The 55,038-nt window shown below is 68.4% G+C and carries 53 protein-coding genes and 1 pseudogene (1 of these 54 only partly in view); 27 read left to right on the top strand and 27 right to left on the bottom strand.

The window, feature by feature from the left end:
- On the bottom strand, positions 1 to 738 hold the 5' portion of the coding sequence (locus ACFU5M_RS13185; protein ID WP_379048488.1) for a crotonase/enoyl-CoA hydratase family protein. It extends 36 nt beyond the left edge of the window; only the first 738 of its 774 coding nucleotides appear in the window; the start codon lies at positions 736 to 738; its stop codon lies beyond the left edge, outside the window.
- A 53-nt stretch (positions 739 to 791) separates the two neighbouring features.
- Between ACFU5M_RS13185 and ACFU5M_RS13180 the strand changes: the two genes are divergently transcribed.
- Together ACFU5M_RS13180 and ACFU5M_RS13175 are read left to right on the top strand one after the other, a co-directional pair.
- Complete coding sequence (locus ACFU5M_RS13180) at positions 792 to 1,442, top strand: TetR/AcrR family transcriptional regulator (protein WP_379048486.1); 651 nt, start codon at positions 792 to 794, stop codon at positions 1,440 to 1,442.
- Positions 1,429 to 3,048 (top strand): acyl-CoA dehydrogenase family protein, encoded by a 1,620-nt coding sequence (locus tag ACFU5M_RS13175; protein ID WP_379048484.1) that lies wholly within the window; start codon positions 1,429 to 1,431, stop codon positions 3,046 to 3,048. The genes ACFU5M_RS13180 and ACFU5M_RS13175 overlap by 14 nt, the downstream gene beginning before the upstream one ends.
- A gap of 256 nt (positions 3,049 to 3,304) precedes the next feature.
- Here ACFU5M_RS13175 and ACFU5M_RS13170 read toward each other — a convergent pair whose 3' ends face one another.
- Complete coding sequence (locus ACFU5M_RS13170; protein WP_379048482.1) at positions 3,305 to 3,706, bottom strand: nuclear transport factor 2 family protein; 402 nt, start codon at positions 3,704 to 3,706, stop codon at positions 3,305 to 3,307.
- A 71-nt stretch (positions 3,707 to 3,777) separates the two neighbouring features.
- Here ACFU5M_RS13170 and ACFU5M_RS13165 point away from each other — a divergent pair, with 71 nt between their 5' ends.
- Together ACFU5M_RS13165 and ACFU5M_RS13160 are read left to right on the top strand one after the other, a co-directional pair.
- Positions 3,778 to 4,695 carry a LysR family transcriptional regulator gene (locus ACFU5M_RS13165; RefSeq protein ID WP_379048480.1) on the top strand — a complete coding sequence of 306 codons (918 nt, stop codon included), beginning with the start codon at positions 3,778 to 3,780 and terminating at the stop codon, positions 4,693 to 4,695.
- A 195-nt stretch (positions 4,696 to 4,890) separates the two neighbouring features.
- On the top strand, positions 4,891 to 5,595 hold the full coding sequence (locus ACFU5M_RS13160) for a nucleoside/nucleotide kinase family protein (protein WP_379048478.1): 705 nt from the start codon (positions 4,891 to 4,893) through the stop codon (positions 5,593 to 5,595).
- On the opposite strand, the gene ACFU5M_RS13155 is transcribed toward ACFU5M_RS13160, so the two are convergent.
- The 3 genes from ACFU5M_RS13155 to pgi form a co-directional block, all read right to left on the bottom strand.
- The gene (locus ACFU5M_RS13155) at positions 5,582 to 6,478 is read right to left on the bottom strand and encodes an RNA polymerase sigma-70 factor (RefSeq protein WP_379048476.1); all 897 of its coding nucleotides are present in this window, start codon (positions 6,476 to 6,478) and stop codon (positions 5,582 to 5,584) included. The two genes, ACFU5M_RS13160 and ACFU5M_RS13155, sit on opposite strands and share 14 nt — an antisense overlap.
- A 242-nt stretch (positions 6,479 to 6,720) precedes the next feature.
- A complete protein-coding gene (locus tag ACFU5M_RS13150; RefSeq protein ID WP_379048474.1) occupies positions 6,721 to 7,908 on the bottom strand; it encodes an NAD(P)/FAD-dependent oxidoreductase in 1,188 nt (395 codons plus the stop codon).
- Between the two features lie 290 nt (positions 7,909 to 8,198).
- Positions 8,199 to 9,836 carry a glucose-6-phosphate isomerase gene (gene pgi / locus ACFU5M_RS13145; protein WP_379048472.1) on the bottom strand — a complete coding sequence of 546 codons (1,638 nt, stop codon included), beginning with the start codon at positions 9,834 to 9,836 and terminating at the stop codon, positions 8,199 to 8,201.
- A gap of 113 nt (positions 9,837 to 9,949) precedes the next feature.
- Between pgi and ACFU5M_RS13140 the strand changes: the two genes are divergently transcribed.
- The gene (locus ACFU5M_RS13140) at positions 9,950 to 11,407 is read left to right on the top strand and encodes an NAD-dependent succinate-semialdehyde dehydrogenase (RefSeq protein WP_379048470.1); all 1,458 of its coding nucleotides are present in this window, start codon (positions 9,950 to 9,952) and stop codon (positions 11,405 to 11,407) included.
- Between the two features lie 219 nt (positions 11,408 to 11,626).
- Here the strand turns inward: ACFU5M_RS13140 and ACFU5M_RS13135 are convergent, their stop codons facing one another.
- Positions 11,627 to 11,920, bottom strand: a complete 294-nt coding sequence (locus tag ACFU5M_RS13135; RefSeq protein ID WP_062977356.1) for a chorismate mutase — start codon at positions 11,918 to 11,920, stop codon at positions 11,627 to 11,629.
- A 385-nt stretch (positions 11,921 to 12,305) separates the two neighbouring features.
- Between ACFU5M_RS13135 and pcrA the strand changes: the two genes are divergently transcribed.
- Positions 12,306 to 14,891 (top strand): DNA helicase PcrA, encoded by a 2,586-nt coding sequence (gene pcrA, locus ACFU5M_RS13130; protein WP_379048468.1) that lies wholly within the window; start codon positions 12,306 to 12,308, stop codon positions 14,889 to 14,891.
- 75 nt (positions 14,892 to 14,966) lie between these two features.
- Positions 14,967 to 15,392 (top strand): hypothetical protein, encoded by a 426-nt coding sequence (locus ACFU5M_RS13125; RefSeq protein WP_379048466.1) that lies wholly within the window; start codon positions 14,967 to 14,969, stop codon positions 15,390 to 15,392.
- Positions 15,393 to 15,649: 257 nt separating this feature from the next.
- Here the strand turns inward: ACFU5M_RS13125 and ACFU5M_RS13120 are convergent, their stop codons facing one another.
- Positions 15,650 to 16,222: a TetR/AcrR family transcriptional regulator gene (locus ACFU5M_RS13120; protein ID WP_379048464.1), complete on the bottom strand. Its 573-nt coding sequence runs from the start codon at positions 16,220 to 16,222 to the stop codon at positions 15,650 to 15,652.
- Between the two features lie 366 nt (positions 16,223 to 16,588).
- Between ACFU5M_RS13120 and ACFU5M_RS13115 the strand changes: the two genes are divergently transcribed.
- Complete coding sequence (locus ACFU5M_RS13115) at positions 16,589 to 18,208, top strand: MFS transporter (RefSeq protein ID WP_379048462.1); 1,620 nt, start codon at positions 16,589 to 16,591, stop codon at positions 18,206 to 18,208.
- Between the two features lie 15 nt (positions 18,209 to 18,223).
- On the opposite strand, the gene ACFU5M_RS13110 is transcribed toward ACFU5M_RS13115, so the two are convergent.
- Positions 18,224 to 18,784 (bottom strand): TetR/AcrR family transcriptional regulator, encoded by a 561-nt coding sequence (locus tag ACFU5M_RS13110; RefSeq protein WP_379048460.1) that lies wholly within the window; start codon positions 18,782 to 18,784, stop codon positions 18,224 to 18,226.
- 148 nt (positions 18,785 to 18,932) lie between these two features.
- On the opposite strand from ACFU5M_RS13110, the gene ACFU5M_RS13105 reads away from it, so the two are divergent.
- On the top strand, positions 18,933 to 20,156 hold the full coding sequence (locus ACFU5M_RS13105) for a cytochrome P450 (protein WP_379048458.1): 1,224 nt from the start codon (positions 18,933 to 18,935) through the stop codon (positions 20,154 to 20,156).
- 56 nt (positions 20,157 to 20,212) lie between these two features.
- Here ACFU5M_RS13105 and ACFU5M_RS13100 read toward each other — a convergent pair whose 3' ends face one another.
- Together ACFU5M_RS13100 and ACFU5M_RS13095 are read right to left on the bottom strand one after the other, a co-directional pair.
- Complete coding sequence (locus ACFU5M_RS13100; protein WP_379048456.1) at positions 20,213 to 20,371, bottom strand: hypothetical protein; 159 nt, start codon at positions 20,369 to 20,371, stop codon at positions 20,213 to 20,215.
- 157 nt (positions 20,372 to 20,528) lie between these two features.
- Positions 20,529 to 21,344 carry an SDR family NAD(P)-dependent oxidoreductase gene (locus tag ACFU5M_RS13095; RefSeq protein ID WP_379048454.1) on the bottom strand — a complete coding sequence of 272 codons (816 nt, stop codon included), beginning with the start codon at positions 21,342 to 21,344 and terminating at the stop codon, positions 20,529 to 20,531.
- 111 nt (positions 21,345 to 21,455) lie between these two features.
- Between ACFU5M_RS13095 and ACFU5M_RS13090 the strand changes: the two genes are divergently transcribed.
- Complete coding sequence (locus ACFU5M_RS13090; RefSeq protein ID WP_379048452.1) at positions 21,456 to 22,061, top strand: TetR/AcrR family transcriptional regulator; 606 nt, start codon at positions 21,456 to 21,458, stop codon at positions 22,059 to 22,061.
- A 19-nt stretch (positions 22,062 to 22,080) separates the two neighbouring features.
- Here ACFU5M_RS13090 and ACFU5M_RS13085 read toward each other — a convergent pair whose 3' ends face one another.
- From ACFU5M_RS13085 to ACFU5M_RS13075, 3 genes are read right to left on the bottom strand one after another with little or no spacing between them, the layout of a single operon-like run.
- Positions 22,081 to 22,593 (bottom strand): carboxymuconolactone decarboxylase family protein, encoded by a 513-nt coding sequence (locus ACFU5M_RS13085; protein WP_379048450.1) that lies wholly within the window; start codon positions 22,591 to 22,593, stop codon positions 22,081 to 22,083.
- Between the two features lie 47 nt (positions 22,594 to 22,640).
- Entirely contained in the window at positions 22,641 to 23,087 is a 447-nt protein-coding gene (locus ACFU5M_RS13080) for a DoxX family protein (protein ID WP_379048448.1), read from the bottom strand.
- A 37-nt stretch (positions 23,088 to 23,124) separates the two neighbouring features.
- Complete coding sequence (locus ACFU5M_RS13075; protein ID WP_379048446.1) at positions 23,125 to 24,294, bottom strand: serine hydrolase domain-containing protein; 1,170 nt, start codon at positions 24,292 to 24,294, stop codon at positions 23,125 to 23,127.
- Positions 24,295 to 24,577: 283 nt separating this feature from the next.
- Between ACFU5M_RS13075 and ACFU5M_RS13070 the strand changes: the two genes are divergently transcribed.
- Entirely contained in the window at positions 24,578 to 25,459 is an 882-nt protein-coding gene (locus tag ACFU5M_RS13070; RefSeq protein ID WP_379048444.1) for a sigma-70 family RNA polymerase sigma factor, read from the top strand.
- Between the two features lie 117 nt (positions 25,460 to 25,576).
- Here the strand turns inward: ACFU5M_RS13070 and ACFU5M_RS13065 are convergent, their stop codons facing one another.
- Positions 25,577 to 25,891 (bottom strand): hypothetical protein, encoded by a 315-nt coding sequence (locus ACFU5M_RS13065; RefSeq protein WP_379048442.1) that lies wholly within the window; start codon positions 25,889 to 25,891, stop codon positions 25,577 to 25,579.
- Positions 25,892 to 26,106: 215 nt separating this feature from the next.
- On the opposite strand from ACFU5M_RS13065, the gene ACFU5M_RS13060 reads away from it, so the two are divergent.
- Positions 26,107 to 27,333: a multiprotein-bridging factor 1 family protein gene (locus ACFU5M_RS13060; protein WP_379048440.1), complete on the top strand. Its 1,227-nt coding sequence runs from the start codon at positions 26,107 to 26,109 to the stop codon at positions 27,331 to 27,333.
- 97 nt (positions 27,334 to 27,430) lie between these two features.
- Here ACFU5M_RS13060 and ACFU5M_RS13055 read toward each other — a convergent pair whose 3' ends face one another.
- Together ACFU5M_RS13055 and ACFU5M_RS13050 are read right to left on the bottom strand one after the other, a co-directional pair.
- Complete coding sequence (locus ACFU5M_RS13055) at positions 27,431 to 28,813, bottom strand: DUF1731 domain-containing protein (RefSeq protein ID WP_379048438.1); 1,383 nt, start codon at positions 28,811 to 28,813, stop codon at positions 27,431 to 27,433.
- Between the two features lie 148 nt (positions 28,814 to 28,961).
- Entirely contained in the window at positions 28,962 to 30,218 is a 1,257-nt protein-coding gene (locus ACFU5M_RS13050) for a M23 family metallopeptidase (protein ID WP_379048436.1), read from the bottom strand.
- Positions 30,219 to 30,755: 537 nt separating this feature from the next.
- Here ACFU5M_RS13050 and sucC point away from each other — a divergent pair.
- The 6 genes from sucC (at position 30,756) to purH (ending at position 38,227) form a co-directional block, all read left to right on the top strand.
- Complete coding sequence (gene sucC, locus ACFU5M_RS13045) at positions 30,756 to 31,922, top strand: ADP-forming succinate--CoA ligase subunit beta (protein ID WP_379048434.1); 1,167 nt, start codon at positions 30,756 to 30,758, stop codon at positions 31,920 to 31,922.
- A gap of 25 nt (positions 31,923 to 31,947) precedes the next feature.
- Positions 31,948 to 32,862: a succinate--CoA ligase subunit alpha gene (gene sucD / locus ACFU5M_RS13040; protein WP_379048432.1), complete on the top strand. Its 915-nt coding sequence runs from the start codon at positions 31,948 to 31,950 to the stop codon at positions 32,860 to 32,862.
- Positions 32,863 to 33,301: 439 nt separating this feature from the next.
- The gene (locus ACFU5M_RS13035) at positions 33,302 to 34,375 is read left to right on the top strand and encodes a DUF5336 domain-containing protein (protein WP_379048430.1); all 1,074 of its coding nucleotides are present in this window, start codon (positions 33,302 to 33,304) and stop codon (positions 34,373 to 34,375) included.
- 89 nt (positions 34,376 to 34,464) lie between these two features.
- On the top strand, positions 34,465 to 35,946 hold the full coding sequence (locus tag ACFU5M_RS13030) for a DUF6350 family protein (RefSeq protein ID WP_379048428.1): 1,482 nt from the start codon (positions 34,465 to 34,467) through the stop codon (positions 35,944 to 35,946).
- A gap of 56 nt (positions 35,947 to 36,002) precedes the next feature.
- Positions 36,003 to 36,659 carry a phosphoribosylglycinamide formyltransferase gene (gene purN, locus ACFU5M_RS13025; RefSeq protein ID WP_379048538.1) on the top strand — a complete coding sequence of 219 codons (657 nt, stop codon included), beginning with the start codon at positions 36,003 to 36,005 and terminating at the stop codon, positions 36,657 to 36,659.
- Positions 36,656 to 38,227: a bifunctional phosphoribosylaminoimidazolecarboxamide formyltransferase/IMP cyclohydrolase gene (gene purH, locus ACFU5M_RS13020; protein ID WP_379048426.1), complete on the top strand. Its 1,572-nt coding sequence runs from the start codon at positions 36,656 to 36,658 to the stop codon at positions 38,225 to 38,227. Before purN ends, purH begins: the two co-directional genes overlap by 4 nt.
- Before the next feature lie 180 nt (positions 38,228 to 38,407).
- Here purH and ACFU5M_RS13015 read toward each other — a convergent pair whose 3' ends face one another.
- Complete coding sequence (locus ACFU5M_RS13015) at positions 38,408 to 38,869, bottom strand: hypothetical protein (RefSeq protein WP_379048424.1); 462 nt, start codon at positions 38,867 to 38,869, stop codon at positions 38,408 to 38,410.
- Positions 38,870 to 39,081: 212 nt separating this feature from the next.
- Between ACFU5M_RS13015 and ACFU5M_RS13010 the strand changes: the two genes are divergently transcribed.
- Positions 39,082 to 39,660: a LysM peptidoglycan-binding domain-containing protein gene (locus ACFU5M_RS13010; protein WP_379048422.1), complete on the top strand. Its 579-nt coding sequence runs from the start codon at positions 39,082 to 39,084 to the stop codon at positions 39,658 to 39,660.
- 86 nt (positions 39,661 to 39,746) lie between these two features.
- On the opposite strand, the gene rpsR is transcribed toward ACFU5M_RS13010, so the two are convergent.
- Genes rpsR through rpmB form a run of 4 tightly spaced genes read right to left on the bottom strand, consistent with a single transcriptional unit; the run spans position 39,747 to position 40,760 of the window.
- Complete coding sequence (rpsR, locus tag ACFU5M_RS13005; protein ID WP_011211513.1) at positions 39,747 to 40,001, bottom strand: 30S ribosomal protein S18; 255 nt, start codon at positions 39,999 to 40,001, stop codon at positions 39,747 to 39,749.
- A gap of 34 nt (positions 40,002 to 40,035) precedes the next feature.
- Entirely contained in the window at positions 40,036 to 40,341 is a 306-nt protein-coding gene (gene rpsN, locus ACFU5M_RS13000; RefSeq protein WP_379048420.1) for a 30S ribosomal protein S14, read from the bottom strand.
- 1 nt (position 40,342) lies between these two features.
- Positions 40,343 to 40,513, bottom strand: a complete 171-nt coding sequence (gene rpmG, locus ACFU5M_RS12995; protein ID WP_379048418.1) for a 50S ribosomal protein L33 — start codon at positions 40,511 to 40,513, stop codon at positions 40,343 to 40,345.
- A gap of 10 nt (positions 40,514 to 40,523) precedes the next feature.
- Positions 40,524 to 40,760, bottom strand: a complete 237-nt coding sequence (rpmB, locus tag ACFU5M_RS12990) for a 50S ribosomal protein L28 (RefSeq protein ID WP_039801141.1) — start codon at positions 40,758 to 40,760, stop codon at positions 40,524 to 40,526.
- A gap of 101 nt (positions 40,761 to 40,861) precedes the next feature.
- Here rpmB and mrf point away from each other — a divergent pair, with 101 nt between their 5' ends.
- From mrf to rpmF, 3 genes are read left to right on the top strand one after another with little or no spacing between them, the layout of a single operon-like run.
- On the top strand, positions 40,862 to 42,205 hold the full coding sequence (mrf, locus tag ACFU5M_RS12985; protein WP_379048415.1) for a ribosome hibernation factor-recruiting GTPase MRF: 1,344 nt from the start codon (positions 40,862 to 40,864) through the stop codon (positions 42,203 to 42,205).
- Positions 42,202 to 42,462: a type B 50S ribosomal protein L31 gene (locus ACFU5M_RS12980; protein ID WP_379048413.1), complete on the top strand. Its 261-nt coding sequence runs from the start codon at positions 42,202 to 42,204 to the stop codon at positions 42,460 to 42,462. The genes mrf and ACFU5M_RS12980 overlap by 4 nt, the downstream gene beginning before the upstream one ends.
- A 1-nt stretch (position 42,463) precedes the next feature.
- Positions 42,464 to 42,637: a 50S ribosomal protein L32 gene (gene rpmF, locus ACFU5M_RS12975; protein ID WP_379048411.1), complete on the top strand. Its 174-nt coding sequence runs from the start codon at positions 42,464 to 42,466 to the stop codon at positions 42,635 to 42,637.
- Positions 42,638 to 43,118: 481 nt separating this feature from the next.
- Here rpmF and ACFU5M_RS12970 read toward each other — a convergent pair whose 3' ends face one another.
- The 6 genes from ACFU5M_RS12970 to ACFU5M_RS12945 all read right to left on the bottom strand — a co-directional run bounded on the left by ACFU5M_RS12970 (position 43,119) and on the right by ACFU5M_RS12945 (position 49,327).
- Complete coding sequence (locus ACFU5M_RS12970) at positions 43,119 to 44,168, bottom strand: glycoside hydrolase domain-containing protein (protein ID WP_379048409.1); 1,050 nt, start codon at positions 44,166 to 44,168, stop codon at positions 43,119 to 43,121.
- Between the two features lie 159 nt (positions 44,169 to 44,327).
- A complete protein-coding gene (locus tag ACFU5M_RS12965) occupies positions 44,328 to 45,128 on the bottom strand; it encodes an MHYT domain-containing protein (protein WP_379048407.1) in 801 nt (266 codons plus the stop codon).
- On the bottom strand, positions 45,121 to 45,678 hold the full coding sequence (locus tag ACFU5M_RS12960; RefSeq protein WP_039801302.1) for an ATP/GTP-binding protein: 558 nt from the start codon (positions 45,676 to 45,678) through the stop codon (positions 45,121 to 45,123). The genes ACFU5M_RS12965 and ACFU5M_RS12960 overlap by 8 nt, the downstream gene beginning before the upstream one ends.
- Before the next feature lie 100 nt (positions 45,679 to 45,778).
- Positions 45,779 to 46,150 carry a DUF742 domain-containing protein gene (locus tag ACFU5M_RS12955; protein WP_040782732.1) on the bottom strand — a complete coding sequence of 124 codons (372 nt, stop codon included), beginning with the start codon at positions 46,148 to 46,150 and terminating at the stop codon, positions 45,779 to 45,781.
- Positions 46,151 to 46,157: 7 nt separating this feature from the next.
- A complete protein-coding gene (locus ACFU5M_RS12950) occupies positions 46,158 to 46,568 on the bottom strand; it encodes a roadblock/LC7 domain-containing protein (RefSeq protein WP_039801134.1) in 411 nt (136 codons plus the stop codon).
- A complete protein-coding gene (locus tag ACFU5M_RS12945) occupies positions 46,565 to 49,327 on the bottom strand; it encodes an ATP-binding protein (protein WP_379048404.1) in 2,763 nt (920 codons plus the stop codon). Before ACFU5M_RS12945 ends, ACFU5M_RS12950 begins: the two co-directional genes overlap by 4 nt.
- Positions 49,328 to 49,683: 356 nt before the next feature.
- On the opposite strand from ACFU5M_RS12945, the gene ACFU5M_RS12940 reads away from it, so the two are divergent.
- The 5 genes and pseudogenes from ACFU5M_RS12940 to ACFU5M_RS12920 all read left to right on the top strand — a co-directional run.
- Positions 49,684 to 50,370, top strand: a complete 687-nt coding sequence (locus tag ACFU5M_RS12940; RefSeq protein ID WP_379048402.1) for a response regulator transcription factor — start codon at positions 49,684 to 49,686, stop codon at positions 50,368 to 50,370.
- Positions 50,371 to 50,380: 10 nt separating this feature from the next.
- Complete coding sequence (locus ACFU5M_RS12935) at positions 50,381 to 51,835, top strand: ATP-binding protein (protein WP_379048400.1); 1,455 nt, start codon at positions 50,381 to 50,383, stop codon at positions 51,833 to 51,835.
- Positions 51,836 to 52,081: 246 nt separating this feature from the next.
- The gene (locus ACFU5M_RS12930; RefSeq protein ID WP_379048398.1) at positions 52,082 to 53,443 is read left to right on the top strand and encodes a S1C family serine protease; all 1,362 of its coding nucleotides are present in this window, start codon (positions 52,082 to 52,084) and stop codon (positions 53,441 to 53,443) included.
- A gap of 101 nt (positions 53,444 to 53,544) precedes the next feature.
- The gene (locus ACFU5M_RS12925; protein ID WP_181719529.1) at positions 53,545 to 54,039 is read left to right on the top strand and encodes a molybdenum cofactor biosynthesis protein B; all 495 of its coding nucleotides are present in this window, start codon (positions 53,545 to 53,547) and stop codon (positions 54,037 to 54,039) included.
- Between the two features lie 657 nt (positions 54,040 to 54,696).
- Positions 54,697 to 55,038 (top strand): annotated as a pseudogene (locus ACFU5M_RS12920) (mspA family protein); the annotation flags it as partial.

Here is a 55,038-nt window from a genome sequence, read left to right as displayed (position 1 = left end):
GAAGCGCTGAGCCCCGTCCAGCGCGCCGCCGGCCAGTGCCGTCAGGCCGTGGCGGAACTCGTTGCGCAGAGCCGACTCCTCGGTCATCCCGTCCTGCTCGAGCAGCGACATCCGGTCCGAGCGCAGGCAGGTCTGCGGCAGCGCGGCCAGTTCCGCGGCCATGGCCTCCGCGGCGTGGCGGGCTTCGCCGGTGGGCACCACGCGGTTCACCAACCCCATCTGCAGCGCCTCCTCGGCGCCGACCGCGCGTCCGGTGAGCACCAGATCCATGGCTCGGCCCGCACCCACGATCCGCGGCAGCCGGATGGTGCCGCCGTCGATCAGCGGAACGCCCCAGCGGCGGCAGAAGACACCGAAGGTGCTGTCCTGCTCGGCGACCCGCAGGTCGCACCACAGCGCGAGTTCCAGACCACCGGCCACCGCGAAGCCGGAGACCGCGGCGATCACCGGCTTGGACAGTCGCATCCGGGTCGGTCCCATCGGGCCGTCACCGTCCTCGGCGGCGTGGTTGGAGCGCTCGGTGCCGAGCGCCTTGAGGTCGGCGCCCGCGCAGAACGTGCCGCCGTCGCCCCACAGCACCGCGACCGCCGCATCAGGGTCGGCGTCGAATTCACGAAAGGCGTCGGCCAGCGCGGCGGCGGTCGGCCCGTCCACCGCGTTGCGCGCCTCGGGCCGGTGCAGGATCACGGTGGTCACGGGGCCATTGCGTTCGACGAGTACGGTCACGCGCTCGACCATACGCCGTAAAAGCACCCTTGCGTGAAGAAATGAATTCGTGCTTCACTTCTTGGGTGGCCTACCGCAGAACCCCCGCCGTGCAAGCCCGCTTGGACGCTCAAGCGGGGCTGATCGTGCAGGCCGCCACCAAGGTGCTGTCTCGCGGCGGATACGCCGCGCTGTCCATGGCGGCGGTCGCGGCCGAGGCGGGCGTGGCCACCGGCACCGTCTACAAGAATTTCGACGGCAAGTCCGCCTTGGTGCGCGCGGTGTTCCGGAAAGTGGTCGCCCGCGAGGTCGCCGCCGTGGCCGAGGCGGGTGCGCGCGGAACGGCCGTCGAGCGGGTGACCGCGGCGGTGGAGACCTTCGCGAGCCGCGCGCTGAAGAATCCGAACCTGGCCTACGTGCTGCTCGCCGAGCCGGTCGACGCGGCCGTGGACAGCGAACGCCTGCGTTTCCGGCGCGCGTTCGCCGAGACCTTCGAATCGGCGGTGCACGAAGGTATCTCGCGGGGTGAACTGCCCCCGCAGGAGCCGAGGATCAGCGCGGCCGCACTGGTCGGCGCGATCGGCGAGGTGCTGGTCGGCCCGCTCGCCGACGCGCCACACGGCGAATCCGTGGTCCCCGAACTCACCGCTTTCGCGATCCGCGCGCTGGGCGTGCGCGACGACCCGGGCCCGGGTGGCGCCCGGCTGGAAACAGGAGTGTCAGATGCAGACGCATGAAGTCTTCAACCAGGTGCCCGACATCGCGCCCTTCGACGCCTCACGCAACCCGGCGCTGTTGGAGGGCCTGCACCGGGAAGGCGCGGGCTGGGCCGAAGCCGAGGTACGGGAACTGGGCGTGCTCGCCGGCGGCGCGCAGGCGCAGGAGTGGGGCAGGCTGGCCAACGAATACCCGCCGGTGCTGCGGACCCACGACCGCTACGGCAACCGCATCGATGAGGTCGAGTTCCACCCGCACTGGCACGACCTGATGCGCGTCGCCGTCGAGCACGGCCTGCACGGCGCACCGTGGCTGGACGACCGCCCGGGGGCGCACGTGGCGCGCGCGGCGAAGTTCTACACCTGGGGCGTCGCCGACGCCGGCCACATGTGCCCGATCTCCATGACCTACGCGGTGGTTCCCGCGTTGCGGCACAACCGGGAACTGTCGGCGAGATTCGAACCGCTGCTCGGCTCCCGGGTCTACGACTACAGGCTGCGCGAGCCGTCTGCCAAGGCCGGGCTCATCGCGGGCATGTCGATGACCGAGAAGCAGGGCGGCTCGGACGTCCGCGCGAACACCACCACCGCGACGCCGCAGCCGGACGGCACGTACCGGATCGTCGGGCACAAGTGGTTCACCTCCGCACCGATGTCGGACATGTTCCTCACCCTGGCACAGGCCCCGGGCGGCCTGTCCTGCTTCTTGCTGCCCCGGGTGCTGCCCGACGGCGCCCGCAACCCCATCCGCATCCAGCGGCTCAAGGACAAGCTGGGCAACAAGTCCAACGCGTCGTCGGAGATCGAGTACGAGAACGCGGTCGGCTGGCTGGTCGGCGCGGAGGGCGCCGGCGTCAAGACCATCATCGAGATGGTGAACATGACCCGGCTGGACTGCGTGATCGGCTCGGCCACCGGCATACGCGCGGGCGCGGTGTACGCGGTGCACCACGCCAGGCACCGCAAGGCGTTCGGGGCCGAGCTGATCGACCAGCCCGCCATGCGCAATGTGCTGGCCGATCTGGTGATCGAGTCCGACGCCGCGACCACCGTGATGATGCGGCTGGCCGGCGCCACCGATCGGGCGGGCCGCGATCCGGCCGAGGCGGCGCTGCGGCGCATCGCACTGGCGATCACCAAGTACTGGGTGTGCAAGCGTGCGCCCGCGCACGCGGCCGAGGCGCTGGAATGCCTGGGCGGCAACGGATATGCCGAGGAATCCGGCATGCCGCGGCTCTACCGGGAGGCGCCGCTGATGTCCATCTGGGAGGGGTCGGGCAACGTCGCCGCGCTGGACGCGTTACGCGCCATGGGGCGTCAGCCGGAGACGGTCGAGGCGTACTTCGACGAAGTGTCGCTCGCCAGGGGCGCGAACCCGCGCTTGGACGACGCGATCGCCCGGGTCGGCAAGGAATTGTCGGATCTCGACGACATCGAATACCGCGCCAGGCGCGTCGTCGAGCTGATGGCGCTCGTGCTCCAAGGCGCTCAACTGGTTCGCCACGGTCACCCCGCCGTCGCCGACGCCTTCTGCGCCACCCGGCTCGGTGACGACTGGGGCATCGCGTTCGGCACGCTGCCCACCGGAGTCGACACCGGCGCGATCATCGAGCGCGCGTTCGTCTGAGGCCCCTGCGCCCCCTGACTCGGTTCGGGGCCACCGGCGGCGCGGCGTCGTAGCCGAGATTCGGCTCCGCGCTGTACGGCAGTGATCCGCGCCGGCCATGTCGACCGTCATCCCGGCCGAGCTGGATCGTCTGCCCTGGTCGCGACGGCATCGGATGATCGTGATCGCCATCGTCTGCGGCGGGGCCGCGAGGCGGCTTGTCCGGACCGGGCGTCAGCGGTGCGCGGCCGCCCGCTCACGCACAGCGGTGCCGGTATCAGGCGGGTCGGGTCAGCACGCGTTCGACCAACGCGGTGTCGCAGTACTCGACCACTTCGCGCAACATCCCGTCGGCGACCCGGAAGACGAAGCAGTAGGTCTGGTCGTAGGTCTCCCCGCGCGTGGTCACGGCCTCGGCGCGGGCCCGCACGACGACGTTGTCGTCCTCGGCGACGATCGACTCGGCGGCGTTGCGGTACGTGGTGAACTGAGCCATCAGTGGCCGCAGGAGTTGCTCCAGCACCGCGGTTTTCGGTTCCCAAGTGCCGCTCCAGGACCAATCGCCGGGGAACACCCAGCGGAAGTCGTCGGCCATGGCGTCGCTCAGCGCGCGGGTATTGCCGAGGGACATCTGCTCGAAGATGTCCGCGAGCAGCTTCTTGTTCTCGATCGCACTCATGACCACGACGCTAGGCCCGCCCTACCCATGCGACAAGCGATTGTCTCGCATATCTGGTATGAGCATCACGCATGGATGATTTCACCGTGACCGGTCTGCGCGTGGTCCGGGAGGCCGCCGCCTGCGGGTCCTTCTCCACCGCGGCGGAGAACCTCGGCTACACCCAGTCCGCGGTGTCCCGGCAGATCGCGCTCATGGAACGGGCGGCAGGTCGGGCGCTGTTCGAGCGGCACGCCCGTGGCGTACAGCCCACCGAGGCGGGACGCGTCGTGCTGCGCCACGCGGACGTGATACTCGGCGAGCTGGAGCAGGCCCGCCACGACATCCGCCATCTCGCGGCGCGCCCAGCGGGACGCCTGCGCATCGGCGCGTTCTCGACCGCCATGGCCGCCCTGGTGCCCCGCGCGATCGCCGCCACCGCGGCCCGCGACCGGCAGCTGCGGATCTCGTTGCGCGAAGGGCTCGGCCCCAGGCTGCTCACCGCCGTCGCACGAGGACGCATCGACCTCGCCGTGGTGACCCTGCCCGACACTCTGCCCTCCGGCGTCGAGATCGAGTCATTGGTGGACGATCCGCTGCTCGTCGCGGTCGCGTGCACGCATCCGCTCGCGGGTGCCGCCAGCGCGACGCCCGATCTGCTGCGCGACCAACGATGGATCGCGGGCAGCCAGGAGCCGTCCGCCACCCTCCTCGGTGCGTGGCGCGACCCGGGCTGGGAGCCGGAGATCGCGTTCGTCGCGCGTGACTGGTTCGCCAAGCTCGGCCTCGTCGCGGCCGGACTGGGCGTGACGGTGGTTCCCGGCATCGCCGTCCCCGTACTGCCGCCGACCATCGCGCTGCTGCGGATCGATCATCCGGCCGCGGTACGGCGCACCGTCCTCGCGCATCGCGGCGTCACCGGGCCTGGCGGGATGTTCGCCGAGGCGCTGCGCGACCAGGCGGCCGAGCTGTCCGCCCAGGTGCGTAGGCGCCTTCGCGATGGTGCCTGATCGCCGGTAGCGCTGTTTCGCGCGGCGACACAGCGCGGCCACGCGAAACTCCACTCCGAGACCGCCCGCTGCATGGTCGAAGTTCGTGTGGAGGCGTTCTGTGGACGGGTGTGGACACCTGCGGCGGGCGGTATCCATGGGAGGACATCGGCGACGGCGGTTACGAGCGTGGGATGCGCCGGTAGTGTGGCGGCGGTGGCAGGGGAGTTCGTCGAAAGACCGTTGAGCTGGTTGGTCCGGCGGGTGCGGGAGCGGGCCGGGCGGGGACGGTATCTGCTGGGCATCGCGGGGCCGCCGGGCGCGGGGAAGTCCACGTTGTCGGCCGCGTTGCGCGACGCGATCAACAGCGAGGCGAGCGGCATGATCGCCGAGATCGCGCCCATGGACGGATTCCACCTGGGCAACGACCTCCTCCGGGCGACGGAAAGCATTGCGCGCAAGGGGGAGCCGGACACCTTCGATGTCGACGGTTACGTCTCGGGGCTGCGACGCCTGCGGACCACACCGGTGGGCGAGCCGGTGCCCTGGCCCACGTTCGACCGGTCCATCGACGCCCCGGTGCCCGGCGGCATCGTGTTCGACCGGCAGTCCATCGTCCTGACCGAGGGCAACTATCTGCTGCTCGACGACTTCGGCACGCGGCGGTGGTCGGAGGTTCGCGCACTCCTGGACGAATGCTGGTACCTGGACGCGGCGCGCGAGGTGATCGAGGATCGCCTGCTGGCCAGGCACATTCGCGGTGGTTGCACGCCCACGGCAGCGCGCGACAAGGTGCGTGCCAGTGACTTGCGCAACGCGGATCTCGTCGCGACCACGAGGCAGCGGGCCGACCTGGTGCTGCGCGGGAACGCGGGAAGCTACTCGGTGGCCGTTGCGCCACCGGGATTCAGCGCAGGGTGAGCGAGGTCTCGGACTCGACGCGCGTCAGCTTCTCGGGGTTGCGTATGTAGTAGAGACCGGTGATGCGGCCGTCCTCGACACGGGCCGCCATGACACCGTCGATCTCGCCGTTCAGGCGCAAGAGCAGCGCCGGGCCGCCGTTGACCACGCTCGGGCCGACGGTGAGCGTGGCATCGAGTTTGCGCAGGCCGACCGTGACGAAGCGGACCACCTTGTCGGCGCCGACGACCGGCCGCAGCGCGGCCTGCTTGACGCCGCCGCCGTCGCTGACCACGACGACGTCGGGAGCGAGCAGGTCCAGCAGGCCTTGCAGATCCCTGGTCTCCAGCGCCCGCTGGAACGACTCCAGAACCGCCTGGGTCTCCCGTACGGAGACCACCGAGCGAGGGCGGCGGGCATCGACGTGCTTGCGGGCGCGGTGCGCGATCTGCCGGACGGCCGCCGGAGTCTTGTCGACGGCGGCCGCGATTTCGTCGTAGCCGATGTCGAAGGCCTCGCGCAGCACGAAGACGGCGCGCTCGGTCGGCGAGAGTGTCTCGAGCACGAGCATCAGCGCCATCGACATGCTCTCGGCGAGCTCGACGTCCTCGGCCACGTCCGGCGCGGTGAGCAGTGGCTCGGGCAGCCAGGGACCGACGTAGGCCTCCTTGCGGCGTTTCAACGTGCGCAACCGGTTGAGCGACTGCCGGGTCGTGATCCGGACCAGATAGGCGCGCTCGTCGCGCACCTGCTCCGAGTCGACCTCGACCCACCGCAACCAGGTCTCCTGCAAGACATCCTCGGCGTCGGCCGCGGAACCCAGCATCTCGTACGCGACGGTGAACAGCAGGTTACGGTGGGCGACGAATGCCTCGGTCGCCCGGTCGGTGGCGTGGTCGCTCATCGCTCGCCTCTCTCGTTCACGGCCGGTCCCGGCTGTCGGCCACCATCGTGTGTCGCCGCCACGACCAGGTCCTGTTCATCGGTAGCCCTTCGATCCGGTCCATCTGTGCGATCGTCACACGCCGAGGCGACGACATCGGTGCCCGCGCAGCGTATGCGCACGGCGGAGTCCCGCGAGAGCACCACCCCACGACTCGGTCCGGATTCGCGGTTGGTCGACGGCGTCGGCATCGGTCGCCTCGCTCAGCGAATGGTCGAGACTTCGCATCGCTCGGCCCGGAGCAGTTCCCTGCGCTTGTCGTTCTCGAACCCCCAAGCGAACGACCCGGGCTTACGTGCCTCGTTCGCCAGCTCATCGACGACTTTCGCGCAGGCGAACTCCTTGATCTTCGCGGCCAGGCGACCGCCGAGGTAGAACCTGTTCGCGATGTCGTCCCTGGAGGCGACCTGCACGGTGGCGGCGCGCCGGCCCAGGCCGATGCACTGGCCGAAGAAACCCACGTCGATGGCCGCGGGCCGCGCACCCGAGATCCGGGCCAGCACCGTGTCGGCTGCGTGCGCGCCCAGCGGACGCGCGGTCTGGCAGCTCATTCGCAACGGCAGATCCGACGGGGCCGCCGAATCCCCGGCCGCGACGATGCGCTCGTCGTCCACACTCGTCAACGTCTCATCGGTGCGCAGGCGGCCCACGGCGTCGGTGCTCAGGCCACTGCGGGCGGCCAGATCCGGAACGCCGAATCCGGCGGTCCAGATGGTCACCGTGCTGCACAACTTGTGGCCGCCTGCGAGCCGCACGGCATCGCGGGTCACGGCTGTCACCTTGCTCTCGGGACCTTCGAGCACGGTCACACCGAGTTTCGCCAGCCGCTTGGCGACCGAGCGCCGACCCCTGGGGTGCAGGTACGGGCCGAGCGCCCCGCCGCACAGCAGCGTGACCCGGCGGCCCTGCTCCGCCAGTTCGGCGGCCGTCTCGATACCGGTCGCTCCGGCTCCTACGATCGTCACCGCGGCCGTCGCGGGCACGGCGTCGAGGACCGGCCGCAGCCGCTGCGCCGCCTCCCAAGTGGCGACCGGGTAGGCGAAGTCGGCAGCTCCGGGCACACCCGAGTCGGCGCTGTCGCTGCCCACCGCATAGACCAGATAGTCGTAGCCGACCGTGCCGCCGGACGCCAGTACCACGCGACGCTGGGCCGCTTCGATCCGTGTCGCGGTGTCGACCACCAGCCGGACGCGCTCGCTCAGGATCTTCCGGTAGTCGACGACCGCCTCGTGGGATCCGCCCACCAGCTGATGCAGGCGGATTCGCTCGATGAAACTCGGGCGCGGATTGATCAGGAGGACTGTGACGTCGGCACGCTGCGTCAGGCGGTTGGCGGCCATGACGCCGGCGTATCCGCCGCCGACCACGACAACATCGGTGTTCCGAGTCATGGTGTCTCCTTCGCTTCGAGGGGTCGGCAACAAGACACCACGGGAGCGGTCGGCGTGACATCCTGTGATGCGGATCACTGTGCTGACGGGGCTCGGTCCGAAGCGTGCCGCTCGCCGACCCCCGCTCGCGGCATCGGCGAAGACGGACCACGCGTCGTTCCGCGCGTCTTCGACCTGGCCGTCATCGGCACCTTGATCGCCATCTCCACGTCGCACATCGCCCGGCAACTCCACGAGGCCCGGCGCGACCACCCACCCGCCGGGACGGCTCGGCCCGGCGGGCGATGAGATCAGCGGTGCGCGCGGTACCAGCGAATGAGCGAGTCAGTCGACGAATCACCTTGTGGCCGCGGATCTTCGGTCGCCGTGAGCAGCGGGGCCAAGGCGAGCGCCTGCTGCTTGCCCAGCTCGACACCCCACTGGTCGAAACTGTCGATGCCCCAGATGGTGCCCTCCACGAAGACCTGGTGTTCGTAGAGCGCGATGAGCTGACCGACGACCGACGGGGTGAGCCGCGGCGCGAGAATGGTGGTGGAGGGACGGTTGCCCGGCATCACCTTGTGCGGCACGATCTCGGGATCGGTTCCTTCGGCCGCGATCTCCTCGGCGGTCTTGCCGAACGCGAGCACCTTGGTCTGCGCGAACAGGTTGCTCATCAGGATGTCGTGCATGCTGCCGGTGCCGTCGCTGGTCGCCAGATCGTCGGTGGGCTGCGCGAATCCGATGAAATCGGCCGGAATGAGCCGGGTGCCCTGGTGCAGCATTTGGTAGAAGGCGTGCTGGCCGTTGGTGCCCGGTTCGCCCCAGAAGATCTCGCCGGTGGAGGTGGTGACGGGGGTGCCGTCGGCGCGAACGGATTTCCCGTTGGACTCCATGGTCAGTTGCTGAAGGTATGCGGGGAAGCGGGCCAGATCATTCGAATAGGGCAGCACGGCATGAGATTCCGCGCCGAAGAAGTTGGAGTACCAGACGCCGAGCAGGCCGAGCAGTACCGGAGCGTTCGCTTCCAGCGGCGCCTCGGCGAAATGCCGGTCCACGGCGTGCATGCCTGCGAGGAATTCCGCGAAGCGCTCCTTGCCGATGGTCGCCATCACCGACAGGCCGATCGCCGAGGCCACCGAGTACCGGCCGCCGACCCAATCCCAGAAACCGAACATGTTCTCGGTGTCGATACCGAACTTCGCGACCCGCTCGGCATTGGTGGACACCGCGACGAAATGCTTGGCCACCGCGTCCTCGCCGAGCGCGGCGACCAGCCAGCGCCGGGCCGCGGTCGCGTTGGTGAGCGTCTCCAGGGTGGAGAAGGTCTTGGACGCGACGATGAACAGCGTGGTGGCCGGATCGAGCCCGTCCAGCTTCGCGACCAGATCGGCGGGATCGACGTTCGAGACGAATCTCGCGCCGACGCCCGCGTCCTCGTAGTGCCGCAGCGCCTGATGCACCATGACCGGTCCCAGATCCGACCCGCCGATACCGATGTTGACCACCGTCGTGATGCGCTCGCCGGTCGCCCCGCGCCACGCGCCGGAGCGCAACGCGTCGGTGAACTCGCCCATCCGCCGTAGCACCCGGTGCACCTCGTCGCCAGCGTCGGCGCCGTCGACGATCATCGTCTCGCCCTTGGGCAACCGCAGTGCGATGTGGCCGACCGCGCGGTCCTCGGAGGTGTTGATGTGCGCACCCCGGTACATGGCGTCACGCCGCTCGGGCACGCCCGCCTCGCGCGCCAATTCCACCAGCAGATGCAAGGTTTCCCGGTTCACGCGGTGCTTGCTGTAGTCGATGTGCAGATCCGCCACCTGAACGGTCAGCTCGCTGCCCCTGGCCGGATCGTCGGCGAAGAACTCCCTGAGGTGTCGCCCCGCGACGCTGCCGTGGTGATCGTGCAGTTTCCGCCATGCCGCCGTCGCGGTGATGTCGCTGCTCACGTTCGCCGAGAGTACAAGCAGGCACCGCCGGGCGCACGGTGCGTGTGCGGAGAGTCGGCCGGACCTGCGCACGTTCCCGGATTTGCTTGCGCCGGGAGGCATAGGCTGGCGTCATGGTGTCCGAACGTGAACTTCTCGAATCCGTACCGACGCAGTTGTGGATCGCGGGGCGGCCCGTCGACGCCACCGGCGCGGGCACCTTCCCGGTGCACAATCCGGCGACCGGCGAGGTGCTGACGCAGGTCGCGGACGCGACTCCGGAGGACGCGATGCGCGCGCTCGACGCGGCCGTCGCGGCGCAGGAAGGGTGGGCGGCCACGCCCGCCCGCGAGCGCGGTGAGGTATTGCGCGAGGTGTTCGAACAGATCACCGCCCGCGCGGAGGAATTCGCCCTGCTGATGACCCTGGAAATGGGCAAGGCGCTGCCGGAGAGCCGCAACGAGGTGCGTTACGGCGCCGAGTTCTTCCGCTGGTTCAGCGAGGAGGCCGCCCGGGTGCACGGGCGCTATCTGCACGCGCCGTCCGGCACCGGCCGGATCATGGTGCACAAGCAACCGGTCGGCCCATGCCTGGCGATCACACCGTGGAACTTCCCGCTCGCGATGGGCACCCGCAAGATCGGCCCCGCGCTGGCCGCGGGCTGCACGATGATCGTCAAGCCCGCCTCGGCGACGCCGCTGACCATGCTCCTGCTGGCCAAGCTGTGCAGCGAGGCGGGATTGCCCGACGGCGTGCTGTCGGTGCTCACCTCCAGCCACTCCGGCGCGGTCACCCAGCCGCTGCTCGACGATCCCCGGCTGCGCAAGCTCACCTTCACCGGCTCCACCGAGGTGGGCAAGAAGCTGGTGCAGAAATCCGCGAACCGGCTGCTGCGCACCTCGATGGAACTCGGTGGGAACGCGCCGTTCGTGGTGTTCGACGACGCAGATGTCGATGCCGCCGTACAGGGCGCGATGCTGGCGAAACTGCGTAACGGCGGCGAGGCGTGCACCGCCGCCAACCGCTTTCATGTGCACAACAGCGTGCTCGAGGAATTCACCACCAAGCTGGTCGAGGCGATGGAGAGCAGCGTGCGGCTCGGGCCGGGCGCCGACCCGGACACGACGCTCGGTCCGCTGATCAACGAGGAGCAATTGCGCACGGTCGGTGAACTCGTGGACGACGCCGTCGCGAAGGGCGCGCGGGTAGTGATCGGCGGCAAGGCGCCCGGCGGGCCCGGCTGGTTCTACCCGGCCACCGTGCTGCGCGACATCCCGCCGCAAGCCAGGATCCTGCGCGAGGAGGTCTTCGGTCCGGTCGCCCCCATCGTGGGCTTCGAGACCGAGGCCGAGGGGCTCGCCGCCGCCAACGACACCGAATTCGGTCTGGTCAGCTACGTCTACACCCGCGACCTCGACCGCGCGCTGCGGATCGCCGAGGGCCTGGAATCGGGCATGGTGGGCGTCAACCGCGGCGTCATCTCCGATCCCGCCGCCCCCTTCGGCGGTGTCAAGCAGTCCGGCTTCGGCCGGGAGGGCGGAACCGAGGGAATCGAAGAGTACTTGTCCACCAAGTACATCGCCCTCACCTGAGCGGAAGCCGCCCGGGCAGCGCGAGCTCGCAGTCCGGGCGGGACTCGACCTGCGTTCGACAAGGCGTCGAACTCCGCTTCCGTCGCCCGCGCCGCGCCGAGTTGCTCGACGGCCCCGCTCGGGTGATCTCCGCGGACATGAAAAGACCGCCCCGGGGTGGTGGGCACCCGGGGCGGCCAGGGAAGCGACGGTCTCGCGAGCGCGCCGCGTGCTCTACGGTCAGTGGCCGAGACGACCGCGGCCGAGGCGAAGCAGCAGCATGGCGAGGGTGTGGCCTTCCTGGCCGAGCTCGCTGAAACGCTCCAGCACCTTCATCTCGCGACTGTGCACAAGGCGCGGCCCGCCCGACGCCATGCGCGTGCGGCCGATGATCCGGGAGATCTCCGTCCGGCGCTTGATCGCGGCGAGGATCTCCGCATCGAGACGGTCGATCTCCTTGCGGAGCTTGTCGATCTCGGCCTCGGTCTGCGGCAGTGCGGATTCGGACCCGGTCGTCGTGGCTGGGGTGCTCATCATTCATCTCCTCGTGTCAGAACATCGATCGGCGCGTCCTCGCGGCTCGTTACCGGTCAGTTCTTTCACCGTGAAACAGACCTGGTGGGGCCTCGTATTGTCCCCCCAGAAAGGTGTGCTCAGGTACAGGCTCCGCGATCCCGGCGTTCGGCTGGCAGCCGAATCGGATGTCTTGCGAAAGCGCTGAGCATGTCGCCAGTGTGCCACGGGCTGGGGGGTATGCAAAACATATACGTTTGGGAATCGCGCGAGAGTCGCAGGTTGTTTCGTCCGCGCTTCCCATCAGCGGGAGTTCACCCGCCGTTCAGCCGTCCGGCGCTGAACCGATACCGATCTCACCCGGGGCTTCGTCTCTGTCGGTGGCCGCCGGTAGCGTGGATGGACGATGGACATCACGGTGGCTCCCAAGACGCAGGCCGGTCGGATCGTGCACCCGGATCCGGCATCGAAACCGCAGTTCGCCGGCGGTACGGCGGCGGAGGGGTCGCAGCCTGCCACCGCCGGCGAAGCGCCGCCGACCGACGCGGAGCGCGAGCGGCAGCGCGCCGAGCGCGAACAGCGGCGCGCCGAGGAGGCCGAGCGCCTGCTCGACGGCCTGAATCCGCAGCAGCGCGCGGCGGTCGTGCACACCGGATCTCCGCTGCTCATCGTGGCGGGCGCGGGCTCGGGCAAGACGGCGGTGCTCACTCGCCGCATCGCCTACCTGCTGGCCGCGCGCGGCGTCACGCCGGGCCAGGTGCTGGCCATCACGTTCACCAACAAGGCCGCCGCCGAGATGCGGGAGCGGGTGACCGGACTGGTCGGCCCGCGGGCGAACACCATGTGGGTGTCGACGTTCCACTCCAGTTGTGTCCGCATCCTGCGCACCCAGGCGGCGCTGCTGCCCGGGCTGAACTCGAATTTCTCGATCTACGACGCGGACGATTCGCGGCGCCTGCTCACCATGATCAGCCGCGACCTCGACATCGACACCAAGAAGTACTCGGCGCGCCTGCTCGCGACGGCGATCTCGAATCTGAAGAACGAACTCATCGATCCGGCCCGCGCCACCGCCGACGCGGAATCCGACGACACCGAGCTGCCCGGCCTGGTCGCCCGGGTCTACACCGAATATCAGCGCAGGCTGCGCTCGGCGAACGCGCTGGACTTCGACGACCTCATCGGCGAGACGGTGGCGCTGCTACAGCATCACCCGCAGGTCGCCGAGTACTACCGCCGCCGGTTCCGGCACGTGCTGGTGGACGAGTACCAGGACACCAACCACGCGCAGTACGTCCTGGTCCGCGAGCTTGTCGGCCATCACGTGGAAGACGGCGCCGAGGATCGGGTCCCGCCGAGCGAACTGTGCGTGGTCGGTGACGCCGACCAGTCCATCTACGCCTTCCGCGGCGCGACGATCCGCAACATCGAGGAGTTCGAGCGCGACTTCCCCGACGCGGAAACCATTCTGCTGGAGCAGAACTATCGCTCCACCCAGCACATCCTCTCCGCCGCCAACGCGGTGATCTCGCGCAACGAGAACCGGCGCGAGAAGAAGCTGTGGACCGATTCCGGCGAGGGCGATCTGATCACCGGCTACGTCGCCGACAACGAGCACGACGAGGCGTCGTTCGTCGCACGCGAGATCGACCGGCTCGTCGACCAGGGCGAGGCGAACTACGGCGATGTCGCCGTGTTCTACCGCACCAACAACAACTCCCGTGCGCTGGAAGAGATCTTCATCCGGATGGGCCTGCCCTACAAGGTGGTCGGCGGCGTCCGCTTCTACGAGCGCAAAGAGGTGCGCGACATCGTCGCCTACCTGCGGGTGCTGGAGAACCCCGAGGACGCGGTGAGCATGCGCCGCATCCTGAACACGCCGCGCCGCGGCATCGGCGACCGGGCCGAAGCCTGCGTGGCGGTTCATGCCGAACAGCGCGGGATCGGTTTCGCCGCCGCGCTGCGCGACGCCGCCGAAGGCAAGGTGGCGCTGCTGAACACACGCGCGCAGCGTGCCATCGCGGGCTTCCTCGATCTGCTCGACGACATCCGGGCCGCGGGCGAACGAGCGGAGTCCGACTTCCCCGACGTGGGCAATGTCGTCGAAGCTGTGCTCGAGCGCACGGGTTACCGCGCCGAGCTGGAGGCCTCCGACGACCCGCAGGACGGTGCCCGGCTGGACAACCTCAACGAGTTGGTCAGCGTCGCGCGAGAGTTCAGTTCCGAGGCGCAGAACAACGCGGAGGCGGCGCGTCAGGAGGGGCTGTTGCCGGAGGCGGGCGAAGGCGAGCCGGATCCCGGCTCGCTCGCCGCGTTCCTGGAGCGGGTGTCGTTGGTGGCGGACACCGACCAGATTCCGGACGAGGGCTCCGGCGTCGTCACGATGATGACGCTGCACACCGCCAAAGGCCTGGAATTCCCGGTGGTGTTCGTGACCGGTTGGGAGGACGGGCAGTTCCCGCACATGCGGGCACTCGGCGATCCGGCCGAGCTGGCCGAGGAACGCCGCCTCGCCTACGTCGGCATCACCAGGGCCCGGCAGCGCTTGTACCTGACGCGGGCGGTGGTGCGTTCCGGCTGGGGGCAGCCGGTGTCGAACCCGGAATCGCGATTCCTGCAGGAGATTCCCGGCCACCTCATGGACTGGCGCCGGCTCGAGCCCGCCGGATCGCCCGGAACGAGGGGGCTGCGGCGGCGCGGCGGTGAGGACGACGGGCTGGAACGGGATTGGACGCGCGGTGACGGGTGGTCGGAGCCACGGCCCGGTCTGCGCGATCGCGGCCCGCGCAGGCCCGCTCCCGGCGGCGCGACGCGTAACAACACGAATTTGGTACTCGCCGTGGGCGATCGGGTCAGCGACGACAAGTACGGTCTCGGCCGGGTGATCGCCGCCGAGGGCTTCGGGCCACTGGCCACGGTGACCATCGACTTCGGCACCGCGGGCAAGATCCGGTTGATCCCGCAGTACAGCCGGACGTTGGTCAAGCTCTGAGCTCTCGGGCCGGTCCGCGCGGCAGGGTCATCGGACTCTGCCGCGCGGACGCGGTCCACCGGTAAGGTCCGCGACATGAACACGGTCGCGCAGCACATCCTGTGGTTTCTGCCCATGTTGTGGCTCGGCATGGTGCTGGCCATCTCGTTCCTGGAAGCGCCGCTGAAGTTCCGCGCGCCCGGGATCACGCTGCCGCTGGGGCTCGGCATCGGCCGCTTGGTGTTCCGTGCGCTGAACATCGCCGAGACCGTGCTCGCCGCGCTGCTGGTGCTCGCCGTGTTGATCGTGGGCCCCGGCGCGGCGACCTGGCTGTGTCTGGGCGTGGTTGTGGTGTTGCTGGCCGTCCAGATCCTCGCGGTGCGCCCGCCGCTGTCCCGCCGCGCCGATCGGGTGCTGGCAGGCGAGGATCTGCCGCGCTCGCACGCGCACTACTGGTACATCGGCCTGGAGGTCGCCAAGGTCGTCGCGTTGCTCGGTCTGGCGATCGCGGCGGCACCCTAGGCGAAGAGTGCGGACCGCAGTTACAACATCTGCGTGATTTCGTGTCGGTTCTCCGTCATCGACGAGACCTCACTCCGTCCTGGGCGATCGGTACGACCTCGGCTATCGCGTGCCGCCTTGTCCGGCATGTTCGTCGCGTGCCGTCTCCGGTCAGCCGCGCGCGCGTCGTCCACGATTGGCGCGGCGACCGTCCACCGACGCTGATGTCATAGCTGACTGCTCGCAACCGTCCGCGTCCGGTCTGATGGGCGGCGTGGTCAGGGCGCCTCGAGATGGATCTGGAGCAGTTCACGGAGCTGGCCGTACGTGCGGTTGAGGGGTGCGATGCTGTGGTCTGCGATCGACATCATGACCGCGCCCTCGATCGCCGCGATCGTCGTGGTCGCCAGGCCCTGGGCTGTCCGGGCTGGTACGCCCTGTGCGACGGCTTTCGCGGCCAGGTGATGTTCCCAGCGCCGGAATGCCTGGCTGGATAGTTCTCGGGCGCCGGGTGCTTCGCTTCCGCCGTATGCCGCGGCGGCGATCGGGCATCCGGACTGATAGTCGCTCGTCACCAGGACCCATTTCCAATATTCGACGAAGGCCTGAAGCATTTCCTGCGACGACAGCGTCTCGGCCATCTGCTCGATCATCTGCTCGATCCAGGCGCCGGCTGTCCGGACGGACTCTTCGATCAACTCGGTTTTTCCACCGGAAAAATGCTTGTAGATCGATTGCCGTGCGGTGCCGCTGTGTTCGAGCAGATCGGCCACCCCGGTGCCGGCCACACCTCGACGTCTGATCAGCTCGATCGAGCTCTCGATCAAGCGCCGTCGCGCATCCGCAGCCATGAGCCTCTTCCCCTCGGTACAGGCCATCCAGCCTAGCGACGAGCCGAACGGTAGACCATCCAGTCTTCTTGATGAAGCCGCAGGTCCAGATCTTCTCGAATAGGGCCCGACGCCTCCCTTGCGATAGACCAAGCGTTCTACTACGCTCCCTTTAGCGTTACCCGAAGTAACATCAACATGTCGGAGGGGATCGGGCCGAAGCTCACCGCGGGGCCTGATCCTGGCATCCCCGCAAAGGTGGTGCTGTCGCGAATCGAGCTGCCCGCCGACACCCCGTGGCTTCCGGTTCGCGGTGGCTATCGCCGTGCCCGGTCGGCAGCCACTTGCCGAGTCGGCCGCATCGCAATGACGAGGAGTCGATTTCCTATGCCCCACTCATCTGTCGCCGAGCCGACCGCACGGGCTGTGCCCACCGCAACCCCGAGCACGCGGGGGCGGTGGCCGGCCCTTGTCGTCATCTGCGTTGCGGAATTGCTCGTAGTGCTCGACAACACCGTCGTCAACGTCGCGTTGCCGTCCCTGGGTGTGCAGTTGCACGCCAGTTTCAGTGGGCTGCAGTGGGTTGTCGATGCCTACACACTCGCCTTCGCCGGCTTGCTGCTGGCGTTCGGCCACCTCGGCGATCGCTACGGGCGACGCAAGGTGATGATGCTCGGACTGGCCGGCGTCGCCGTCATGTCGCTGGGTGGCGCGTTGGCGACCGACCTGGTTCAGGTGATTGCCGCCCGCGCCGCTATGGGAGTGTTCGCCGCCGCCGTATTCCCCGCGACTTTGGCGCTGATCATCAATATCTTCACCGACGCAAGGGAACGGACGATCGCCATCGCGGCATGGACGGCGATGGCAGGCTTCGCCATCGCGATCGGGCCCACCGCCGGCGGCTGGCTACTCGAGCATTTCTCCTGGCACTCGGTCTTCTGGGTCAACGTTCCGGTCGCCACAATCGTCCTGGTTCTCGCCCGCATACTGCTTCCGGAGTCGAAGGCGGCACACACCGGCAGGCTCGATGTCATCGGCATCGCTCTCTCGCTGCTCAGCGTCACCACCTTGGTGTGGACCATCATCGAGGCTCCGCATCAGGGCTGGCTTTCCCCGGCCGCCCTGGCCGGCTTCATCTTCGCCGTGGTCTGCTTCGCGCTGTTCGTCCGATGGGAAATGCGCGCTGCCGCGCCCGTGCTGAACATGAACCTGTTCCGGATCCGGCGATTCTCCCTGCCTGCGGTGGCTATCGCGGTCGGCTACTTCTCCATGTTCGGATTCCTGTTCATGATCACCCAATACTTCCAAGGGGTGATGGAACTGTCACCGCTGCAGTTCGGGCTGCACTCGCTACCGTTCGCCGCGGCCATCGCCGTCGGCGCCCCATTGGCGACGCTGATCGCCCAGAAGGTCGGCACCACAGCGGTCATCGTCTTCGGTCTGGTGGTGATGAGTATCGGGATGTTCATCGCCGGGCAGGTGAAAGTGGAGACCCAGTATGTGGGTCCTGTGCTGGTCTCGATGGTGTTGATGGGCTTGGGACTGGCGATCGTGCAGGGCCCCGCGACCGAATCGATCATGTCCTCGGTGGCTCTCGATGAGGCGGGAGCCGGTTCGGCGGTCAACGACACCACTCGCGAGGCGGGCGGAACTCTTGGCGTCGCGGTACTGGGATCGATCGTGGCGTCGGTGTACACAACGAAGGTCGGGCCGCGCATCGATGCCATCCCGGACTTCCTGATGACCTCGAACGAGAAGAGTTTCGCCCGCGAGAGCGTCATCGCTGTACTCGAAATGGCCAAGCGTCCCACCAACCCGGCCTTCGCCCAGCAGAAGGCCGATCTGATCTACGCGATGAAAGCCGCGTCCATGGAGGGTTTCCAACTCGCGTCCTACGTGACGGTTTCGGCTTCGCTGATCGTCGCGGGTGCCATCGCCATCTTCCTGCCACGAGAACCCGCCGGTGACTCCATGCTCCTCGTCTGGAAGCGCAAGCCCAAGCCCTGAAACGCGCAGCCGACCTCATCGACGGGGCCGTGGCTCCGGCCGGTCGGCCGCGTCGATTCCCGCCGCATGTCGTAGCTGCGCGAGGAAAGCCGCCTTGTCATCGCCGGCGACGAGGTAGTGCGACACCGCCAGTCGCACGATCGTGGCCGCGACGATCTCCGCGTCGTCGCCCTCGACCATCGGCTGAATGAGCCCGCGCATGATCGGCAGCACCCGCGCGATCTGCGTCAGCACGTGATCGGGTTCGACATCGACCAGATGGCTCAGCGAATACGAATCCTGGAACTCGACGATGAATCGTAGGACGGCGTCCAGCCGGTCGCGGCCGGTCCGTCCCACGGTGGCGGCCCGCAGCCCGTCCTCGATGTTGCGCTGTTCGTAGGCGCCGAATGCGGCGAGCAGTTCCTCTTTCGAGGAGAACAAGCGATACAGCGTCGGCCGCGACACCTTGGCCTGGGCGGCGACATCCGACAGGCTCAGCTTGCTGTGCCCTCGGCGGCCGAGCACCTCGAAGGTCGCCCGCAGGATCCGCGTTCGGGTGGTCGTGTCCGAGCTGAGCGCGGCATCCGAATCCATTTACATCCTTTACAAGTATCGTAAAAACTGTAACATCAGATCGTACCGGAGCTTCTGGCACTCGAAACATCCGCTCCCGCAACCGATCCCGGCATCCGGCTGGTGACTCGGTGCGTCACGGACCCTTCCCGGAACAGTAGAGATACCGATGACAGACACGCTTGTCCCGGACGACACGATCGATTTCGACCCTTATTCCGAAAATTTCCTTACCGACCCGGATCGGACCTTCCGACGGCTGCGCGACGACGCCCCCGTCTACCACAACCCGGCGTACGGCTTCTGGGCGTTGTCGCGCTACGAAGACGTCGCACCGGCGATGAAGGACTTCCAGACGTATTCGTCGGCGCGGGGCATCACGCTCGAGATGGTTCTCGATCCCGATCCTCCGGACGAGGCGATACCGATGATCATCATGATGGACCCGCCCGGCCACACCCGGATGCGCAAACTGGTGAGCAAGGTCTTCACCCCGCGCGCCATCGCCGGACTGGAGCCGATGGTCCGCGAAACCGTCCACCGCTTCGCCGAACAGCTCGATCCGGATCGGTTCGACCTGGTCGAGGACTTCTCGGCACTATTCCCGATCGAAGTCATCACCACGATGCTCGGCGTTCCCCCCGAACACCGGCAGCAGTTGCGCCGGTGGCTGGCAGCGCCGATGGAACGCAAGACCGGATATGCCGGGCCGACACCGGAAGCGCGCCTGGCGCTGGAGGCGACCGCGAATTTCTATCACCAGCTCATCCTGGAACGCCGGGCCCACCCCCGAGAGGACATGATCAGCCGCCTCACCCAGGTGGAGGTGGAGCGCGAAGACGGCACACCCACCCGGCTCACCGATCGCGAGATCCTCGGCTTCGCCTCACTGCTGGCCGGCGCCGGAGCCGAGACCGTCGCAAAACTCTTGGGCAACGCCGCGGTGATCTTCGCCGACCACCCCGAGCAGTGGCAGGACCTGCGCGCGAACCGATCCAAGATCCCCGGCGCCTTCGAGGAACTGCTGCGCTACCAGGGGCCTGTGCAATACGACTTGCGCTACACCCAGCGCGAAGTGCGTCTACACGGACAAACCATCCCCACCCACAGCCCCGTACTCATGTTGCTGGCCTCCGCGAATCGCGACGAACGGGCATTCCCCGACGCGGACCGCTTCGACATCGACCGACCGCACTCCGGCCACAACCTCGGCTTCGGCTACGGCATCCACAGTTGTCTCGGCGCTGCCCTGGCGCGGTTGGAAGGCCGGATCGCCCTGGACGTGATGCTCGATTTCATGCCCGATTACGAGCTGGATCGTGCGGGTCTGCGGAGAGCGACGCAAACCAGCGTCGCGGGCTGGACCAATGTGCCCGCTCGAGTGAGGAACTGATCGCCACGTTGCTTGCGACCATGTGATCCGCGCTCCTGGTCCGGGCGCAAGCAACATCACCGTCGTTCGGCATCGCAGGTGAAGGTCGCATCGTGGAACGAGACGTCGCCGCTGAAGGTCGCACCAACGACGAACCGGCTCTGCTCGAGGTCGCGCTGGCGGCGGTAGGCGATGACCAGCGCGACGACGCCACCCACGCCGGCGACGACGGTCACGCGATGCGGGTGACGTCGATCTCGGCTGCGGTCTTGCTCAGGTCGACGGGTGTAATCCGCCGTATGTCGAACACCGCTGATCAATGACGCCTGATGCGCCGCCTGCTTCCGAGCGCCGGGGCGTTCGGCTCGCCACGCTGTTCGTCCTGTGTGATCGTCATCCGGGCACTTTGCGGCTGAGGTGTTCCCAGGCGCGATAGTTCGCCGCGCGGTCCTGCAGATCCTGCTGGACTATGTCGAAGGACCCGGAGCCCACGATGAGTCGCCGTGGCGGGTCCGGCAGGTCCACCAGTTCCATGATCACGGGAGCGGCGGTGTCCGGCGCGGGGCCGGCTTCGTCGCCCCACATCTCGGTCAGTTTGTCGCGGAGTTGCTGGTAGTGCGGGTCCGCTGTGGTCGTCGTGGTGCCCGTGGTGAACAGGCCGGTGTCGTAGCCGCCCATCTGGACGATGGTGAGTTTGACGCCGAACTGTTCGGCTTCCATCGCCACGGCCTCGCTCACGGAGTCGAGCGCCGACTTGCCGGCCGCGTACAGGCCGACCATCGGGAAACCGCCGCCGGTACCCATCGTGGTGACCTGAAGGATGCGCCCGCCGCCCTGTGCGCGCAGGTACGGCAGCACGGCTTGGGTCACCCATACGGCGCCGAACAGGTTGACGTCGAAGTGGGCTCTGATCTGCTCCTCGCTCGCCTCCTCCACCATGCCCAAGAGCATCGCGCCGGCGTTGTTGACCACGATGTCGAGCCTGCCGAAGGCCGCGCACGCCTGCTCCGCGGCCGCGAAGACGGCGGCGCGGTCTGTGACGTCGAGCGGCAGCCGCACCAGGTGGTCGGGGTACCGCCGGGCGAGGTCGGCGAGAGGCTCGACGTTGCGCGCGGCCCCGATCACCCGATCGCCCGCCTGTAGCGCAGCCTCCGCGAATGCCCGGCCCAGTCCTCGTGACGCACCTGTGATGAGCCATACCCGGGTCATCGGCTCCACCTCCTCTTGCTCGATCGGTTATGACAATGCAAGACGATACGTCTCGTCTATGTCACTGTCAAGACGGACCGTCTCGTCTCATTGCTGTGTTAGTATCCGGGCATGGTCAAATCGCCCGATCCCGCCCGCCGCAGCGAGCGCTCCCGGCAGGCCATCCTCACCGCGACTCGCGAGTTGATCGCGGAGTTGGGGTACGCCAAGCTGTCCATCGAGGCCATCGCGTCCAGGGCAGGCGTGGGTAAACAGACCATCTACCGCTGGTGGCCCTCCAAGGGCGCGGTGGTCCTGGATGCCTTCCTGGTGCTGAGCGAGAGCGGGCCGGAGCAGAGCATGGCGCTGCCCGACACCGGCGATCTGGAGGCCGATCTCAAGGTGGTCATGCGGGCTACGGTGGCCGAATTCGCCGACCCCGCGTTCGAGAACCCGATCCGCGCGCTCAACACCGAGATCATCAGCGATCCCGCCTTGGCCGCCCAATACCACGCCAAACTGGCCGGGCCCGTGGACGAGGCCAAGAAGGAGCGGCTGCGTAGCGCACAGCGAGCCGGTCAGCTCGCCGCCGATGCCGATCTCGACCTGGCACTCGAACTGCTGTACGCGCCTGTCTATCAGCGCTGGCTGCTCCGGTCCGGTCCGCTCACCCTCGAATACGCCGATGCCCTGGTCGAGGCTTTTCTCAAAGCCATGCGACCGGGCACCGCCGGGTGATTCCGGCGCGGCCGAATTGTCAAGCCGACACGGGGGTCCACTGTTCGGCGGGCGGGCGGCCGGGCAGCGGTTTGCCGATGAGGGCCAGCGGGATGAAGAAGTTCACTTGACCGATGGCTATCGCGAGGGTGGACAGGGCAGTGTGGTCGTAGTGCTCGGACACGCGTGCGAAGAGTTCCTCGGGTACCCGCTCTCCCTGCGACGCCGGTTGCAGGACAGCCTCGACCAAGGTGAGTGCGGCGCGTTCGGGTTCGGTGAAATACGGAGCGTCACGCCAGGTCGCGACCGCGGCGATCCGTTCCTCTGATTCACCGGCGGTGCGCAGGTTTCCCGTGTGCAGGAGGGCGAGGTAGGTGCTGCCGACGATCTGACCGGCGCGCAGCTGGACCAGGCTGATCGTGACCGGTGCGATCGCCCCGTTGCCGGTGGCCTCGAGCAGCGCCGCGCCGACCTCGCCGAGTGCGGGAACGAGCTGCTGGGGGTTGGGCAGACGGGAACCGCTGCGCTGCTGGGTGGTGGTGTTCGCGTTCATCGTTGTGGTTTTCCTATCTCGTGTGGTGAATCTCGGGTCGGTGTGGGTCAGGCGTACTGCGGTCGGCGGAGGGAGCCACCGAGTGCGCGCAGGGCGGCAGTGGTGGAGCCGCCTCGGGGCAGCCAGGCGCGGGCGGCAAAGGTGGCGGCGGCGAAGAACAGGGGCATGGCCCATTTATCGGGGCCGTCGCCTGCGGCCATATGTGATGTGGCGGCGCCGCCGTAGACGAAGACCAGTCCGGCGTAGGCCCATTCCGTGGTGCGGGGGTGGCCGGGAGTGAGGATCGTGGCGAGGGCGGCGGTTTTGGCGACGCCGAGGATGGTGGCGAAGTACATGGGGTAGCCGAGGTGGTCGAAGGAGTCGCGGACATAGGAGATCCGGGCGAGATCCCAATAGGCGCCGACCGCGGTTTCGGCCAGTACGGCGGCCACGGGAACCCAGCGCGCGAGTCGCACGCCGCGGGAACGGATCAGCGAGGTGGTGCGAGTGGACATGATGTGTCGCTCCTGTGTGCAGAGGTCAGGCTGTGGGTCAGGCGGCGGCCGCGAAATCGGTGGTGATCGCGGCGCGGTGGATGGCGGCGGCGAGCCGTGCGTTCTCGGGCGCGTTGAACGCGAAGGCGGCGCGGCGGCGGGTGTAGCCGTAGGCCAGACCGCTGTGCGGGTCGGCGAACCCGTCGGAGCCCGCGGAGCCGGTGTGCCCGAAGGCGTGCGCGCCGAGGAACGGATACAGCAGGCTCTTGGCTTCGAACCCCAGCGTGTAGGGGGCGCGGTCGCCCCGCACCAGGTCCGGGCCGCTGGAGTGCACGGCGGAGATGGTGGCGATGGTTCCCAGAGACAGCAGCGGATCCCGGCCGTCGATGCCGGTGGTGGCCGCCGCATACATCGCTGCCACGCCGTTCGCGCTGCCGACGCCACCGGCCGAGCCTTGGCCGAGGCGGCGCAGGGTGGTGTCATTGGGCAGTGCCATGACGTCGGAGGCGGTGAACCCGCGTGCGTTGAGGTTGTAGGAGATACCCGCGATGCCGTGTGGAGCGGGCGAGTTGCCGGCGAAGGCCGCTTCCATCTCCGGGCTGGCTCGCCACGGCAGGATCGGCAGGTATCGGTGGTCGAGTTCGGCGGGCAGACCGAGGTAGACATCCAGCCCGTACGGGGCGCGGATACGTTGTTCGAACAGCTCCTGGATGGTGCTACCGGTCACCGCGCGCACCACCTCACCGACGATGGCGTAGGTGACGAAACCGCCGTAACCGTGCACCGCGCCCGGTTCGAAGAAGGGCCGTTGCCCCACCAGCCGTTCGGCGATGACCTGCTCGTCAGCGAGTTCGGCGATAGTGAAACCACCGTCGACCCCGACGATCCCGGATCGGTGCACGAGCACGTCCCGCACGGTGATGCGCTCCTTGCCCGCCGCGGCGAACCGCGGCCAGTAGTGGGCGACCGACCGGTCGAGATCGAGAGCGCCGTCCTGGATCAGCAGCGCCACCACCAGGCCGGCGGCGCCCTTGGTCGTGGAATGCAGGCCGGTCAGCGTGGTGGCGGTGACTTCCGTTCCCGCCCACAGGTCCACCACCTGGCGGCCACGGAGGAAGGCGGCGAGTTGCGCGCCGGATTCCCCGTTCTCCTCGGTGACGACGTCGGCGAACTCGTCGCGTACGTGTTCGAATCCTTCGGCGACGGTGCCGTGTATTTCGATCTTCATAGTGATGTTCCCTTCGACAGCAGTCCCGCCCGCTCGAGAGCTGACCGGCCGCTGCGGATCGTGTCTGCTGCACTGACGGACGGCGGCGGGAAAACGTAACCGCGACACCGAAAACCGCTGGTCCGAACGTCGACGAGTCGTTCGCACCGCCAACGGCGCACGAGTCGGACGGGCGATCAGGACACCGGGTCCGGACGGCACCCAGCCGACCGGCGGAGGTAGAGGGTCACGTTTCCCGTCGCAGGCGCGTCATCGATGCGGGAGGAAAACCGAGGAGGACCCCGTGCACGATAAGCAGTTCTTGGCCGACCGATTCGAGGCACACCGCACCCACCTGCGAGCGGTCGCCTACCGGATACTCGGCTCGCTCACCGACGCCGATGACGCGGTGCAGGAGGCGTGGCTACGCCTGGCCCGCACCGACACCAGCGACGTCGGCAACCTCGGCGGCTGGCTGACCACCGTCGTCGGACGGGTCTGCCTGGACATGCTGCGCACCCGAAAGACCCGCCACGAAGAACCCCTGGAAGCCGAGCACCTACCCGACCCGGTGATCACCAGCGAGACCACACCGGACCCGGAACACGAAGCGCTGCTCGCCGACGCGGTAGGCCTGGCCCTGCTGGTCGTGCTGGAATCCCTGAGCCCCGCCGAACGACTCGCCTTCGTCCTGCACGACATGTTCGCCCTGCCCTACGAGCAGATCGCACCCATCGTGGACCGCACGCCGCTGACCGCCAAGAAACTGGCCAGCCGAGCCCGCCGCCGAGTCCAGGGGGCGACCCCGGGCCCGGATCCGGACCTGGCCGGTCGACGCCGCGTCGTCGACGCCTTCCTCACCGCCGCCCGCGGCGGCGACTTCGACGAACTCCTGCGCCTGCTCGACCCCGACGTAGTGCTCCGCGCCGATGCCGGTGCGGCGATGCGCGTGATCCGCGGCGCGACCGCCGTCGCGGGCCAAGCCGAAACCTTCCAGCGCATGGCCACCCTCTGCACCATCCATCCCGCCCTCGTCAACGGCGGCCCCGGTTTGGTCAACACGCTGGACGGCAACCCGTTCTCCATCATCAGCTTCGGCGTCACCCACGACCGCATCACCGCCATCGACATCCTGTCCGACCACGACCGGCTCACACGCCTCGATCTCACCGCCGTCCTCGGATGACGCGCACCGGACTTTTCCTGGCCGATAAGCATCGAATACCAGCGAAAATCGCCGCTCGAGCGTCCAAGAACGCGCGATGGGCAGCGCCGTCTCGGTACCGGGCTGCCGTGGCAAACGTCAGCGCGGCTCCCGTGCGGTGTCCGGCTTCATGCGCCCGGCATCGATGAGCGTCTGCCGGGCCGCCGCCTTACGCGGGCATTGATCGGCGCGGCATGCCCTGTGCTGCTGCATGATCCGGTGCGCTTCGGGAATGCCGAGCGGGTTGTCCGGAGCTTCATGCGGCCAGCCGGTCGGCCACAGTCCGGGGTCGGGCTGTCCGGCGCGTATTCGCTCGCGTTCGCGCTCGGCGCGCCACTCGGCGGCTACGCGGTCGATGATCGCTTGCGCTGACATGTCGTCCTGCTCGGCATCTCGCCACCAACTGAACCCCATCGCGTCTCACCCCTGCTGTGCTCGATTGTCATTCGGGTGCACGCCACCCGGCGGGGTGATGTCACCGCGTGCCGCTCACGGCAGGCGGTGCGTCCGTCCCGGACGGAACAGACGCGCCCGCCGGGTGGGTGCGGCTGCAAGCGTGGCGCGAAAAATACCGTCGCGGACTGGGGAAACGGCTACAGCGCGTCTACGGATGCACCTACGATCCACGCATGGGGACGGACGGGGGGTTACCTTCTGACATCGGGGAACGGCTGCGAGCCGCCAGGCAGGCGGCGGGACTGTCGCTGGCCGAGTTGGCGGCGCGGATACCGTTCTCGCGCAGCTATCTGGGCCATGTCGAGACGGGGACCCGCGTCGCCTCGGCCGATGTGGTCGCGGCCTACCTGCGCACGTGCGGTGAAATGACCTGCGATCCTGTCACACTGGTCAGTATGTTGGGCAGAGCGGACGTCGACCGCCGATCGTTCCTGCGCACGTCCGTCTACAGCGCCGCCCTTTCCGCGACCGCGCTGGTATCGCAGTCGGATATGGCCCGGCTGGCCCGAGTCGACGACTCGGCGCGCGTCGATATGGCGGAAGTTCGCGCTGTACAGGGAATTACCGACGCCTTTCTACGTTTGGACGAAGTCAAGGGCGGTGGCATCGGCCGGACCGCTGTCGCCGAATTCCTGAGTACGGATGTCGCGTCACTGCTGCGGTCGCGATTCGCCGATTCAACGGTCCGTTCCGCCGCGTTCAGCGCCGCCGCCGAGCTGGCCTACTTGGCGGGTTTCAAGGCGCACGACGCCGAAGAGGACGGCATCGCGCAACGCTATTTCCTCTCGGCATTGCGGCTCGCGGAGGAATCCGGTGTGCCGGGACAGGACGGTTTCTGCTTCCGCATTCTCGGACTACACGCGACCGACGTCCGCCAGCCACAGCACGCCGCCGAACTTGCCGAACGCGGAGTGGCGGCGGCCCGTGACAAAGTAGGTCCGGACACCATGTCCTTGTTCCTGGTCGGTCTGGCGCGCTGCTATGCAGAAACGGGGCAGCATCGGGCAGCGCGGGACACTCTGCGGAAAGCAGAACCATGGATAGACACAGAAATCACCACAGAATTACCTCGGTGGGCCGCGCTCTGGTGCCCGAACAAAGCGAGCGTAGCCCGGCAGACGTCGAAAGCATTTGCCGCCCTGGGTGACCACGGTGAAGCGGAGAGATACCTGTACCTGTCGCATTCGATGTGGAATCCGATAACGCACACCAGAATTCATGCGCTTTCGGCCGCCGAGACGGGGCTGATCCGGTGGCATCTCGGACGGCATGAGGACGCGGCGAAGCTATGGCGTTCCGCGTTGCCCGTTCTGTCCGCCGTATCCTCGGAACGCGCGTCGACAGTGTTGCGGAAGGTGCGGAAGGTCGCGCCGGAATTGTTTGTCGGCACGGCAGTGTGACAGCGCACGCCGAGTGTTGATCGGACTCCGCTCGAATCAGCGTCGGGCAATTTCGACGGGCTTCGATGGCCCCTGAAATTCCTCCCCGATCGAACGTTCAGTGGGGTAGCAAGGCTGCTAACGCCTTGTCGAGGGTGGGATAGCGGAAGGTGAAGCCCGCGTCCTTCAGCACCTCCGAGGTGGCGTGGCGGCCGGTGAGGCCCAGAGCGGGGTCGGAGCGCAGGAGGATCGCACCGAGCGAGAGCAACAGCTTCGGTGTCGGGGGCGCCGGTGGCCGGTGCAGGCGTTTGCGCAGGACGCGCATCAGGTCACGGTTGCGGACCGGAGTATCGGTGGCGGCCACCAGGATTCCGTTCGGCAGTTCGACAGCGCGGTCGAGCCCGAGTGCGGCACGCACGATCGCCAGCCAGTCCTCGATGTGGATCCAGCTGAACCACTGATCGCCGGAGCCGACCCGTCCGCCGAGACCGGCCTTGGTGAGCTGGGCGAGCCGTTTCAGGGCGGGTGCTTGCGGGTCGAGCACGATCGAGGTGCGCAGAATGGTCCAGTGCGTGGCGCGGGCCGGGTCGAAAGCGCGCTCCCACGGCTCGGCGACCCCGGTCATCTGCGGTAGCCCGTCCGGCAGGGGAGTGCTTTCGGTACAACGAATTTCGCCCGCGTCGGACCAGATCGCGGTGGTGCTCGCCTGCACCCAGTAGTCGATCGGCGCGTCGAATGTCGCGGCGGCGGCGACCAGCGCGCGGGTGGAATCCACTCGGCTGTCGCGCAGTTCGGCGATGTTCTGTGGCGTCGGGCGGCAGTCGACCAGCTTTCCGGCGAGGTTGACGATCGCGGTCCGGCCCGGATTCCGCAGTGCCGCAACCCATGCGCCGACGGTTACGCCGTCCCATTGCACTTGGTCGAACGGCAGCGCGGGGTCGGTGTGGCGGGTGAGGATGGTCGCGCGATGCCCGCGACAGGTCAGGTCGGCGGCGACGTGCCTGCCGAGTCCGCCGGTGCCGCCCGGGATGACCACCGTGAGCGCGTCGGGCGCGGGCTCCAGCCCGGCCGCGCGGGCCAAGCGCGCAAAGCACACGCGCACATCGGATTCCAGGAACGAGGCGGCGAGCCTGCGGGCCACACCGGCCGAAGCGCCGAGGAAGGTCGACTGCTGGGACAACTCGGTGCCGCCGTCGCGCGGCGTCAGCGTCCAGGACAGTCGCATCCGCCCGAGCGGCTCGGGCTGCTCGATGCGCAGCTCCCGCTCCGGCCGCACGGCGGCCACGATGAACGGCAACACGGTGCGCCCGTGTAATGCTCTGTGCGCCTGCCCACGCGGCACATAGGTTCCCGTACCGCCCACCGCGACCGGCCCGTCCAGCCGCACAGCCGTGATGCCCGGATTCCATTCCGGCCATCGCGTCGGATCGGCGAGCACATGCCAGATTCGTTCGGCAGGCAACGCGATGAATTGTGTGTACGTCGTTGTACGTCGTGCCATGAGCCCGACGCTAGCCCGCCTCCGCCCGCCTGGGAAACGTGTGCATCGTCATGTACCAGCTCGTGCGAAGACCAGGCGAGAATGCGCGGCCGGGCTGCCTTGGACCCGCCGTGTTGCGGCACTACGGCGGCAGGCACCCGCCACGGCGTCAGTCGCGCTGCTGGCCGAGGCTGATGCCGCGAGTCGCCAGCCAGGGCAGCGGGTCGACCTTGTCGACGCCGTTCAGCCAGACCTCGAAGTGGCAGTGCGGACCGGTGGAGAATCCGCGGTTGCCGATCGTGGCGATCTGGTCTCCGGCGAGCACGCGCTGACCCTGTGACACCGTGGCGGTATCGATGTGGCCGTAGATGGTGACGGTGCCGTCGTCGTGCAGCAGCCGCACCCACATGCCGAAGCCCGACGCGGGACCGGCCTCGAGCACGGTGCCGTCGGCGACGGCGTAGATCGGGGTGCCGATCGGGCCCGCGATGTCGATGCCGAGATGCTGCACGCCCCAGCGGGCGCCGAAGCCGGAGGTGAAGGTGCCCGCGGCGAACTTGGTGAAGAGCGGGCGAAGCTTCGAGGCTTCCTGAGTGGCGAGGTCCTCGGCGTACTTCTGGCCCTTTTGCAGGATGTCGTTGAACTGATCGAGATGAGCCGGCGACGAGACGTTCAGCACCTGGGGAGAGTCCGGCGTCGCGGTCGGATCGGCCACGTTCATCGACTGCGCGGCGATCTCGTGGATCTGTCCGGCGGCTTCGTAGTCGACCGCCTGCGACGGCTGTTCGGGCGAGGCGAACGCGGCCTGTCCGGCCGCGACGACCGCGCCCGCGGCGACGGCCGCGACCGCGGCACGACCCTTGAGTGCGGCGGGCGGCGCCGCTACCCGGTGCGCGCCACCGCGCTTGTTCGCGGAACGGCCCCCGGGGATGACGGTCGGGAAGGCGAGTGCGCTCGGCTTCTCGTCGGCCTCGGCCTCGGGTTCGGTGGTCTCGGTCGCCCAGGATTCCTCGGGAGCCCAGCAGCCGGTGTCGGATACCCAGGAATTCTCGTCGGGCGTCCAGGACTCCTGCTCGGCCGACGCGTCGCCGGAGTTCCAGGCGCCACCGTCGGTCCAGGAGTCCTGCTGTGCCCAATCCTGTTGCGACCACGCGCTGTTGGTGTCCCAGGCGTTGTCGTAGGCCGCGTTCTGATAAGCCGGTTGCTCGTAGCCGGAATCGTGGACCGGCTCGGCCGCGAAGTCGTAGTCGCCACCGGAGGGGCGGAAGCCATATTCCGCCTGCGGCGCTGCCTCGTAACCCGCGTGGTGCTGGTCGAACGAGGGGCCTGCGTGGTGGCCCACCGGGGCGAAGGGCTCGTCGTCGGGCCGGTAACGATGTCCCGGCCGCAAGCGATCGTCGGAAGCGAAGGTGGAGCTGTAGTTCATCGGCGGTGCCACATCGTGAAGCGGATGGAACTGGGAAGCCGCCTGACCAGCGGCGTCGATCGGTCGAATGCGGAGCGGCTCTCCGTTTGTGGAGTGCTGTGCTGCGTCAAGCTTGCCGTCCTCCTAGTCGTGACCGTGTTGTGACATCGACCGCAATGACGGTAACGAAACGATGTCGCGCCCACAAGCGGTGTGCATGGTCCGTGACAAACATGTGAGATTGATCACGCTACACCCACGGAATATCTCACTGCGGTATGGGCACTCCGGAGAGGTCGTTCAACGACAATTCGTAGTAGATCGCGGCCCGCTCCCGGGTTCGACCGCTCTACCTGGCGCGGCATCAGCAACCTACTCGCGAGTAGCGTTGGCCAGGGGTTTTGCCGCCCAGGACACCGCTTCGTGACCTGCGCCACTTAGGATGAACGTGGCCGATTGGCCCTCCATGTGACTGGTTAGAGTCCGACCCGACCCGCTTCCGACGTCGGGCCGCCAACAAAGACGTTGTCATCACAACGCAGACGAGACGGTGAGTACATGGATCTCTTCGAATATCAGGCGAAGGAGCTCTTCGTTAAGCACGGAGTGCCTTCGTCCGAGGGCCGCGTCACGGACACGGCCGAGGACGCCCGCGCCATCGCGGCGGAAATCGGCAAGCCGGTGATGATCAAGTCTCAGGTGAAGGCCGGTGGCCGCGGCAAGGCCGGTGGCGTGAAGTACGCCGCCACCCCGGACGACGCGCTCACGCACGCCCAGAACATCATCGGCCTGGACATCAAGGGCCACATCACCAAGAAGATCCTGGTGGCCGAGGCCAAGGACATCGCGGAGGAGTACTACATCTCCTTCCTGCTGGACCGGGCCAACCGGACCTACCTCGCCATGTGCTCGGTCGAGGGCGGCATGGAGATCGAAGAGGTCGCCGCGACCAAGCCGGAGCGGCTGGCGAAGGTTCCCGTCGACGCGGTCAAAGGCGTCGACCTCGCGTTCGCGCGCTCCATCGCCGAGCAGGGCCACTTGCCCGCCGACGTGCTGGACACCGCGGCCGTGACCATCCAGAAGCTGTGGGAGGTGTTCGTCGCGGAGGACGCCACCCTGGTGGAGGTCAACCCGCTGGTGCGCACCCCGCAGGACGAGATCCTCGCGCTGGACGGCAAGGTCACCCTCGACGAGAACGCCGGATTCCGCCACCCGGAGCACGAGGCGTTCGCCGACCGGGACGCGACCGATCCGCTCGAGCTGAAGGCCAAGGAGAACGACCTCAACTACGTCAAGCTCGACGGTGAGGTCGGCATCATCGGCAACGGCGCGGGTCTGGTCATGTCGACCCTGGACGTCGTCGCCTACGCGGGTGAGGGCCACGGCGGCGTGAAGCCGGCCAACTTCCTGGACATCGGCGGTGGCGCCTCGGCGGAGGTGATGGCCGCCGGTCTCGATGTCATCCTGAACGACGACCAGGTCAAGAGCGTGTTCGTCAACGTGTTCGGCGGCATCACCGCGTGTGACGCGGTCGCCAACGGCATCGTGAAGGCGCTGGAGATCCTGGGCGACAACGCGAACAAGCCGCTGGTGGTCCGCCTCGACGGCAACCGCGTGGACGAGGGTCGCCAGATCCTCGTCGATGCCGCGCACCCGCTGGTGACGCTGGCGCAGACAATGGACGAAGGCGCCGACAAGGCCGCCGAACTGGCAGCCGCCCGCTAACGACGGCCGAGTAAGGACGAAAAGAATGTCTATTTTCCTGAACAAGGATTCCAAGGTCATCGTCCAGGGCATCACCGGCGGCGAGGGCACCAAGCACACCGCGCTGATGCTGAAGGCGGGCACCCAGATCGTCGGCGGTGTGAACGCGCGCAAGGCGGGCACCACCGTCGCGCACACCGACTCCGACGGCAACGCGATCGAGCTGCCGGTGTTCGGCACCGTCGCCGAGGCCATCAAGGAGACCGGCGCCGACGTGTCCATCGCGTTCGTGCCGCCGAAGTTCGCCAAGGACGCCATCATCGAGGCCATCGACGCGGAAATCCCGCTGCTGGTGGTCATCACCGAGGGAATCCCGGTGCAGGACACCGCCTACGCCTGGGCCTACAACGTGGAGAAGGGCGCCAAGACCCGGATCATCGGCCCGAACTGCCCCGGCATCATCACCCCCGGCGAGTCGCTGGTCGGCATCACCCCGGCCAACATCACCGGCAAGGGCCCGATCGGCCTGGTCTCCAAGTCCGGCACCCTGACCTACCAGATGATGTACGAGCTGCGTGACTTCGGCTTCTCGACCTCCATCGGCATCGGCGGCGACCCGGTCATCGGCACCACCCACATCGACGCCATCGAGGCGTTCGAGAAGGACCCGGAGACCAAGCTGATCGTGATGATCGGCGAGATCGGCGGCGACGCCGAGGAGCGGGCCGCGGCCTACATCAAGGCCAACGTCACCAAGCCGGTCGTCGGCTACGTGGCGGGCTTCACCGCGCCCGAGGGCAAGACGATGGGCCATGCGGGCGCCATCGTGTCCGGGTCGTCGGGCACCGCCCAGGCGAAGAAGGACGCGCTGGAGGCCGCGGGCGTGAAGGTCGGCAAGACGCCGTCCGAGACCGCCGCGCTGGCTCGCGAGATCCTGGAGAAGGCCAGCATCAGCGCCTGATCTCCCACCGCGCACGAAGGCCGCCTCCGAATTCGGGGGGCGGCCTTCGTCATGTGTGGCGGCGGGCTCTGGCTTGGGCAGTAGCCGAGCATCCGGACCCGCCACGCGCGGAACTGTGCGATTTTCGGGGAGTTCCGTCATCCCCTTCTCTATTCACACGAGGCAGCCGGATAGCGGGTTCATCGACCTGTCACCGGAAATTCCCCGCTATTGAGAACCCGAGTGGTGTGAAAAGCGCCATCGCGGGCAACAGTGTCAAGGAGCGGTAGGTGGTCTCGCTAGGTGCTTCGCGCCGGGCATGTGCCGCGACCTGCCGGGATACGAGCGGACTCGCCCGTCCCGGCCGTCGCGGCGGGGTGACCGGGGCGAGACAGTGCAGTAGCGTCAGAAGTAATCCAGCCGTGAAGACCATGTACGACTCGATTGAGGAGACGACGACATGTCCTACCCGACCGGGGGCTCCGGGTACAACACACCCCAGCCCTCAGCGCCATCCAGTCAGAGCCCTGCGACGGGTGGTGCCACTTCAGGTTCGAGCGCTACCGGTTCCGATGCCAAAGGTCTGCCGTTCTTCCTGGTGGTCGGCGTAGCCGCGCTCGGCGTGATCAACTTCCTGCTCGGCTTCCTGCCGTTCCTCGGCAGCAAGCCGATCGATGTCGGGGGCCGCAGGGTCAGCGCACCGGAGACGGCCAATCTCTTCGAGGTGGCATCCGGCACCCCGCTGCTCGGCCTGCTGCTGCTCGGCGGCCTGCTCGCGGCCCTGTCACTGCTGCCCAAGCAGAACTGGATCGGCGCGGCCGCGGCGGTCTCGACCGCGGCTTTCATCGCGCTGCTGTTCCAGTCCTTCAACTTCGGGGAGGGCAGCGAGCTGAAGGCGGGTGCGTTCGTCCTGCTCGTGCTGGCCTTCGTGCAGGCCGCGGTGGCGATCGCCGCGGCGTTGTTCGACGCGGGCATCCTCAAGGCGCCCGCGCCACGACCGGCCACCGCGCCGAGTGGATTCGGCCAGGGCGGCTACGGCCAGCAGCAGCCCTCGTACGGACAGGGACAGCAGTCCTACGGACAGGGGCAGCCAGGTTACGGAGCGAGCCCTTACGGTCAGGCGGGCTACGGCGCTCAGTCGGCGCCGCCGCAGTTCCCGTCCCAGGCGGGGCAGCCCTCGCCGTACGGGCAGAGTCAGCCTGGTTACGGTCAGGCGCAGCAGGGCCAGTCCTACGCCCAGCCGCAGTCGCCTTCGCCTTACGGGCAGAGCCAGCAGACCACGGCCTACGGCGCGTCCCAGCAGCCGGGTTCGCCGTACGGCGCGCAGCCGCGTCCGGACGAGAGCGTGACCCAGCACTTCGGTGGCCAGCAGCAATCCGGTCAGCAGACGTCCTATGGTTCGCCCGGCTACGGCCAGCAGCAGGCGCAGCCGAGCCAGCAGAACAAGCCGTTCGGCGGCGAGCAGAGTGGCGATCCTTCCTCCGATGCCACCCAGGCGTTCCGTCCCTCGTCGGACGACAACAACAACAAGTAGGAACTCAGCGGCATCCCCCGGCGCGGCGGTCGCGTGCCTGCGGCGCGCCTGACCCGCTCGCGCCGGGGAGGATGCCACGCTGAAACGCCATGAGCTCCTCCAGAAACTCCTCGACCCGCCGGACCGGCGGGTCGCGTGCGTCGCAACCGGACGCGGACGAAGACGGGTTTCTGTCCCTCACCCCCGAGCGGTCCAGGGTCCTCATCGCGGTCGCGGGCCGCCCTTCGGCCTTCGGGCTGACCACCCTCGTCGTCCTCGTGCTCGTCACGCTGCTGGCCTCCGGCAGCGATCTGGACGGCACCTCCGGCGCGATCGCCGCCTCCTGGCTGGGCGTGCACCAGGTTCCGCTGGTGATCGGCAAGACCTCGCTCGGACTGCTCCCACTGTTGCCGACCGCGCTGCTGGTCTGGCTGGCCGCCCGGGAATGCGCACGCGCCGTGGAACCGCAGTGCACCAGGTCGGATCTCGGGTGGCTCGTTGGCGCCGCGGTGGGTGGCCCGTTGCTGGTCACCTCCGTCTGCCTCGCGGTCACCGAAGACGCTTCCGCTGTCATCGCGCTGCAACCGCCGAACACCCTCGCCGCCTTCGCGTGGGTCACGGCGCTGTATCTGCTCGCCGCCGCCATCGGTATCGCCGTCCGTCTCCGGCAACAGCTGTTCGTGTTGCTGCGCCTGCCCGATTGGGCGGTGTCCGGCCTCTACGGCGCGGGGCGTTCGGTCCTGCGCCTGCTGGGCTGCGCGACCGCGGTCGTGGTGATCTCGTTCCTCGCGCACGTCGCCCGGCTGGGCGAGATGTATCAGTCGGCGGGCAACGTCGGAGGCGTCCTCGGCCTGACGCTGCTCTCGCTGGCATACCTGCCGAACCTGGCGATCCAGACCGTCGGTGTGCTGGTCGGTTCCAGCGCGCAGATCGGTGCCGCCTCCTTCGGGGTGTTCTCCGTCGTCGGCGGGCCGATCCCGGCCTTTCCGCTGCTCGCCGCGGTGCCGACCGGTCCGGCGGCGGGATGGTGGCCGGTGGTGCTGCTGGTCCCCGCCGCGGTCGGGGTGCTCGGCGGACTGGACCTCGCGCGTACCTCCACCGACCGGATCAGCGCACCGTGGGCCACGCTCACCTCCGCCGCGCTCGCCGCGCTCGCGCTCACCCTGGCCGGCGCGGTAGCGGGCGGCGAACTCGGCGCGGTCGGCCGGGTCGGGCTGGACCTGCCGGTGTTCCCCGTCCTCGCCTTCGCCTGGCTGGCCGTTCCCGGCTACGCGGGCCTGGCGTTCGCGCGGTGGTTCCTCGTGCCGGTCGGCGTGCCGCCGGGCGACTACGCCGATCCGTACGACGACTACCTCGACGAGGACGACGACGCCTACTACGAGGCGGACGACGATTACTACGAGGACGACGACTACTACTACGACGACTACGACCGGCCGGAGCTGGAGGCCCCGCTGGACGCGGAACTCGTCGACGAGCCGCCCGCGATCGAGACCGGCGGCCGATACCACCAGCACGCCACATCGGACATCGTCGACGCCGAAGTGGTCGAGGCGGACCTGCCGGACAGTGACCGGGTGGACGGTCGTTAGGCTCTAACCGGCGGTCCCGCATCCATCCGCCATCCGACCGATCAGGGAGTAGAGCGCTGACGTCCCCGCATGTCTCGTGGAAGCCGGCGACCACGCCGGCCACCGTTGTCGTGCTGGCGTCGGGCACCGGCTCGCTGCTGCGCGCCCTCCTGGACGCCGCGGCCGCACCCGGCTACCCGGCGAAGGTCGTCGCGGTCGGCGTCGACCGGCTCTGCGCGGCAACCACCCACGCCGACGCCGCGGGGGTACCGCATTTCCGGGTGGCGCTGAAGGACTTTCCCGACCGTGCCACGTGGGATGTCGAGCTCACCGAGACGGTAGCCGCGCACAAGCCGGATCTGGTGGTGTCGGCGGGCTTCATGAAGCTGCTCGGCCCCGCCTTCCTGGATCGGTTCGGCGGCCGGATCATCAACACCCACCCGGCCCTGCTGCCCGCCTTCCCCGGCGCGCACGGTGTGCGTGACGCGCTCGCCTACGGTGCGCGGGTCACCGGCTGCACCGTGCATCTGGTCGACGAGGGCGTGGACACCGGGCCGATTCTGGCGCAGGAGGCGGTGCCGGTGCTGCCGGATGACGACGAGGCCGCCCTGCACGAGCGCATCAAGGTTGTCGAGCGACGGTTGCTGGCGGAGGTCGTCGCCGCCGTCGCGACACGAGGCATTGTCTCCGACGGACGAAAGGCAGTTATCCCAGATGAGCGAGTTCTCCGGTGAGTGAACGCAAGCCGATCAGCAGGGCGCTGGTGAGCGTCTACGACAAGACGGGTCTCGTCGAACTCGCGACCGGTCTGCACGCCGCGGGCATCGAGCTGGTCTCGACCGGGTCCACCGCGGGCAAGATCGCGGACGCGGGCATCCCGGTGACCAAGGTCGAGGACCTGACCGGGTTCCCGGAGACCCTGGACGGCCGGGTCAAGACCCTGCACCCGCGGGTGCACGCGGGCATCCTGGCGGACTCGCGCAAGCAGGAGCACGTCGACCAGCTCGTCGAACTCGGCGTAGAGGCCTTCCAGCTGGTGGTGGTCAACCTCTACCCGTTCACCCAGACCGTGGCGAGCGGGGCGACCCCCGACGAGTGCGTCGAGCAGATCGATATCGGCGGGCCGTCCATGGTGCGCGCCGCCGCGAAGAACCATCCCTCGGTGGCGGTGGTCGTCGACAGCGGCGACTACGACGACGTGCTGGCCGCCGCGAAGTCCGGTGGCTTCACCCTGGCCGAGCGCACCGCTCTGGCGGCAAAGGCGTTCCAGCACACCGCGAGTTATGACGTGGCGGTGGCGAGCTGGATGACCAACGTGCTGGCCACGGGCGATGCGGCCGAAGACGCGGCGATCCGGTTCCCCGAATGGCTCGGCGGCACCTGGGAGCGGTCGGCGGTGCTGCGCTACGGCGAGAACCCGCATCAGTCCGCCGCCCTGTACATCAACGGCGACGGCAGCCTCGGACTGGCGCAGGCGCGGCAACTGCACGGCAAGGAGATGTCGTACAACAACTACGTCGACGCCGACGCGGCCTGGCGCGCCGCCCACGATCATGAGGCCCCGGCCGTCGCGATCATCAAGCACGCCAACCCGTGCGGCATCGCCCTCGGCGCCGACATCGCCGAGGCGCACCGTAAGGCGCACGCCTGCGACCCGGTCAGCGCGTTCGGCGGGGTGATCGCCGCGAACCGGGAAGTCACCGTGGAGATGGCCGAGCAGGTCGCCGAGATCTTCACCGAGGTCATCGTCGCGCCGTCCTTCGCCGACGGTGCGGTGGAAGTGTTGCAGCGCAAGAAGAACGTGCGCATCCTCGTCGCCGAGCCGCCGCGGCGCGCGGGCGCCGAGCTGCGCCCGATCAGCGGCGGCGTCCTGCTGCAACAGCGTGACGTGCTGGACGCGCCGGGCGACGACCCGGCCAACTGGACCCTGGCCGCGGGCGAGCCCGCGGACGCCGAGACGCTCGCCGACCTGGCGTTCGCCTGGCGCGCGTGCCGGGCCGTGAAATCCAACGCGATCCTGCTGGCGCACGAGGGCGCTTCGGTCGGTGTCGGCATGGGGCAGGTCAATCGCGTGGACGCGGTCGGCCTCGCGGTGCAGCGTGCCGGGGACCGCGCGAAGGGTTCGGTGGCGGCCTCCGACGCCTACTTCCCGTTCCCGGACGGCCCGCAGACCCTGATCCAGGCGGGTGTCCGCGCCATCGTGCAGCCCGGCGGTTCGGTGCGCGACCAGGAGACCATCGACCTCGCCCGCGAGGCGGGAGTCACCCTCTATCTCACCGGGGCGCGCCACTTCGCCCACTGAGACAGGCAGTTCCGCAACGCCGCGTCGGATCATTGGTCCGGCGCGGCGTTCGCGTTTTCCGACGAGGGTTACGAAGGGCGTATCGCTGGAAGGACCGGGGGAGCGTCGGGTTCATCGCAAGCCGACAGCTACCCGAGTTCCGGGATCAACGGCGGGGGCGAGCCCGCGCTGTGTCGAGTCTCAGACGGCGCTGAGCACCGTACGGTTGCCCAGCGGTTCTCGCAGCGGCACCTCCAGGGTGCCGAAGACCGCGATCATCGTGCACATCCTGCCGACCGCTTCGGCGCGGCTGCCCGAGCGCAGTTCGACCGTGACCGTCGAGCCGGACTCGGAAACCGCGGCGTCCACGCCGTAGCACTCCGGCGACCCGATTTCGAAGTTCACCGCTATCCTGTTGTCCGCCAAGCGAGTCCACGATTGGAAGGGAATGGGGTGCGCACCGACGATGGTCGGATCGGCGGTGAACTCGTTGCCCTGGTTCCCGCGTGGATCCTCGACCGGCGTGCGCGGCGCCGCACTCGACGTGGCGCTCGTGCTCGGCGATGTCGCCGTGTCGTCCGAGTCACCGCAGCCCGTCGCGGTGAGACAGGCGAGCACTACGGCGACAACTGTGGCGGCGCGTCCGGCCCGGATCCGATCCATACCGACACCCTAGTCCCGGCGGCCCCTTCCGTAGCGCAACGCGGGTACGTCCCGCACTAGGACGAACCCCACAGTGAACGTTCCGCGAACCCTGCGCGTAACAGCTCCGAAATCCGTTCGGGGGCAGTAAGTTCTGCGGGGATGCGCGCCGGGATGTCGCCGCGCGCATCCATGTCGGATGCTCTACCAGCTTTTTCTGGAAAGGAAGTATCGTGGTCGACACGCTGCGCGTAGGCGAAGAACTCGGGCGGGGGCAGTCCCTCCAGGGCGGGGCTTACACCCTCACTTTGCAGGACGACGGCAATCTAGTGCTGTCCGAGCCGGGCGGGAATGTGGTGTGGGCCACCCAAACTCATGATCAGGGCGTGGAGCGGGCCGTGCTGCAGGACGACGGCAACTTCGTGCTCTACAAGAGCGACGGCGCCGCGTGGGCGACCGAGACCAACGGCCGAGCGGCCGATCGTCTGGTCGTGCAGGCCGATCGCAACGTCGTGCTGTACGGCGCCGACGGCGGCGCGCTGTGGGCTTCCGGCACACACACCGACACTCCGCTGCCCGCCCCGGAACCGGCGCAGGAGCAGGAACAGGTCGCGGCTCCGGCCGCCGAGGAGGTGCCGCCCCCGCCGCCGGCTCCCGAGCCGCGCACCTACACCGTCGAGCCGGGCGACACCCTGTGGGCGATCGCCGAGCGCTTCTACGGCGACGGCAACCGCTACCAGGAGATCGCGGACGCCAGCGGCATCCCGAACCCGGACGCGATCAACCCCGGCCAGGTGCTGACCATCCCGTAACCAGGCCGGTCCGCTAGCCGCGACGAGAAAGACCCCCGGTGCACGCATCGGGGGTCTTTCCGCTTCGCTCGTGTCGCGTAATCCGCCTACCGGCTGGTGAACGGCAGCAGGGCCATCTCACGGGCGTTCTTCACCGCGACGGCGACCTGGCGCTGCTGCTGCGGGGTGAGCCCGGTGACCCGGCGGCTGCGGATCTTGCCGCGATCGGAGATGAACGTACGCAGCAGGTTCACGTCTTTGTAGTCGACCGTCTCGATGCCGGCGGCGATGAGCGGGTTCTTCTTCGGACGGCGGGCCTGCTCGGCGCGGACCTTCTTCGACGGTGCTCGTTTGACTGCCATATGACGAGTTCCTTCTCACGAGATCAGTGGTTGTCTACCAGCTCGATTTGCGCACACCGGGCAGTTCGCCCCGGTGGGCCATCTCGCGCACACGCACACGGGAGAGTCCGAACTTCCGGAGATGACCGCGCGGTCGTCCGTCGGCGGCGTCCCGATTGCGCAATCGTACCGGACTGGCATCGCGCGGCTGGCGCCGCAGTTCGGCCTGGGCGGCCGCGCGGTCGGACTCGGCGGTACCCGGCTTGCGGATGAGTTCCTTCAGTTCGGCGCGGCGTGCCGCGTAGCGCGCCACGATCGTCCTGCGCTGCTGATCGCGCGCGATCTTCGACTTCTTGGCCACCTCAGCGCTCCTCGCGGAAGTCGACGTGCTTGCGCACCACCGGATCGTACTTGCGCAGCACGAGGCGGTCCGGGTCGTTGCGGCGATTCTTGCGGGTCACGTAGGTGTACCCGGTGCCCGCCGTGGACTTCAGCTTGACGATCGGGCGGATCTCGGTCGATTTCGACGCCATGGGTCGCTCCTCAGATCTTGTCGCCGCGGGCCCGGAGTCGAGCCACCACGGCCTCGATCCCGTCCCGGTCGATGGTCTTGATGCCCTTGGCGGAGACGGTCAGCGTGACGCGCCGGCCTTCGCTGGGCAGGTAGTAGGTCTTGCGCTGGACGTTCGGGTTCCAGCGGCGGCTGGTCCGCTTGTGCGAGTGCGACACGGACTTGCCGAACCCGGGCTTGCGTCCGGTGACCTGGCAGTGGGCCGACATCCGAACTCCCTCCAGTAGATGACAATCATTTTCGACAACGGCTGTCGAGCAATGTACCGTTGCCGTACAGCAAATGAAAATCGTTACTGAAAGGAGTTCCGGTGACGGCGCCAGATTCCCCACCCGAGTCCGACCGCAGAACGCCCGTGGTGGTGCTCGCCGGTTTCGCGGGACTCGCCGCGACGGGCGTGGATCGCGCGGCCGCGGTGCTGGGCATGGCTCCGGGCACCGTCGTGGTCCGCCACGATCTGACCCAGCTGCGCGAAGGCATCGTGCACCGCACGGTGCGCACCGCGACCAGGGAGACCTCGGCGGTGCTCGAACTCGCGCACGGCTGCGTCTCCTGCACGCTGCGGATGGATCTGCTTCCGCTGCTGCGCACCCTCTCTCAGCGCGAATCGGTCGATCGCATCGTGCTCGCGCTGGATCCGGCGTTCGAGGCCGAAGCGGTGTGCCACGCCATCGAGCAGGTAGTGGTCGCCGGCGTGCACGGCCGCGTCGACGGCCCGGCCGGGCGCGACGTGCGAGTGGACGCGGTGCTCACCTGCCTGGACGCCCGCGCTTGGCTCGCCGACGCGACCGGGGACGACACGCTCGCCGAACGCGGCCTCGCCACCGCCGACGACGACCGCACCGTGGCGCAGGTCGCGGTCGGGCAGGTCGACTTCGCCGATGCCGTCATCGCCCTCGGCGCCGCAACAGTAGACGCGGCGCTGCTCGGCGACGCATCGGCCGACCGAGGCAAGCTCGCGGCCGTACTGGCCAGAATGATTCCCGGTGCGCCGGTCGCCTGGGCAGGCGAACCGAACTCCCTCACGCCCGCACTGGTCGAAACGCTGCTCACCCGCGTCCCCGCCGATTCGCGACGCGGCAGGATCTTCGACGCGCACGCGCCGCTGCTGCGCGGCCATCCTCCGTTGACCGGGGATCACGGCGTCGAGCTCGTGGAGTTCGCCGCCGCCCGCCCGTTCCATCCCGCCCGCCTGCACGAGGCGCTCGACGTGTTGTTCGAAGGCGTGGTGACCGCGCGGGGGCGCCTCTGGCTGGCCACCCAGCCCGACGAGGTGGTGTGGCTCGAGTCCGCCGGTGGTGGCCTGCGGGTAGGCGGAGCAGGGCGCTGGCTTGCCGCGATGCCGGAAGAGGAGCTGGCCGCGGTGGACCCGGAGCGCCGCGCGATGGCCGCCCTGCGCTGGGACGAGCGGTTCGGCGACCGGGACGTCTCGCTGTCGATCCTGGTGCACGACGCCGATCCGGCGGAGATCCGCGAAGCCCTGCATTGGGCGCTGGTGGAGGACGACGAACTGCGGCTGGTCGAGCGCGCGCCGGAGCGAGTCGCCCAGTGGGAGGACCCGTTCGGGGAATGGCACGCCGACCCGTGCGCGAGCGGCGACCAGCAGGAACAACCCGTAGAGGACGCGAAAAGCCCTAGAGGAGAGGCGAAATGAAAAAGGGGATCCATCCGGACTACCACTTGGTGGTCTTCGAGGACGTGAACACCGGCAAGCGGTTTCTCACCCGGTCCACGGCAGGCGGCACGCGCACCGTGGAGTGGACCGACGGCAATACCTACCCGCTGCTGACGGTGGACGTCACCGCCGACTCGCACCCGTTCTGGACCGGCGCGCACCGCGTGCTGGACACCCAAGGGCGCGTCGAGAAGTTCGAACGCAAATACGGCCGACGCGTACGGAAGGAGTCCTGAGATGGCGGTACCGAAGCGGAAGATGTCGCGGTCGAACACCCGTAGCCGCCGGGCGAACTGGAAGGCCGCCCCCGTGGACCTGGTACCGGTGACCGTCGCGGGCGTCGTGCACAAGGTGCCGCGCCGATTGGTCACGGCCGTACGACGCGGGTTGATCGACGTCGAGAAGCTCTGAGCGGTACGACGCGGGAGGGCCGTGGAGTTCCTCGGCCGGTCGCGGCGCTTGGTGTCTTCTGGTGATTGCTCGGCCGATGCCACCATGGCTTCGTACGGGCCGGAAGCTGGTCAATCGTCCGGAAACGGCCACGTCGATGCCGTTCGGGGAAAATTCCGCAGCCATCTTCCGATATGTTGGCTAATTTCTGGCTAATGATGTGTCCTGCATCACGTCGCACTATTGCGCGTGAAGCGATTGCGATCGAATAGCCAGGCGATGAAATCCGGACCGGGAGTTGGTTTTTGGCCGTGGAAAAGTTCGCCGAAAATGATGCGTTCGCAGTCCGATACCGGTACCCTCGTCGTCGAGGGCGGGTTCTCTTGGTTTCCAAGAGAACCCGTCCATCGCCAATTTTCAGGGCTGCCGCGCCGGTTTCCGCTCTCCGGGTTCCCGCGCCTACAGAACTGGGCGGTCGGCGATCTTCGCGCCGGTGTGAAACTCAGTCTTTCGAGGTCAATGCCGCCGGTCCGCCGTCGCCGCCCGGTGCGCGCCGAGGGCCACAGTCGGGTCCAGGCAGCCCTGGCAGGTCTGGTAACAGTGTCTCCAAGCGCGCGAGCTGCTCACCGACCAATGCCGCGGGGCCCTCGATCAGCGACAGCGGCCACGGCCAATGCCGCCCGTTCCAGCGTTGCACCTGCTCGGTCAGCTCGGCGGTCGTCGCCTCCAGTTCGCTGATCTCGGTGCGCAATTCGCCTACTTGCGTTCGCAACTCGGCGGATTCGCGCTCCAATGCGGTGATTCGCTCCAGTGCCGCGGCCAATCCGTCCACCAGCGTCCGATTCCGGCCGTCCGCGTCGGCGCCCAATTGCGGCCAACCCGACAACTCGGGTCCGCGCAGCTGAATCTGGATGTCGCGCAGCACTTCCTCTTGTTCCGGCGTCACGTCCGGATCCTCCCGTCCCACGAAATCCCACTGGCCGAAATCGGTCGTCTCGGCCTCGTTCACGTCACAGCGCACGCCGCCGACCGTCACCTGGCGCAGCGTCTGATGAATCGCGCGTCTGGTCTCCACGTTCGCGCCGGACCACGCGTCGGTCTGCCATGCCCACGTCGCGTACCCGGCGTCCAGCGCGCGGCTGACCGTCCAGTACCCGCCGTAGATACCGACGTTCGCGCGGCCCAGTACGGTCGCCACACCGTCGAGATAGGCGTTGATGCGCAACTGATCCTGCTGCGAAGCGTCGAAATCGGCGGAGAAATAGATCGGCCGGTCCACCCGGCCGCCGCAGCGCAGCACCTGGGCGAGGGCCGCGCGTGCGTCCACGATGCCCGCACCGTAGCCGTCCAGCATCCGCGCGGCCGTGGTCTCCCAGTTCGAGACGATCGAGATTCCATGCGTCCGCAGATCGTTCGCCTCGGCCGCGGTGAGCAGCTTACCGGGCAAGCTCGGGCCACCCTCGGACAGATACCGCACCACGAAGTCGTACCCCGCCGCCCGAATCGTTGCGCCCCCCGGACGTCCCGCGGCGTAGTCGAGACCGAAACGCATGGCCTCCACTGTAAGTGGGCCGGGCCGGTGAATCCGGGGCATCGCCGAATCCACACCGGCCACGGGGGATCGGTCAGCGGAAAACGGTCGAACAGCCCCGTGCCACGCCACGAATCCGAACCGCGGGCCGTGCGATTCGCCGGAGTCGGCGACCGCGGATCAGCGGACGGGTTCCAGCTTCGGTCGCCGCACCTTCGGCGGGCCGGCCAGCTCCCGGCGATCCGGTGCGATCAGCACCGCGGAGATCGGCACGGTCAACGCCAGCAAGCCGATGACGAACATGGGGAACACGAAGTCGAACAACTCCACGCCGTCGGGCACCTTCGCCGTCCGGTCGACGTCGAAGTGCAGTGCGGCCAGCGCCGTGTAGTACGTGGCGGACACGCCGACGCCGAACAGCAGCACGGTCGCGGCCCTGGCCAGCGGGAAGCGCATCGTCTGGAACAACCACAGCGTCGCGGTCGCGGCGATCACCCCGATCACGGCGGAGACGGCGGCCAGCCAGGTCGTCACGCCGACCGATCCCTGGATCTCGAGTGAGCCGATGCCGAGATAGTGCGTGACACCGATGCCGAGGCCGAGCACCAAGCCGCCGGGCAGCAACAGCGTCAGCCGAGGCGTGCGCCCGATGATCAGCAGCGCCGCGAAAACGGCCGCGATGGACACCACCAGGGCGGCGATCAGCCTGCCCGGGTCGTAACGCATCGCGCTGTTGGGCACTTTGAGGCCGAGCATGGCCACCGAGGTGGCCAGCCACGCCCCCACGCCGCCCAGCGAGATCGCCGCGGAGACCAGCCACACCAGCCGGAACTGCACCGAGCGCGCGCCGTGCACGATGCAGGCGAAACCGACCACCGCGCCGAGCACCGAGATACCCAGCGACAGCGCGATCAGCCAATAGCCCAGGGCGAACTGATCGACGGACGCCCCGCCTGCGGCCAGCACCGCGACCTCACGCATGGCGGGCGGTCCCTTCCAGCTCGCTGGCCTTCAGCTGAGCGATCGCGTACTCGGTGACCGCGGCGAGCGCCTGGCGCACCTCGATCGCGTTGCGCGCGTCGATGTCCACGATCGGCACGCCCTCGCGCACCGAGAGCGCCTCGCGCAGCTCCGCGATGGGGAAGCGCGGCGCGTCCGGGAAGCGGTTGACCGCGATCAGGAAGGGCAGTTTGCGCGCCTCGAAGAAGTCGACCGCGGCGAAGCTGTCCTCCAGCCGTCGGGTGTCGATCAGCACCACCGCGCCGATCGCGCCGCGGATCAGGTCGTCCCACATGAACCAGAACCGTCGCTGACCCGGCGTACCGAACAGGTAGAGCACCAGGTTGCCCGGCAGGATGATCCGGCCGAAGTCCATGGCGACGGTGGTCGTTTCCTTCTCCGGCGTCTCGGCGAGATCGTCGATGCCGTCGGAGTAGCGGGTCACCATCGCCTCGGTGCGCAGCGGAACGATCTCCGACACCGCGCCGACGAACGTGGTCTTGCCCGCGCCGAAGCCGCCCGCGACGACGATCTTCGTCGAAGCGACGCGATTCTCGAAGCCGTCCGGCCCGGGGGCGTTTCCCGGCCCGGCATTCGCACTTGGCCCGGGATGTCCACTGGGCCCCGTATTCCTATAGGGCGCGGAGTCCACGCAATGTCCTCTCCATCAGGGAACGGCGCTCGTCATAGCTCGCCTCTTCGGTCAGGGTCGAATGCACGCGCATGGTGCCGTCGACGACCAGGTCGCCGATCACCACCCGGACCATGCCGAGCGGCCGGTCCAGATGTGCCGCGATCTCCGCGACCGACAGACGATGCGTGCCGAGCCGGAGTATCTCGGTGCGGATGTCGCCGGTCGGCCAGTCGAGATGTGCAGTGTACGACAAGGTTTCGATGACCGCCTCCAATGGGAGGTCGATCGCGGGTTCGGTACGCCCCGAGGTCAGGGCGTAAGGCCGGACGCGCGTTGTCGGGCGTGGTCCGGGGCCGTATGGGTTGGACATCTCACGCTCAGACAGCGGTGCGCGCGGTCGCGGTGACCACCGAACCCACCCGATCGACCAGCAGTGCCATCTCGTAGCCGATGCGGCCGATATCGTGCGACTTGTTCGCCAGCACGGCCAGGTGCGAGCCGTTGCCGACGCTCATCACCAGCAGGTAACCGCGCTGCATCTCGACGATCGACTGCATTACCTTGCCACCGTCGAACAGCGAGGCCGCGCCCATGGAGAGGCTGGCGAGCCCGGCGGTGACGGCGGAGAGCTGTTCGGCGCGGTCGCTGGGCAGATGCGGACTGGTGGCCTGCAACAAGCCGTCCGCCGATACCAGCACCGCATGGGACACGCCGGGCACATCGCGGGTGAAGCGGGCGACCAGCCAGTTCAGATTCTCGTCTGTGGTGCTGTTGTTCGCGTTGGTCATGCAAGCCCTCCGTCGTTGTACTGCGCATTGGCCCGCCCGCTGCGGACCCCACTGAGATGCCTGGTCAGGTTGTTGCGAATTTCTTGCGGATCACGCGGGCCCGCGTCCTCCACCGGCGCCAGGCCGCCCGGCACCAGCTGGGCGCCCGGCCTGCGAATCGGCAACCCACCGACGGTACGCGCGGTAGTGGTCGGATGGCTCGCATCCTCGGCGGCCAGCCAGCCCGCGTCACCAGGCGAGGACCACGAGCTGTCCGATTGCGAAGTCGAGGGCTCGACCAGCCATTCCGAGACCATGCGCTGATAGATCGGGGTCGGGGAGGCTCCGGCGACCGGCTGCAGCCGGGAGGAGGTCACCGTCGCGGGTTCCGGTGCCACCTCCTGCGGCGGGTCGGCGGGTGCGGCCGGTTTCCGGATCGGAAGACCGGATCGTGCGGTGGTCTGCGGCGCGGGCGCCTGGCTCGGCACGGTCGGCGTGGGGCCGGTCGCCAGCTCGTCGTCCTTCACCTCGGCCCACAGATCGGTGCGCGCCGGCTGCTGCTCCCGTTCGACGTTCTGTTCGCCGGGCGCGGGCGTCACCGGGGCGAACGGGCCGGTCGGGATGCGGTCGTCGGTGCGCGGCGTGAGCACCGGCCACGGCTGGGTGGGCGGCTGATCTGCCGGGTTGACCGCCCGGCCGACCGGGGTGGAGACCGTGGGCTGGTCGGGAGCGTCGGCCACGCGGATGGCCGGACGACGCTGCGGCAAGCCGGAACTCGTCACACCGAAACGCGCGGTGTCCCGCTGCGGCAGGCTCGGCACCGGCACCAAATTGCGTGGCTGCGCACCGGTGGGCGGCGTGGCGAGCGAGGGCAAGTGATGCTCGGCGGTCAGGTCGAGCGGCTTGCCCGCCGGGTCGGTGGCGTCCATCGGCGGGGCGACCAGCGCGCCGGGCAGATGCACGCTGGCGGTGATGCCCGGTTGCTGCGCCATCGTGGACGTGCGCCGCAGGTTGACCGTGATGGTGTGGCGCTTGGCCAGCCGGCCGACGACGAACAGGCCCATGCGGCGCGCGGTCTCGACCGTGACCTCACCACCGGAAGCGAGCCGGTCGTTGGTCGTCTGCAGGTCCTCCAGGCCCATGCCGAGGCCGCGGTCGGTGATCTCGATCAGGTAGCCGCCGTCCACCGCGCGCGACACCATCACGGTGACCGGCGTGGTCGGCGGCGAGTACCGCAACGCGTTGTCGATCAACTCGGCGAGCAGATGTTCGATGTCGACGGCGGGCTCGCCCGCCACGATGCCGTCGGGCACCGCGCCGATCTCGACGCGCTGGTAGTCCTCGACCTGGGAGACCGCGCTCCAGAGCATGTCCGACAGCGGCACCGGGTGCAGCTGTCCGCGGCGCAGCGCGGTACCGGCCAGCACCAGCAGGTTGTCGCCGTTGCGGCGCATGCGGGTGGCCAGGTGGTCGAGGCGGAACAGGCTCTGCAGCCGGTCGGTGTCGTCCTCGTCGTGCTCGAGATCCTCGATCAGCGCCAGCTGCTGCTCGACCAGCGATTGGCTGCGGCGGGACAGGGTTTCGAACATGTTCCCGATCTGCAGGCGCAAGCGGGCCTGGTCGGCGGCGAGGTTGAGTGCCTGTTCGTGGATCTCGTCCACGGCGCGGGCGAGCTGGCCGATCTCGTCGGTGGTGTGCACCGCGACCGGGGTGATCTCGGGTGTGGTGCCGCCCGCGCGCACCACGGCCAGTTCGTCGGGCAGCTTGATGTGCGCCACCTCGAGCGCGTCCCGCCGCAGGCGGCGGACCGGGACGACCAGGGTGCGCGCCACCGAGAGAGCCAGCGCCAGGCCCGCGAGCAGCATGCCGATGACGATCGTCGTCTCGCGCAGCGCACCGGTCTGCGCTTCGGTGGTGCGGGCGGCCAGCGCGTCGTCGATGGTGTCGATCAGCTGCGCGGTGGTCTTCTCGTAGGTGTCCGAGCTGACCAGGAGCGAGTCGATCACGGCCGGATTGGACGCCGGATCGGCGACGTTCTGGCTGAAGGTGCCCAGGCGGGTCTGCACCGCGTCCAGCAGCGGGCGCATATTGCCCGCGTAGTCCGGCAGGATCTGCGCGTACTGGTAGATCATCGTGATCTCGGCGCCCGCCGCGACCAGCACGCGCGGCCGCACGCTCGGGTTGCGGCCCGCGTCCGGCGAGCCGATCAGCATGCGCTGCTGGGTGAGCACGCGCCGGGCGGTCTGTACCGATGCCAGCTGTAGGAAGTACCGCTGGATGACCAGGTCGTCCACCGAGGGCGACAGCGCGAGCGCGTTGCCGATGCGGACCATGATCTCGTCGGACTGCTCGCCGACCATGGCGGGGGAGCCGTTGCGCAGGCTGTTACGCATCGTGGTGCCGGTGGCGATGGCCGAGGCGAGTTCGGAGGTGACCCGGCCGCTGACCTTGGTGGTCTGCAGGGCGGCTTCGAGTTCGGCCAGTGCCTGGTCGAACTTCGTCAGCGCCGCATCGGTCTGCGGGTCCGCCGTATTGCCCCAGGTGGCGGTCGCGGTGACGCCGAGTTGCTCGGTGGCCGAACCGAACTTGACGATCGGCCGAATGATGATCGCCTGTTCGGTGGCCGCGTCCAACTGCGCCATGGTGCGCAGTTCGTTGTTGATTCGGAGCACGGCAAAGACGGTGGCCAGCAGCACCGGAAGCACCAGCACCACGCCAACCTTGCGGGTGACCGACCAGTTCGACAGGCTGAATTGCCAGGACCGCGGTGCAGCTTCCATCCGCTTCCGTCGCCTCCGCTTCACCAGTGACCTCGGGCGCGCGTGGCTGTTCGGTATTGATTCAACCCGCAAAGAACCAACTAGAGGTCTTCTTTTTACCGCACGGAACATACCGTGCAGAGGGGTCATCGGCAATCCGGGGGAGTCGTTCTGCAATTTACCGAATATGGCTATAGAGAACGAGTTTCGCGGTGGAATGCGTAAGGGACGCGTCAACTTCTCGGCAGGGCCGTGGAAGACCCTGGTCACCTGGGGTTGACGAGGGCGACGCGCCGAGGGTTGCCGGGGGTGTGCGCCACGGCGTGTCGGGCGCGCCCTCTCAGTTGCCTCTCAGTCGGTGCGGTCAAACTGGTGGCATGCGCATTCTAGTGGTCGATGACGATCGGGCGGTCCGGGAATCGCTGCGCCGGTCGCTCACGTTCAACGGCTACTCCGTCGATCTCGCGGTGGATGGCGTGGACGCACTGGAGAAGGCAACCGTCCAGCGACCCGACGCGCTCGTGCTGGACGTGATGATGCCCCGGCTGGACGGGCTCGAGGTCTGCCGCCGCTTGCGCAGCACGGGCGACGATTTGCCGATTCTGGTTCTCACCGCGCGAGATTCGGTATCGGAGCGGGTCGCCGGGCTGGACGCGGGTGCGGACGACTATTTGCCGAAGCCTTTCGCGCTGGAGGAACTGCTGGCAAGGCTGCGCGCCCTGCTGCGGCGTACGACCGCCGGTCCGGGTGAAGCGTCGGAGGCAATGGCGTTCGCTGATCTGTCGCTGGATCCGGTGACCCGCGAGGTGTCCCGCGGCGCCCGGCCGATCAGTCTCACCCGTACCGAGTTCTCACTGCTGGAAATGCTGATGGCGAACCCGCGCCGGGTGCTCACCCGCAGTCGCATTCTCGAGGAGGTCTGGGGCTACGATTTCCCGACCTCGGGAAACGCGCTCGAGGTCTACATCGGTTATCTGCGCCGCAAAACCGAGGCCGAAGGCGAGCCACGGCTGATCCATACGGTGCGCGGTGTGGGCTATGTACTGCGTGAAACGCCCCCGTAGGTCGCTGGACATGGCACGGACAACGCCCAGACGCCCCGCCGTCGCCGCGCTCGGCCAGCGGCCGCCCGAGCCCGCGGATATGCGGCCGCCCATGCCGCTGACGCGGTCGGTCTCGCTGCGCTGGCGGGTGACGCTGCTGGCCGCCTCCGTCGTGGCGATCGCGGTGGCGGTCACCTCGATCGCGGCCTACGCACTGGTGGCGCGCGCGTTGTACGCCGACGTGGACGCCCAGCTGCGCAGCCGGTCCACCGCGGTGATCGCCAGTAATCCCTACGGGTTCAACAACCTGAATCTGATGGTCGCCGCCGCCTTCTACGATGACACCGGCATCGCGCTGATCTATCCCGACCTCCGGCGCTGGCTGCCCCCGCAATCCACCGATCCACCGGTCGGGAGCCAGGAGCTGGCCGTGGCGCGCGGCGAGCGGAGTTCGTCGCTGCGCACCGACGGCAATCAGCGTGTGCTGGCGGTCTACACCAACTCGGGTGCGACGCTGGTCATCTCTCAGCGGCTGGACCGCACCAGGGAGGTGCTCGACCGGCTCGCCTGGCTGTTGTTCGTGGTCGGCGGCTGTGGCGTCGTGCTGGCCGCGGCGGCGGGCACGGCGGTGGGGCGGACGGGCCTGCGGCCCATCGCGCGGCTGACAGCGGCGACCGAGCGGGTCGCCCGCACCGACGACCTGACCCCGATCCCGGTCACCGGTGACGACGAACTGGCAAGGCTCACAGAGAGTTTCAATACCATGCTGCGCGCGCTGACCGAGTCGCGCGATCGGCAGCGCAGGCTCGTCGCCGATGCCGGACACGAACTGCGTACGCCGCTGACATCGCTGCGGACCAACATGGAGTTGCTCATCGCGTCGAGCCGTCCCGGCGCTCCCCGCATACCGGACGAGGACATGGCCGGGCTGCGCGCCGACGTGATGGCCCAGATCGAGGAGTTGTCGACCCTGGTGGGCGATCTGGTGGATCTCGCGCGCGAGGACGCTCCGGAAACCGTCTACGAACGCGTGGATCTGGGCGAGGTCGTGGAGCGCGCGCTCGAGCGCGCCCGCCGCCGCCGCACCGGCATCGAGTTCGTCGCCGATCTGCGCCCGTGGTTCGTCTACGGGCACGAGGCGGGCTTGGCACGCGCGGTGCTGAACGTGCTGGACAACGCGGCCAAGTGGAGCCCGGCCGGCGCGCAGGTCCGCATCCTCATGCGGGAGAGCGGCCCGGGCCTGCTCGAGCTGTCCATCGATGACGCCGGTCCCGGTATCCCGGCGGCGGAGCGTGAGCTGGTGTTCGAGCGTTTCTATCGCGTCATGTCGTCGCGATCGATGCCCGGCTCCGGCCTCGGTCTGGCGATCGTCAAGCAGGTGGTGACAAAACATGGCGGCACCATCGCCATCGATACCTCCCAACGCGGCGGCGCCGTAGTCCGCATCGTGTTGCCCGGCGAGCCGGGCGCGCCCGTGTCCGACTGACGCAATACCGGGCGACGGAAGTCCATTTCCGACACAATGTCGAGTGCTGTGCGGAATATTCATCGTCGGGCGGGTATTTCGAACATTGCACCGATTGGTTTGCCGCAGGATTTGAGACATGAAGTTGTCGGTGGTTCTATCGCAGCACCGGCCGACGCAGCTCTCGGAAAACTGAAAGCACGGTCTCAGTCCGCTCTCAGTCGCCGTAGCCAACCTGGTCGGGACGCGAGGAGAAACGAGGAGTCCATGACCGAGGATTCGAAGGATCGCCGGGAGCCGGGTGCGCCGGCCGCGGGCCCGTTCGGGCCGGGGGAGGCGCATGGCGGTTACGGTCCGCGAGAAGCGCCCCATCCCACCGCGCAGTACCCGCCGCCGCCCCATCCGGCCGCGCCGTTCCCGGGGTATCCGACGTCCTTCGGTCCGCCGAATGACGCCACTCGACCGCACGGTCCCGCCTATGGCGCCCCGCCCCGGCGTCCCTTCCGCGCAGGCCTGGCCGTCGGCGCCGTCGCCCTCGCACTGGTCAGCGGTGGCGTCGGCGGGGCGGTCGGCGCACTGGTCACGCACGGCGACGAAGGTCGCGCCCCGGTGACCAATGCCCTGGAAGTTCCGAAGCCGAACGTGAGCAATGCCGTCAATGCTCCCGCCGGCTCCACTCAAGCGGTCGCGCAGAAGGTGCTGCCGAGCGTGGTGATGATCAAAGTGGCCAGCAGTAAGGCCGAGGGCGAGGGCTCCGGGGTGGTCCTGTCCTCCGACGGCCTGATCCTGACCAACAATCACGTGGCCGCGGGCGGTGGACCGAGCGCCAAGATGGAGGTCGTGTTCTCCGACGGCAGCAGCGCACCCGCGACGCTGGTCGGCGCCGATCCGGTCTCCGACCTGGCCGTCATCAAGGCGTCCGGAAAGAGCGGTCTGACCCCCATCGAGCTCGGCACCTCGGCGAATCTGCAGGTCGGTCAACCCGTCGTCGCGATCGGCTCGCCGCTCGGGCTGGCGGGCACGGTCACCACGGGCATCGTGTCGTCGCTGAACCGGCCCGTCGTGACCAGCGGCGACGGAAGCGAGCCCGCCGCAGCGGTCAGCCCGGTGATCGACGCGATCCAGACGGACGCCGCGATCAACCCCGGCAACTCCGGCGGCGCGCTGGTGGACGGCAACGGCAAGCTCATCGGTATCAACACCGCCATCGCGACCCTCGGGCCCACCGAGACGGCAGGCGGCCAGACCGGGTCGATCGGACTCGGGTTCGCGATCCCCGTCGATCAGGCGCGCCGCGTCGCCGACGAACTGATCAAGACCGGTAAGGCCACCTACGCGCAGGTCGGCATCACGGTGTCGCGTCAGCAGGACCCGGCACAGCAGGTCTCCGGCGCGCAGGTGCGCGACGTCACGCCGGACGGCCCGGCGGCGCGCGCGGGCATTCCGCCGGGGGCTGTGGTGACGAAACTCGACGACCGCCCGATCGATTCCGGAAACGCGCTGGTGGCCGCGGTCCGCTCGCATCAGCCAGGAGACAAGGTGAAAGTCACCTACACCGATGCCCAAGGCGGCAACCCGAAGACCGTCGAGGTGACCCTCACCGGCGCGCCCGCGGAGGGCGGCCGATGATGCGCTTGGTGCCCGGCGGGCGAGGCCCGGGGATCGATGTCGACGCCGACGTACTCGGCGCGGCCGCCGAGTTGCTGGACGCAGGCGCTACGGTGAGCAGCATGGAAATCGATGCTCCTGTGGCGGGGCGTGCTCTGGTGGTGGTCGTCGACGATCGAACGGCGCATGGAGGTATTGACTCGCTCGGTCCGCTGGTCACCGAGCTGCTCACCGAGGCGGGTTTCCTCGTGGACGCGTCCGTGTCGGTGCAGGCCGACGAGGTGGAGATTCGCAACGCCCTCAATACCGCGGTGATCGGCGGCGTCGATCTGGTGATCTCCGTCGGCGGTACGGGTATGTCCCCGCGCGACGTGACGCCGGAGGCCACCTCGCAGGTGCTCGACCGCGAGTTGCCGGGAATCAGCGAAGCTTTGCGCTCCTCCGGCCGGGTGGCCGGCTCCCTGGACGCGGGGCTTTCCCGCGGTGTGGCCGGCGTGTCCGGAAGCACCCTGGTGGTCAACCTGCCCGGCACCCGTTCCGCCATTCGGGACGGCATGGCGACGCTCGGCCCGCTCGCCAGCCGGGTGATCGGTGAACTTTCCGGATTGGTCGAATAATCACCGCGCCCACGCCCGCTGAGAACCCTCGCCCGGCCACGCGCCGGGCGAGGGATGCCGCGCGCTTGGCGAAGATCTTCGGCGACACTCTGCCCGACACCACCGCGGACGAGCGCGACGAGCGCGACGATGTCCGGTCCTGCGACGACTGGCTGCGTGCTCAGATCCCCCCGCATCACGGCTGACCGTTATCTACGTAGTAACTACGTAGTCAAAGCTTCTCCGTTTGTAACCGGCCAGTGATCATTTCTGCGCGGAAGTAATACGAGCAAGATCATTACGGCCCTGTCCCGTATCCGGACACCGGCGCGTCTGTGCCGTCATCGCCCGCTTGTCCGGTCCCGGCTGTAGCAATCCGGTATTTATGCACGTCAAGCCATATTCAAATGTGCGCAAGTGTGATGCAGGTCACCTTGAACTTTACGAAACGTTACGTTGCGTCCGCCGTTATAAAACGTTTAATCTCCCCATCGAGCCACTCGCAAGAAGCCGTTCGGCGGAACCTGGCTCGGTTCCGTTGCCAGCAAGTCCGTTGCGCCGAAATAACAGCCGGTTACACATCGGCAACAAAGGAGCGACACACTGAGCTGGGCCTGAGAGGACCACTGTCCAGCCTCGACGGTCGAGGTTGACTGTTTTAACCTGATGAGGGGAAGTATGAGCGAGAACCGCACCAAAGGTCTGCGCCGCGGTGCCCGCGTCGCGGGCGTGGGCGCTGCCGCGGCTGTTGCCCTGGGCCTGCTTTCGACCGGTGCCGCCGATGCCGATACCTTCGTGCCGTTGCCGGACGGCCAGAAGGTAGGGCCCGGCGTGACGATCACCCGGAACGGAGAGCGGGCCCTGATTTCGCCGTCGCTGGCTGCCAACGGCGCCGGTCGCGTGGTCTGGGTGTCGGGCAACGCGGTCGCCGATGTCACCGTGACGCCGGAAGGCGAGATCGGCCCCAACAACGGTCCTACCGGGAATCCCGGAACCAACAACTCCTCGACGCACGGTGCG

Origin of the sequence: Nocardia sp. NPDC057455, from assembly GCF_042802775.1 — a bacterium.
Lineage (GTDB): Bacteria > Actinomycetota > Actinomycetes > Mycobacteriales > Mycobacteriaceae > Nocardia.
This window is presented reverse-complemented; position numbering and strand designations above follow the sequence as displayed.

What these genes read in the sequence shown, in the direction of transcription:
- rpmG (WP_379048418.1), bottom strand. Translation starts at nt 40,513, where the DNA reads ATGGCGTCGAAATCGACCGAGATCCGCCCGATCGTCAAGCTGAAGTCC.
- ACFU5M_RS12965 (WP_379048407.1), bottom strand. Translation starts at nt 45,128, where the DNA reads ATGCGTGAGGTCGCGGTGCTGGCCGCAGGCGGGGCGTCCGTCGATCAG.
- ACFU5M_RS13055 (WP_379048438.1), bottom strand. Translation starts at nt 28,813, where the DNA reads ATGGCACGACGTACAACGACGTACACACAATTCATCGCGTTGCCTGCC.
- ACFU5M_RS13060 (WP_379048440.1), top strand. Translation starts at nt 26,107, where the DNA reads ATGGGGACGGACGGGGGGTTACCTTCTGACATCGGGGAACGGCTGCGA.
- ACFU5M_RS12970 (WP_379048409.1), bottom strand. Translation starts at nt 44,168, where the DNA reads ATGCGTTTCGGTCTCGACTACGCCGCGGGACGTCCGGGGGGCGCAACG.
- ACFU5M_RS13150 (WP_379048474.1), bottom strand. Translation starts at nt 7,908, where the DNA reads ATGACTCGGAACACCGATGTTGTCGTGGTCGGCGGCGGATACGCCGGC.
- rpmF (WP_379048411.1), top strand. Translation starts at nt 42,464, where the DNA reads ATGGCGGTACCGAAGCGGAAGATGTCGCGGTCGAACACCCGTAGCCGC.
- ACFU5M_RS13090 (WP_379048452.1), top strand. Translation starts at nt 21,456, where the DNA reads ATGGTCAAATCGCCCGATCCCGCCCGCCGCAGCGAGCGCTCCCGGCAG.
- pcrA (WP_379048468.1), top strand. Translation starts at nt 12,306, where the DNA reads ATGGACATCACGGTGGCTCCCAAGACGCAGGCCGGTCGGATCGTGCAC.
- rpsR (WP_011211513.1), bottom strand. Translation starts at nt 40,001, where the DNA reads ATGGCAGTCAAACGAGCACCGTCGAAGAAGGTCCGCGCCGAGCAGGCC.
- sucD (WP_379048432.1), top strand. Translation starts at nt 31,948, where the DNA reads ATGTCTATTTTCCTGAACAAGGATTCCAAGGTCATCGTCCAGGGCATC.
- ACFU5M_RS13110 (WP_379048460.1), bottom strand. Translation starts at nt 18,784, where the DNA reads ATGGATTCGGATGCCGCGCTCAGCTCGGACACGACCACCCGAACGCGG.
- ACFU5M_RS13030 (WP_379048428.1), top strand. Translation starts at nt 34,465, where the DNA reads ATGAGCTCCTCCAGAAACTCCTCGACCCGCCGGACCGGCGGGTCGCGT.
- ACFU5M_RS13080 (WP_379048448.1), bottom strand. Translation starts at nt 23,087, where the DNA reads ATGTCCACTCGCACCACCTCGCTGATCCGTTCCCGCGGCGTGCGACTC.
- ACFU5M_RS12980 (WP_379048413.1), top strand. Translation starts at nt 42,202, where the DNA reads ATGAAAAAGGGGATCCATCCGGACTACCACTTGGTGGTCTTCGAGGAC.
- ACFU5M_RS13140 (WP_379048470.1), top strand. Translation starts at nt 9,950, where the DNA reads ATGGTGTCCGAACGTGAACTTCTCGAATCCGTACCGACGCAGTTGTGG.
- ACFU5M_RS12945 (WP_379048404.1), bottom strand. Translation starts at nt 49,327, where the DNA reads ATGGAAGCTGCACCGCGGTCCTGGCAATTCAGCCTGTCGAACTGGTCG.
- ACFU5M_RS13035 (WP_379048430.1), top strand. Translation starts at nt 33,302, where the DNA reads ATGTCCTACCCGACCGGGGGCTCCGGGTACAACACACCCCAGCCCTCA.
- sucC (WP_379048434.1), top strand. Translation starts at nt 30,756, where the DNA reads ATGGATCTCTTCGAATATCAGGCGAAGGAGCTCTTCGTTAAGCACGGA.
- ACFU5M_RS12950 (WP_039801134.1), bottom strand. Translation starts at nt 46,568, where the DNA reads ATGACCAACGCGAACAACAGCACCACAGACGAGAATCTGAACTGGCTG.
- ACFU5M_RS12955 (WP_040782732.1), bottom strand. Translation starts at nt 46,150, where the DNA reads ATGTCCAACCCATACGGCCCCGGACCACGCCCGACAACGCGCGTCCGG.
- ACFU5M_RS12935 (WP_379048400.1), top strand. Translation starts at nt 50,381, where the DNA reads ATGGCACGGACAACGCCCAGACGCCCCGCCGTCGCCGCGCTCGGCCAG.
- ACFU5M_RS13155 (WP_379048476.1), bottom strand. Translation starts at nt 6,478, where the DNA reads ATGAGCGACCACGCCACCGACCGGGCGACCGAGGCATTCGTCGCCCAC.
- ACFU5M_RS13075 (WP_379048446.1), bottom strand. Translation starts at nt 24,294, where the DNA reads ATGAAGATCGAAATACACGGCACCGTCGCCGAAGGATTCGAACACGTA.
- ACFU5M_RS13135 (WP_062977356.1), bottom strand. Translation starts at nt 11,920, where the DNA reads ATGAGCACCCCAGCCACGACGACCGGGTCCGAATCCGCACTGCCGCAG.
- ACFU5M_RS13120 (WP_379048464.1), bottom strand. Translation starts at nt 16,222, where the DNA reads ATGGCTGCGGATGCGCGACGGCGCTTGATCGAGAGCTCGATCGAGCTG.
- ACFU5M_RS13170 (WP_379048482.1), bottom strand. Translation starts at nt 3,706, where the DNA reads ATGAGTGCGATCGAGAACAAGAAGCTGCTCGCGGACATCTTCGAGCAG.
- ACFU5M_RS13105 (WP_379048458.1), top strand. Translation starts at nt 18,933, where the DNA reads ATGACAGACACGCTTGTCCCGGACGACACGATCGATTTCGACCCTTAT.
- ACFU5M_RS12930 (WP_379048398.1), top strand. Translation starts at nt 52,082, where the DNA reads ATGACCGAGGATTCGAAGGATCGCCGGGAGCCGGGTGCGCCGGCCGCG.
- ACFU5M_RS13085 (WP_379048450.1), bottom strand. Translation starts at nt 22,593, where the DNA reads ATGAACGCGAACACCACCACCCAGCAGCGCAGCGGTTCCCGTCTGCCC.
- rpmB (WP_039801141.1), bottom strand. Translation starts at nt 40,760, where the DNA reads ATGTCGGCCCACTGCCAGGTCACCGGACGCAAGCCCGGGTTCGGCAAG.
- ACFU5M_RS13015 (WP_379048424.1), bottom strand. Translation starts at nt 38,869, where the DNA reads ATGGATCGGATCCGGGCCGGACGCGCCGCCACAGTTGTCGCCGTAGTG.
- ACFU5M_RS13095 (WP_379048454.1), bottom strand. Translation starts at nt 21,344, where the DNA reads ATGACCCGGGTATGGCTCATCACAGGTGCGTCACGAGGACTGGGCCGG.
- ACFU5M_RS13125 (WP_379048466.1), top strand. Translation starts at nt 14,967, where the DNA reads ATGAACACGGTCGCGCAGCACATCCTGTGGTTTCTGCCCATGTTGTGG.
- ACFU5M_RS13050 (WP_379048436.1), bottom strand. Translation starts at nt 30,218, where the DNA reads ATGAACTACAGCTCCACCTTCGCTTCCGACGATCGCTTGCGGCCGGGA.
- ACFU5M_RS13065 (WP_379048442.1), bottom strand. Translation starts at nt 25,891, where the DNA reads ATGGGGTTCAGTTGGTGGCGAGATGCCGAGCAGGACGACATGTCAGCG.
- ACFU5M_RS13115 (WP_379048462.1), top strand. Translation starts at nt 16,589, where the DNA reads ATGCCCCACTCATCTGTCGCCGAGCCGACCGCACGGGCTGTGCCCACC.
- ACFU5M_RS13165 (WP_379048480.1), top strand. Translation starts at nt 3,778, where the DNA reads ATGGATGATTTCACCGTGACCGGTCTGCGCGTGGTCCGGGAGGCCGCC.
- ACFU5M_RS13175 (WP_379048484.1), top strand. Translation starts at nt 1,429, where the DNA reads ATGCAGACGCATGAAGTCTTCAACCAGGTGCCCGACATCGCGCCCTTC.
- ACFU5M_RS12940 (WP_379048402.1), top strand. Translation starts at nt 49,684, where the DNA reads ATGCGCATTCTAGTGGTCGATGACGATCGGGCGGTCCGGGAATCGCTG.
- ACFU5M_RS12925 (WP_181719529.1), top strand. Translation starts at nt 53,545, where the DNA reads ATGGAAATCGATGCTCCTGTGGCGGGGCGTGCTCTGGTGGTGGTCGTC.